General features: G+C 41.2%; 36 protein-coding genes (1 of these 36 cut by a window edge). 12 read left to right on the top strand and 24 right to left on the bottom strand.

Annotated features, from left to right (window positions below; genetic code table 11):
- Window positions 1-471: 471 nt before the first annotated feature.
- The 7 genes from BY457_RS13130 to dapA all read right to left on the bottom strand — a co-directional run bounded on the left by BY457_RS13130 (window position 472) and on the right by dapA (window position 11,469).
- Window positions 472-876: a HEPN domain-containing protein gene (locus tag BY457_RS13130; RefSeq protein ID WP_106153779.1), complete on the bottom strand. Its 405-nt coding sequence runs from the start codon at window positions 874-876 to the stop codon at window positions 472-474.
- Window positions 873-1,193 carry a nucleotidyltransferase domain-containing protein gene (locus BY457_RS13125; protein ID WP_106153778.1) on the bottom strand — a complete coding sequence of 107 codons (321 nt, stop codon included), beginning with the start codon at window positions 1,191-1,193 and terminating at the stop codon, window positions 873-875. Before BY457_RS13125 ends, BY457_RS13130 begins: the two co-directional genes overlap by 4 nt.
- 79 nt (window positions 1,194-1,272) lie before the next feature.
- Complete coding sequence (locus BY457_RS13120) at window positions 1,273-1,908, bottom strand: hypothetical protein (RefSeq protein ID WP_146130985.1); 636 nt, start codon at window positions 1,906-1,908, stop codon at window positions 1,273-1,275.
- Window positions 1,909-2,180: 272 nt separating this feature from the next.
- The gene (locus BY457_RS13115; RefSeq protein WP_106153776.1) at window positions 2,181-3,278 is read right to left on the bottom strand and encodes a hypothetical protein; all 1,098 of its coding nucleotides are present in this window, start codon (window positions 3,276-3,278) and stop codon (window positions 2,181-2,183) included.
- Window positions 3,279-5,286: 2,008 nt separating this feature from the next.
- On the bottom strand, window positions 5,287-9,444 hold the full coding sequence (locus BY457_RS13105) for a hybrid sensor histidine kinase/response regulator transcription factor (RefSeq protein ID WP_106153774.1): 4,158 nt from the start codon (window positions 9,442-9,444) through the stop codon (window positions 5,287-5,289).
- Window positions 9,445-9,808: 364 nt separating this feature from the next.
- Window positions 9,809-10,345 (bottom strand): family 43 glycosylhydrolase, encoded by a 537-nt coding sequence (locus BY457_RS13100; RefSeq protein WP_258176732.1) that lies wholly within the window; start codon window positions 10,343-10,345, stop codon window positions 9,809-9,811.
- Window positions 10,346-10,578: 233 nt separating this feature from the next.
- Window positions 10,579-11,469 carry a 4-hydroxy-tetrahydrodipicolinate synthase gene (dapA, locus tag BY457_RS13095; RefSeq protein WP_106153773.1) on the bottom strand — a complete coding sequence of 297 codons (891 nt, stop codon included), beginning with the start codon at window positions 11,467-11,469 and terminating at the stop codon, window positions 10,579-10,581.
- A 285-nt stretch (window positions 11,470-11,754) separates the two neighbouring features.
- Here dapA and BY457_RS19250 point away from each other — a divergent pair, with 285 nt between their 5' ends.
- Window positions 11,755-11,883: a hypothetical protein gene (locus BY457_RS19250; RefSeq protein ID WP_258176731.1), complete on the top strand. Its 129-nt coding sequence runs from the start codon at window positions 11,755-11,757 to the stop codon at window positions 11,881-11,883.
- Between the two features lie 296 nt (window positions 11,884-12,179).
- Here the strand turns inward: BY457_RS19250 and BY457_RS13090 are convergent, their stop codons facing one another.
- From BY457_RS13090 to BY457_RS13080, 3 genes are all read right to left on the bottom strand, one after another.
- On the bottom strand, window positions 12,180-13,145 hold the full coding sequence (locus BY457_RS13090; protein ID WP_106153772.1) for a glycoside hydrolase family 43 protein: 966 nt from the start codon (window positions 13,143-13,145) through the stop codon (window positions 12,180-12,182).
- Between the two features lie 369 nt (window positions 13,146-13,514).
- On the bottom strand, window positions 13,515-14,657 hold the full coding sequence (locus BY457_RS13085) for an endo-1,4-beta-xylanase (RefSeq protein ID WP_106153771.1): 1,143 nt from the start codon (window positions 14,655-14,657) through the stop codon (window positions 13,515-13,517).
- A gap of 179 nt (window positions 14,658-14,836) precedes the next feature.
- Window positions 14,837-16,315, bottom strand: a complete 1,479-nt coding sequence (locus BY457_RS13080; protein ID WP_106153770.1) for an MFS transporter — start codon at window positions 16,313-16,315, stop codon at window positions 14,837-14,839.
- 1,002 nt (window positions 16,316-17,317) lie between these two features.
- Between BY457_RS13080 and gap the strand changes: the two genes are divergently transcribed.
- A complete protein-coding gene (gene gap / locus BY457_RS13075; RefSeq protein WP_106153769.1) occupies window positions 17,318-18,331 on the top strand; it encodes a type I glyceraldehyde-3-phosphate dehydrogenase in 1,014 nt (337 codons plus the stop codon).
- Window positions 18,332-18,554: 223 nt separating this feature from the next.
- Here the strand turns inward: gap and BY457_RS13070 are convergent, their stop codons facing one another.
- The 3 genes from BY457_RS13070 to BY457_RS19245 all read right to left on the bottom strand — a co-directional run bounded on the left by BY457_RS13070 (window position 18,555) and on the right by BY457_RS19245 (window position 23,089).
- Window positions 18,555-21,107 carry an FG-GAP-like repeat-containing protein gene (locus tag BY457_RS13070; RefSeq protein WP_106153768.1) on the bottom strand — a complete coding sequence of 851 codons (2,553 nt, stop codon included), beginning with the start codon at window positions 21,105-21,107 and terminating at the stop codon, window positions 18,555-18,557.
- Between the two features lie 257 nt (window positions 21,108-21,364).
- Window positions 21,365-22,780, bottom strand: a complete 1,416-nt coding sequence (locus tag BY457_RS13065; RefSeq protein ID WP_106153767.1) for a TIGR03032 family protein — start codon at window positions 22,778-22,780, stop codon at window positions 21,365-21,367.
- A 183-nt stretch (window positions 22,781-22,963) separates the two neighbouring features.
- The gene (locus tag BY457_RS19245) at window positions 22,964-23,089 is read right to left on the bottom strand and encodes a hypothetical protein (protein WP_258176729.1); all 126 of its coding nucleotides are present in this window, start codon (window positions 23,087-23,089) and stop codon (window positions 22,964-22,966) included.
- A 228-nt stretch (window positions 23,090-23,317) separates the two neighbouring features.
- On the opposite strand from BY457_RS19245, the gene BY457_RS13060 reads away from it, so the two are divergent.
- The 3 genes from BY457_RS13060 (at window position 23,318) to BY457_RS13050 (ending at window position 27,372) form a co-directional block, all read left to right on the top strand.
- Window positions 23,318-25,582 carry an aconitate hydratase gene (locus BY457_RS13060; RefSeq protein ID WP_106153766.1) on the top strand — a complete coding sequence of 755 codons (2,265 nt, stop codon included), beginning with the start codon at window positions 23,318-23,320 and terminating at the stop codon, window positions 25,580-25,582.
- 169 nt (window positions 25,583-25,751) lie between these two features.
- On the top strand, window positions 25,752-26,222 hold the full coding sequence (locus BY457_RS13055; RefSeq protein WP_106153765.1) for a Dps family protein: 471 nt from the start codon (window positions 25,752-25,754) through the stop codon (window positions 26,220-26,222).
- Window positions 26,223-26,511: 289 nt separating this feature from the next.
- Window positions 26,512-27,372, top strand: a complete 861-nt coding sequence (locus BY457_RS13050; protein WP_106153764.1) for a restriction endonuclease — start codon at window positions 26,512-26,514, stop codon at window positions 27,370-27,372.
- Here BY457_RS13050 and BY457_RS13045 read toward each other — a convergent pair.
- Window positions 27,369-29,702 (bottom strand): TonB-dependent receptor domain-containing protein, encoded by a 2,334-nt coding sequence (locus BY457_RS13045; RefSeq protein WP_181256480.1) that lies wholly within the window; start codon window positions 29,700-29,702, stop codon window positions 27,369-27,371. The two genes, BY457_RS13050 and BY457_RS13045, sit on opposite strands and share 4 nt — an antisense overlap.
- 235 nt (window positions 29,703-29,937) lie before the next feature.
- A complete protein-coding gene (locus BY457_RS13040) occupies window positions 29,938-30,789 on the bottom strand; it encodes a LytR/AlgR family response regulator transcription factor (RefSeq protein WP_106153762.1) in 852 nt (283 codons plus the stop codon).
- Between the two features lie 667 nt (window positions 30,790-31,456).
- Here BY457_RS13040 and BY457_RS13035 point away from each other — a divergent pair.
- The 4 genes from BY457_RS13035 (at window position 31,457) to cobA (ending at window position 36,920) form a co-directional block, all read left to right on the top strand.
- Window positions 31,457-31,915: a precorrin-2 dehydrogenase/sirohydrochlorin ferrochelatase family protein gene (locus BY457_RS13035; protein WP_106153761.1), complete on the top strand. Its 459-nt coding sequence runs from the start codon at window positions 31,457-31,459 to the stop codon at window positions 31,913-31,915.
- Window positions 31,916-32,041: 126 nt separating this feature from the next.
- Window positions 32,042-33,829 carry an assimilatory sulfite reductase (NADPH) flavoprotein subunit gene (locus BY457_RS13030; RefSeq protein ID WP_106153760.1) on the top strand — a complete coding sequence of 596 codons (1,788 nt, stop codon included), beginning with the start codon at window positions 32,042-32,044 and terminating at the stop codon, window positions 33,827-33,829.
- 37 nt (window positions 33,830-33,866) lie between these two features.
- Window positions 33,867-35,564 (top strand): assimilatory sulfite reductase (NADPH) hemoprotein subunit, encoded by a 1,698-nt coding sequence (gene cysI, locus BY457_RS13025; RefSeq protein WP_106153759.1) that lies wholly within the window; start codon window positions 33,867-33,869, stop codon window positions 35,562-35,564.
- Between the two features lie 63 nt (window positions 35,565-35,627).
- Window positions 35,628-36,920 carry a uroporphyrinogen-III C-methyltransferase gene (gene cobA / locus BY457_RS13020; RefSeq protein ID WP_106153758.1) on the top strand — a complete coding sequence of 431 codons (1,293 nt, stop codon included), beginning with the start codon at window positions 35,628-35,630 and terminating at the stop codon, window positions 36,918-36,920.
- A 75-nt stretch (window positions 36,921-36,995) separates the two neighbouring features.
- On the opposite strand, the gene BY457_RS13015 is transcribed toward cobA, so the two are convergent.
- From BY457_RS13015 to BY457_RS12975, 9 genes are all read right to left on the bottom strand, one after another.
- A complete protein-coding gene (locus tag BY457_RS13015) occupies window positions 36,996-38,021 on the bottom strand; it encodes an ABC transporter permease (RefSeq protein ID WP_106153757.1) in 1,026 nt (341 codons plus the stop codon).
- Between the two features lie 12 nt (window positions 38,022-38,033).
- Complete coding sequence (locus BY457_RS13010) at window positions 38,034-38,990, bottom strand: ABC transporter ATP-binding protein (RefSeq protein WP_106153756.1); 957 nt, start codon at window positions 38,988-38,990, stop codon at window positions 38,034-38,036.
- A gap of 3 nt (window positions 38,991-38,993) precedes the next feature.
- Window positions 38,994-40,142: a COG1470 family protein gene (locus tag BY457_RS13005; RefSeq protein WP_106153755.1), complete on the bottom strand. Its 1,149-nt coding sequence runs from the start codon at window positions 40,140-40,142 to the stop codon at window positions 38,994-38,996.
- Between the two features lie 443 nt (window positions 40,143-40,585).
- Complete coding sequence (gene cysK, locus BY457_RS13000) at window positions 40,586-41,506, bottom strand: cysteine synthase A (protein WP_106153754.1); 921 nt, start codon at window positions 41,504-41,506, stop codon at window positions 40,586-40,588.
- Window positions 41,507-41,518: 12 nt separating this feature from the next.
- Window positions 41,519-41,947: an RrF2 family transcriptional regulator gene (locus tag BY457_RS12995; RefSeq protein WP_106153753.1), complete on the bottom strand. Its 429-nt coding sequence runs from the start codon at window positions 41,945-41,947 to the stop codon at window positions 41,519-41,521.
- A 363-nt stretch (window positions 41,948-42,310) separates the two neighbouring features.
- Entirely contained in the window at window positions 42,311-42,727 is a 417-nt protein-coding gene (locus BY457_RS12990) for a hypothetical protein (RefSeq protein ID WP_106153752.1), read from the bottom strand.
- Window positions 42,728-42,808: 81 nt separating this feature from the next.
- Window positions 42,809-43,222 (bottom strand): DUF3244 domain-containing protein, encoded by a 414-nt coding sequence (locus tag BY457_RS12985; protein WP_146130983.1) that lies wholly within the window; start codon window positions 43,220-43,222, stop codon window positions 42,809-42,811.
- A 292-nt stretch (window positions 43,223-43,514) separates the two neighbouring features.
- Complete coding sequence (locus BY457_RS12980) at window positions 43,515-45,200, bottom strand: tetratricopeptide repeat protein (RefSeq protein WP_106153750.1); 1,686 nt, start codon at window positions 45,198-45,200, stop codon at window positions 43,515-43,517.
- Between the two features lie 68 nt (window positions 45,201-45,268).
- Complete coding sequence (locus BY457_RS12975) at window positions 45,269-46,429, bottom strand: outer membrane protein assembly factor (protein ID WP_258176727.1); 1,161 nt, start codon at window positions 46,427-46,429, stop codon at window positions 45,269-45,271.
- Window positions 46,430-46,594: 165 nt separating this feature from the next.
- Here BY457_RS12975 and BY457_RS12970 point away from each other — a divergent pair, with 165 nt between their 5' ends.
- The 3 genes from BY457_RS12970 to BY457_RS12960 all read left to right on the top strand — a co-directional run.
- Window positions 46,595-47,125 carry an IS1096 element passenger TnpR family protein gene (locus tag BY457_RS12970; RefSeq protein ID WP_106153749.1) on the top strand — a complete coding sequence of 177 codons (531 nt, stop codon included), beginning with the start codon at window positions 46,595-46,597 and terminating at the stop codon, window positions 47,123-47,125.
- A complete protein-coding gene (gene miaA, locus BY457_RS12965; RefSeq protein WP_106153748.1) occupies window positions 47,116-48,036 on the top strand; it encodes a tRNA (adenosine(37)-N6)-dimethylallyltransferase MiaA in 921 nt (306 codons plus the stop codon). Before BY457_RS12970 ends, miaA begins: the two co-directional genes overlap by 10 nt.
- Window positions 48,037-48,136: 100 nt before the next feature.
- A protein-coding gene (locus BY457_RS12960) for an NUDIX domain-containing protein (RefSeq protein WP_106153747.1) crosses the window boundary here: on the top strand, window positions 48,137-48,564 show its 5' portion. It continues 31 nt past the right edge of the window; the window shows 428 of its 459 coding nt (coding positions 1-428); the start codon lies at window positions 48,137-48,139; its stop codon lies off the right edge, out of view.

Here is a 48,564-nt window from a genome sequence, read left to right as displayed (position 1 = left end):
ATCCACATCACACCTGCCGAAAATTTCAAAGAACTTTTGCCGCAATTTATTGATAAAAAATTACTCCAGGAATAAGGTTTTGCTGGGGTGGATACTTTCAAGAAGGACCTTGGAGCTTTATTCCAAGACCTTATATCAGGTCAGAATAAAATCCAGTCCGTTTTCAGAATCCAGGGCGAAATGAGGCAAAAATAGACGACTAAGGAAAACACAAAAGACAGCAAACTCCAATGAAATAAGCAAAATCTCCAAATGGGAGGGAGAATATGATCCGGGTTAATCGCCTTTCGTATGGAGGTGGGAGGCTCTCCCAGGTTTCCGTAGTAACCTTGTATGCATTTGCTATGTTCAGGGAGTCAGTGCGAATTTCGAAGAGCGGTAGCGTCGATCGATGCTAGCGATTGAGAAATGGCAAAGGCAACAATTTTGCAGAAACCCGCACTGCAATATAGAAATTGTCACTAACAGTAATTATTTAGACTCTAATATCTGAATGATTTTATTCTCCACAATTGCCTTAATATCAAGAGCTAGTTCCTGATACTCTATTGTCTCGCTTTCGTCGGGAATATACATGTCTCCCGGATATCGAACATCGACTCCAAAGTCGCTAAGCTCTTTGGGATCAATATTTGCAAAATCTTTATCAATATCTGAACATTCGGAAAGAAGAAACTCAATATTATGTGTCTTTTTAATCTCAACATTGTTAGCAATAAGAAAGGCTTTCAATAATTTCTCAACAGCTTGTTGGCAATGAAAACAGGCAGATGAAGTAGCAATAATTTCATAGTCGACAAGTCTTTTAACGACTAACAAATCCTCATTAGCTTTAATGAGCCATTGTTTAATGAAATCTTTGGTATCTTTATTCATAAATCAACTCCTTCTCTAGCTGCTTGACGAAGAATATGTCCAGTTATTCGCTTTTTTGAGTTAAGCTCACTTTCACTATGAATGAGAATATCAGCCGGAATTTTATGTTTTGCTAATTCTTTTCTCAATTGTGATTTTAAATTTCTTTTTTGACGAACATCAATTGTCTTTCTGGTGATAACAACAAAATCATAATCGCTATCGCTGCTATTGTCATGGCGAGCACGAGATCCAAAGAGAAGAACTCTAGAGTCAGGAACAATCCTTTTGGCAGTCTCTTTAATAATTGAAAATGTATTTGAATCGTTGTTTATCATATCCTCATTTCCTATAAAATCAAAAATACAGAATTTTATTGAAATTAATGCAGACTTTTGGACAGAAGTCTCTTAAAGCTCAAACATAAGGGGTAAGTCTACATAAGCTCTTATACATTTTTTCCAGAAAGAATTGTTCAAAGATTATATAATACTCCTCAGTTTTGCTATTTTTAATTACAGGTTTTGCCTTTATTTCAGTATAATCTTCATCATTTTGATAAACTTCTGACAAGCAAAATTTATCAAAAAACATTACTTTCTTTTCATATATATTGTCATTTTTGGGAATACTGATTATAGGTATTGAATCCATTCCTTTTTTTAGCACCAACATTCCGATTTGATGCACATAAGTTACATATTCTTGCCAGTCTGAAACGCCATATTCCTTTAAGAATTTCAAATAATGTTCAGGTAGGTTTAAATTACAGTATTCAAGAAACAAACATGATTTTATCAATTCTGCTATTCTCAAATAAATGCAATTAGTTTCAGAATAAATCATCTGAATCAGGGAATTAGCAACAATCATTTCAGTCAAACTTTCTCTTGATTTAAACTCACAATTATAGTTTTGATTTAAAAGCAAATAGACTTTAAGTAAACGCTTATTGATTTCTCCTTCTGATAGTTCAAATTTCTTTTTCGGAGCAAAGTTTTGAATCAATTCGAAAAACTTTAAACTAGTTCTTACATTTAGTATTACTGCCATAAACAAGACATTAATAGAGCAACCCAATGAAAAAAGACCTCAAATAAGAAGATCATTACTGATTTTATATGTCAAAGAGCGAAAAAACATCCCTCAAACCGGTTTAAAACACCTCTCAAAAACCGATTCAAAACACTATAGATAATCACATGCTTCTCAAATCGTTATGGTGAGGCCCCGGGAAATTGTTTAGTTCAACAGAGCCTCCAATATCAAGCGTGTGCAAGCAACGCTTGATCGGAGGCTAAGTGTTAGGGCAAGTAGTTTTTAAATCATATATAGTCTAGAGTAAACTTGTCTCTTAAATATCCGTCTATATTATAAAAGTCTGAAATTAAATAGTTTTTAAAAATTAATTCATCAATATTCTTGCTAAGACTGTTGTCTGCCTTTAAATTCTCATTTGTAAATTCTTCAAATTCATCTCCATTAGCATGGTATGCTGCAACTTCACCCGCATTACCATATGCTATTAATACTGAACAATTCTGAGGTTCTGTAGTCTTGAATGATTTTTTTAAGATTTCATTATAAACTTCTTCTTTTTTCGGCTTCACTGGAGGTATTACGAAGTTAGAAGCGCACCATAAAAATTCGAGATTTTCGTAAGATTCAAGTTTTGTACTTAAGTAACGGATACCTTTAAAAGTAGTATTGTTAGTAACCCATTGCAAAAGTTTTCCGGAAATAATGTATTCTTCGTGAAAAAAATCATTTAGGTGTTTAACTCTAAAGGAAGTCGCTAGTACAAAAGGGAAAAATTTCAATTTGTCAATAGTGTATTCTTTTTGAATTGATTTTTTGTAATCGTTTTCAAGTTTACCTAATGTGTATGATAAGTCAAGTATTGGGATTTGTTTAGTTGGTCTAAATGCTGAAACCCACATTTCATTGAAGCTTGGTTTATTTAGTTCAAGCCAGGTAACATATGAAGATGCTGCTAAATATAAACATGGTAATCCTTCAATTGAGTATCTTTGTTTAGCAACCTTCTGCCTCAAGTTAAATGGGATATGGAATAAATCCTTCCTTTTGTTTAGGTTAGTAATTGACTTTCTTATTCTAATCAATTGATTTTTATTGCTTAAATTGTATGTTATATTCTCCAAATGTTTGTATTCTGTAGTTAGTAAATTCTCAATTTTTTTGTATGCGTTACCTGAATTTCCTTGTAAATATTCCTCAATTGCGTCAAGAATACTCTTTGATATTGTTGAAATTGAGGAGTAATCTTCAGATGATAGAATTCTATTAAAATCACTTTCAATCAAATATTTATTAAAAAATTCAAATTTATTCTTTAGCTCAGTTATATATGTTTCATTTTCTTTGCTTGTAAAAGGAGGCGAAAGTTTTTTTAAGTAGTCCATTTTGTTTGTTTTTTATTTGCCCTAACGAATTTATAAAAGCACCAGTTGCTGTTATACCGCTTTAATCTGGCTGAAAATTGCATTATACATCCCTATATGGAAGTATTGTGTACCTTTTTATGTAAACTAATTTATAAATCCTACTTCCCCATCATCTCCATCAATTGATCAACCTTCTCCCGTAGATACGTATTCTCTGTTTTTAAGTAGCTCAATCTCTCAATTTATAGTAACAGATCTTTATTTCAACACCCCTGACACATTCTATTTCAACATTTTTAGCTATTCACCCTAAGCATCAATGTCAAGTTTGGGGTCTCCCCTTTCGAGGCTCTGATTGCTACGGAAATTAATACCCAATTTATCGCTCATATCCTGTTGGCGGAATCCATCCAATTTTGTGGGGCCATTAATTAGTGTCTGTCCATAAAGTAACATTTGCGTCGTTACGCTTGCCGCCAAAATACTCATTTACCCAAGTAAACTCCGTTTTTGGCGGATTGCGCCACCGCTAAAGCTTTAGGCGGCACGCGGTCGCAAGCCTTGCAACTGTCACTTTCTGACCAGACACATGAATTTTTGCAAAGTTTCCCGACTTTATAAACGGGCACTAATTATTCATACCTGCAATATCTATATCTTGCCAAGTTTTAATAATCGAAAGTCAGCACATAAGAAAGTCCCGCATTTATCATTGATAACCAACACAATAATCCCTTCTATCTTTAAAACATTAAAAATAGAAAATATTATTAACAATAAAGGAAGAGCCTCTTGAAAATTTGAATATTCGGGTATCTGAAGTATGCAGCAAATTAGCTGACGCTTACATAAAGTTAGATCAATGCTCACCAGATCACAAATTCAGCTTTCGTACGTCTATTTGTTCGGCATTCTTCGGCCAACGGAGGTGCCTGAATCTACCCGGAAGAAGCCTGATGACCACAAAAATCTAAATGCTGTTTAATATTTTGTTAAATAAAAGCATTTTCAAATATTTGATTTTCAATGAGATAACTACACATTTATCGGGTCTTCTTCGTACCTTGTTCGGGTCTTGTTCGGCCTTTGTTCGACTGTTCTTCGACCTTATAAGGTCGAAGAACAGTCGAAGAAGCATCGAAGAAGCATCGAAGCAGGTACGACCCAGGATCGAAGCAGGTACGACGCGGAGGGGGACGGAAGCCGAAGGGTGTGGGGGGAATGACAGGGAGTAGCAGAATTAAGCGAGCAGACAAGTAGAGAAAAAGACGGAGATTAAGGCTGAGGTTGAGACTGAGATTGAGGTTGGAGGTTAGAGAATAGAATCTCAAATGAACTGTCAGCAATCATCTTTTCAAAAGAATTCAACTATGAATAGCCGAACCCGACAATTTAAACAGCGCGCTGACCCCGTTTGCTTGCCGGGCCGGCGATGGCGGGAGGCCAAAATGGGCGATTTTTAAGGTCTTGCGCAACGGCCGGAAATTTTGGATGACGCTGGAGGATAGGTTTAAGCGGACTTGACCTTTTGTTCCTTTTGGGCTAAGCCAACAGAAAAAGTCAGAAGAGTGAAGACAGAAGAAAAAAGCCCCCTACCCTAATCGTTTCACACACGAAGGGTTTTCCATCCCTCGTCTCCTGACAATAAAACAATAAAACCCATTTTTCATCCAATTAAGGTATCACTCCTGTCCCTGAAAGGGGCAAATTTGAGTAACCCCGGATGCCATCCGGGGTAAAAAGAATCCTGTTACATAAGGTCCCTGAAAGGGGCCAACGAGAATAAACAAATTCTCATCGAAGAACATTCAATACCTTCAGCGTCGGTTTCTTTATTATCATGACTTCTATAAACATGGGAACCCTTCAGGCCCCGGCTCTAAAAAAAGAAAACCATAATAAAAAAAAAGCAGCTGGAAAACAGCACAAATCATCCATACTTGCCGGTATGGCAGTGGTGCGAAGTTAAAAATCTTTTATTTCAAAGCTGAGATGACCAAAGAAAAACAACAAAACAAAAAGTCAATCACCCATTCTTTTCGATTCTCTTCACATATTCAGAAGGAGAAACGCCAAACTCCTCTTTGAAATAGCGGGAGAAATATTTGGGATCATTAAAGCCAACTTTAAAGGCCACTTCACCCACATTGAGCTGACTTTTGCCTAACAACTGGGCGCCTCGCTTCAGTCGCATAATGCGAATAAATTCCGTAGGTGTTTTTCCCGTCAGAGAAACGATTTTGTTGTAAAGATGTCCGCGGCTGACCCCCATTTCGCGACTAAATATTTCCACCGATAAATCGGTGTTGGCAATATTTTTCTCCACAAACCGCGTTGCTTTATTTATGAATTTTTCATCCAGGGAAGTTATGCCAATTTCACCGGGTTCTATTTCGAAATGTTGCTTTTCGAGTTTAGCCCGGAACTGCCGGCGAATCTCGATTTGTTTACCGATTTTAAGCTCCAGCACCTCATAATTGAAAGGCTTGGTAATGTAATCATCCGCTCCGGCACCCAATCCTTCTGCTTCCTGCTCAGAAGAGACCTTGGCTGTGAGCAGTATAACGGGAATATGAGACGTTTTAGATTCACTTTTCAGAATACGGCATAACTCCACGCCATCAGTTCCGGGCATCATGATGTCACTGATAATCACATCCGGAAAAACTGTACGGGCTTTTTCTATTCCGCTGTCTCCATCTGCAGCCTCAACAATGCGATAATTGCGACGCAGGTTTTCTTTAAGATAAAATCTCAAATCTTCATTGTCCTCGATAATCAGCAAAAGCGGTTTATCGTTGTTCCCGGTTTCCTGCGTCTCTTCGATGGCTTTTTCTCCTTCGTGAACACTGTAAACTTCTGCATTTTTGCCTGATGCCACCCCGGTATCTTCATCCTGAGATACAGGTAATTCAACAATAAAGGTACTTCCCTGTCCGGGATGACTATCCAGAAAAATTTCTCCTTCATGCAAGCGCACAAACTCCCGTGTGATGGCAAGTCCGATGCCACTACCGGGAATCTGGTTATCATCGTTTCTAATCTGAAAGAAACGATCAAAAATTTTCTCCTGCTTTTCAGACGAGATTCCAATACCTTTGTCACTAATAGCAATGCGTATTACTTTCCCTGTTTTTTTCTCCGAAGTCTCCGCATACTCAATATTCAACTTCACTTCTCCATACTCCTGAGAAAACTTAAAAGCATTAGACAACAAATTGAAAACAATTTTTTCCATTTTGTCCGGGTCAAAACTCATGGTCAGAGCATCAACATTCGAAGAAATAGAAAAACGAATGGATTTGGTGTCAAACAGGTCTGAAAAAGAAATGGCCACCTCCTTCACAAAAGCGACAATATCGCTTCTGGTTCTGCTGAGGACAATTCCCTGAACCTCCATCTTCCGAAAATCCAGCAATTGATTGACCAGCCCCAAAAGTCGTCGGGCATTTCGCGTCACCAACTTCAGCTGTTCCCTGATGCCTGTATCTTTCACTTCCTGCATAAGCTTTTCCAGCGGGGTAATAATCAACGTCAGTGGGGTTCTGAACTCATGACTGATATTTGTGAAAAACCGGATTTTCATTTCATCCACCTCATGAATCCGCTTATGCTCTGTCAACTCACTCTGACGTTGATATTTGATTCGCTCACGACGCCTTATGATAAAGCCAAAGAAAACAACTAAGCCCGCAAACAATATAATATAAGCACCATAAGCATACTGAGTTGCATAAAACGGGGGTTGAATGACCACTGTTAATGCTGCCTCTTCTCCATAAGGCCCGTCATCTCCTATCCGACCGCGAACACGAAACCGATAGGTTCCGTAATTCAGGTTGGTGTAAGTCGCCAGCGGGTTTTGAGCATCGGCAGTCACCCATTCCTCATTAAACCCTTCCAGGATATACTGATATTTAATTTTCTCCGGATGAAAATACCCCATACCTGAGAAATCCAGCGAAAACACATTCTGGTCATGTTTTAACTCAAGCGTATCAGAAAGAAACAGCGGTCGTCGGAGAATAACATGTCGGCCGACTTTTTCTCCAATACCAACTTTCTTATTAAAAAGCCGCAAACCTGTAATTCTTATCTGAGGAATCCGTGTACTCTTTTGAATCTTTGAAGGATCAAACAAATTGTATCCATCGGGTCCCCCAAATATCAGCTCACCGTCGGTAGTTTTAAAGGCAGCATGTTCATTAAACTCACGGCCCTGCAAACCGTCAAGAAGATCAAAGTTGCTAAGGGAATAATCAACCCCATCTTCCGAAGTAACCATTTCCAACCTCGAAAGACCATTTAAAGTACTCATCCATATATTACCACTACCATCTTCAAGCAAGTTGAGAATATTATTATCAGGCAATCCGTCTCGTTCCAGAAACAATCGAAACTCCTTTGTTTCAGGATTGTACATATTCAATCCGTTTCGGGTTCCTAACCACATCATTCCGCGTTGATCTTCGAGTATAGATAACACAATATGGTGACTTAAAGCATTTTGCTTGCCCGGATTGGCAGCAATATGAGAAAACCGACCGGTATTTTTGTTCAAGACATTCACTCCGTAAGAGGTACCAATCCAAAGATTTCCATCACGATCCTCCTCCATTGTCAGGATAAAATTAGAGTTTACAGAGTTCAGGTCCCCATCCCGGTAATGCAAAAACCGGTTATTGGCCTCATCAAAAAGGTCTAGTCCACCTCCCAGGGTACCAATCCAGATCCGACCGTCTGCATCTTCCAGGATCTTCCAGATTCGGTTATCTGATAAAGATCCCGGATCATCAGGATCGTGCAGGTACCTCTTAAACTTCCCGTTTTCATAACAATTCAGTCCACCATAATAAGTCCCCACCCATAAGCGATTTTTTGAATCATAAAGTAAACTCACTACCACATCATGGCTTAAAGAGTCCGGATTTGAGGGTTTTGCTCTGAATACCCTGAATTCCCCATTGCTTCGATTATGGTAGATCAGTCCTTTTCCATTGGTCCCGATGTAAAGATTTCCTTTTTCATCTTCGGCAAAACAATCAATGTCATTGGCCGGAAGCCCTCCTTCGAGGAAGGGATTGTGCGAAAAAAGTTTAAACTGAAACAGATCGGGATGATAATAATTAACCCCTTCTTTGTAGGTCCCGATCCAAATAGTCCCGGAATTATCCCGGATCAGGGATGTGATGCTGTTTTGAGACAAACTATTGGAGGCACCCTCTGTTGTTCTTACATTAATCACAGAAAAGTCAGCTTTGTCAATGATCTGCAAGCCTCCATGATCCGTGCCAACCCAGATATGGCCTTTCTCATCCTGCAGAATACCGGTTACAATATTGCTGGCCAGGTTGTATCGGGTATCATTTACGGAAAAGTGCAATTCTCTGCCATTTGACACATCCATATAGAATAATCCAAGATCACTTTGTTCCGAATAAATCCAGAGATTATCACTTTGATCCACAAAAACAGAATAATAGTCACTCACCGGAACATCGGATAAAATCCTGCTCATATAGGAAGAGACAACGTTACCGGATTCGATGTCCAACCGTTCCACCCGCCCTTGTGCATTCACGATCATCACTGTAGAATCAGTATCTACAATAATATCCGTAACTAAATCACTACTTATATCATATTCGTTCCCTCTCAACTCATGAAACCGCTCAATCTCTTCAGTTTGGGCATCTACTCTGAAAACCCCGTACTGATTGGTTGTCACCCACAAATTGGAGTCTCGGTCAACCACCAGCGAAGAGATATAATCAGAAGGAATGTGGTCTTCCCGGGTTAGCAGGTCATAATCAGAAGAAAATACATCTTTGTAAGGATTAAAAATAGTCAGTTGATTGTCCTGAGAAAAAACCCACAAAAAGCCCCGATGATCTTCAAAGATGCGTTGAACGTTATTGAACGGTATGGTTGTGGTGTCTCCGGGAATATTCTTGTAGGTCTTAAACGAGTGACCATCATATCTGTTGAGTCCGGAAACAGTGCCAAACCAAACAAATCCGAAACGATCTTTATGAATGGATGAAATTTGATTGTTGGAAAGTCCATGCGAGCTATTGAGGTGGCGAAATTTATAGTCGGCCTGATCCAGTCTTTGCCCTGTCAGAAACAAACAAAAAAAAGATAAAATCGCACTGACCAATACTTTTCGCAACATATACCTCATAACGCCATTATATCAGAGTCTCTTGCCCCAGTAAAAAATTCATTTGCCAGGGTCGGATGAAACTCGTCCCGAGCAAAAGGGACTCCTTTCATTAAAATTGAGCTTCTGCCGTCATTACCTGATTATTCGTAAATAATCTATCCCAATATTCAACTATCGACGAAGTCAATAAAACGGGATAAATGTAACAAAATAATAAAAATTACTATATCAATAGATCGTTAGATTTTAGAAGTTAGAGATTAGAGAAAATCGTAAAACATTGGCACTCTGCATTTTATCAAAAATACTCATTTGAACTTAAAGATTTAATTTCCAGAGCTTTGAAAAAGTTTAACGAACTATTATATATAAAACCATTGTTTTATTCATTTATGGCTGCATATTCAAACCAGTCATAAACAGCAGGTACCCGCGAGGCTTTCCCATTGTCATCAATAAACAGGTCCGGATCTATTTCAGACATATCCATCCAGAAAGCATTACTCCATGGGCCTGCGGGGTCTTTGGCAGTCATGAAAAAATTCCCGCCATGAGCAACATTCGTGGTAATCAAATAAAAAGTACCATTGTAAAACCTGATGGTGGGCGCAAAAATGTTGACCTCACCATTTATCTGCTCATTTCTGGTAATACAGTGTCCAATTTGCTCACAGTTTATCAGGTCCTTACTATGAAAAACGGGTACTCCCGGGAAATACTCAAAGGAGCTGTTTACCAAATAATAATCATCCCCTACCCTGCAAACACTTGGATCAGGATAAAAACCAGGAATCACAGGATTTGTGTAAGTAATTTCGGCTGCTGTATCAGCTGCCATCACCCAGGGATTGGGATTTACCTGTTGCGAAAAAGATATAGAAAAAAACAATAAAGCAACTGTGGAGAGGTACAATTTCACAATATTATATTATGTATGTTACAGATCATTGGTGCCCGGTTAAATAATTGAGATTTCTTCCCTACGCTCTCAATGACAAGCGTTTCCGGGAAATTATAGGCTGGCAGAGGTAATTTTAAACAAAAAAAAACAGACTGAAAACTATCATTCAGCCTGTTTTTATATATCATTTGTTGACTCCAATACGACTCATCCGAAAAGAAGTCTCTCCTTTTATCGAAATGTGTCAAGAACTACATCAACTTCAGCTTTTTGAGTTCAATTTTCAATTGTTCCCTGGTGTCATCCTCCATCTCGCAGAGGGGAGCACGGAATACTTCATTCACCCGGCCCATAAGTGCAAGAGCAGTTTTCACCGGCAATGGATTTGACTCGGCAAACATGAGCTCCATCAGCGCCCGGTACTTGTAAAACAATTCACGCGCCACCTTATAATCTCCATCAATAGAACTCTTCATCATTTGATGAAAATCAGCGGGAATCAGGTTGGCAACCACCGAAATACACCCATCTGCACCCAGACAGTTGGCTGAGTATGAGAGGAAATCATCTCCACTGTAAACTTTAAATCCGTCGGGTCGGTTGGCCAAAAGCTCGGCAAACACATTCATGTCACCACCTGCCTCTTTGATGGCAATGATATTTTTATAATTATTGGCAAGTTCAATAGCTGTAGCGGGTTCAATGTTGCTCCCTGTCCTTCCCGGTACATTGTATAAAATGATAGGGGCATCCACATTTTTGGCAACCTGCGAGAAATGTTTATACATACCCCTTTTAGAAGGTTTATTGTAATAAGGAGCCACCACCAATAAGGCATCAGCACCAAGTTCAACAGCTTTTCGACTGTATTTGATGCAATCGACCGTTGAGTTACTTCCGGTTCCGGCTATCACAGGAACTCTTCCGTTGACTTTCTTCACACAACGCTCAATCATCTGAGCATCTTCAGCATCGCTTAATGTAGGAGTTTCCCCTGTTGTTCCACACACCACTATTCCATCGGTTCCACTACTGATATGAAATTCCACCAATTCATCAAAGGTTTCCAAATCGATTTCACCGTTGTCTTTAAAAGGGGTTACAATGGCTACTATGGAGCCTTGCAATTGTTCAATCTGCATAGTTTGTTATTTTATATTAAATTCAAACTTCATTCATTTCCGTTACGACAATTAAGCTGACTCATTGCATTGTCTGAAACTCAAAGGTAATACATATTCGTTATTTGAGAAAATTTTTGTTCTTGTCAGTTCTGTGAATCAGTTCATCTGAAAAACAAAGAATCTCATCAAGAAAAACATTCTTTTGCGTAACCCTCACACCAAAAAAAACGTTTATGAAAAATCTGAAATTAAATTTTGCGTTTATTGGATAAACCATTTACTTTTACTGAAAAATTATCAATCATGAAGAAATTAGCACTTGTTGCCTCTGTGTTGTTGTTAGTAGCTTTGGTGTTTTCATCCTGCAAGTCTGTACAGGATTGTCCTGCTTATGGACAGGCAGATGTTGAAACTGAAGAAGTAAGAGCCTGATATTTTAATTGATTCTTACTGTACATCCGTTATATTTCCCGTTTGTTTCTCATCAGTATAAAATTTATATAAATTTAGGTCTGATGGAACTTGCATGCAAGAACTTACAAATGTTCTTTTGAAATAATCATTGCCATGCTCATTTCATCACGGGATGTTTAATGGTTGCTTAAAAAGCTATCAGAATCAGGGGAGAAAAACCAAAAAAAGGAACAAATGATCTGTTCCTTTTTTTTATGCCTCAAAAAAAAGGTGCCCGATATTGACGGACACCTATAAATGTTATGAAAATACAATTACTTGTAATCCACCGTAATGGTCTCAATAGAGCCGTCAGGTAAATGATTCAAGTCGGCATATCTGGCACTTCGAAGCCATGTCTTTCCTGAAACTGCAGAATCATGGAAGAACAAATACCACTTTCCCTTAAATTCAACAACCGAATGGTGCGTAGTCCATCCCACCACAGGATTTAGAATCACACCTCCATAGGTGAAAGGTCCATAAGGATTGTCTCCTGTAGCATAACAAATTTTATGCGTATCTCCTGTTGAATAAGTGAAATAGTATTTGCCATTGTATTTGTGCATCCAGGAAGCTTCGAAGAAGCGGCGATCGTTATCTCCGGCCTTCAAGGGTTCACCGTTCTCATCCAGAATAACAAGATTTTTGGGCTCTTCGCCAAATTGGAGCATATCATCGCTCAATGCAGCAACTTTGGCACACAAAGCAGGCTCATCATCGGCGGGCAACTGACCACATTCAATGGCCTTGTTATTTCGGTAACGTTGAAGCTGACCACCCCAGATACCCCCAAAATACATATAGTGCTTGCCATCCTCATCCTCAAAAACGCAAGGATCGATGGAGTAACTTCCTAACATAGGAAACGGCTCCGGGATAAATGGCCCTTCAGGTTTATCACTGATGGCCACTCCAATTCGGAAAATATCCGTCTTATCCTTTACAGGAAAATAGAGATAATATTTCCCTTTTTTATAGGCTGCATCACTGTCCCAAAGCTGACGTCCGGCCCAGGATATGTCCTTCACATGCAGTGCAACACCATGATCCTTTGCCTCAGCATCAATATCATCCATGGAGAAGATATGATAATCTTCCATGGCAAAATGAGACCCCAGATCATCCTCCGGGATTCCTGCCTCAAAATCATGCGATGGATAGATGTACAACTTTCCGTTAAACACATGCACTGCCGGATCGGCAATGAAGAGGTCTTTTGTCAAATGATCTCTAATCATAATTCTATGTTTTTAGTTAATTTCCGTCTATAAACTAAGCAAAATTTGGTTCTGGTCATGTGTTTGTCAAGAAAGTGCCGGCTACAAGGCTTGCAAAGCCCTAAAATAGGCAGTTTACTTGAGTAAATGAGTAATTTTCGGGCAAGCGTAACGCAGTAAATGGTACTTTATGGACAAACACTAGTTTGTCTTTGCAAGAAAACGCCAATCAATGCATTTCAACAAGCTCAATGCAGCACATTTTCTTATTTCTAAATCAGTCATTTACAAGCAATAAACTCTTTAGATCCAACTCGATAAATCGGGACGAAAGCCTTGTATTAACGTTTCTTGTCAAAAACTTAAATTTCCTTAGTTTTCTTATTGAAATTAATTAGTTTCCCAGTTTTTAGCCATTTCCAGGATGTTTTCCACACCCTCTTTCATCTGGTAGTTCCGGTCAAAAAGCAGTGGAAAGTCGGTTCTACCTTCAATTGGCCAGTCGTTTCTCCAGGAATTACCATCATGAACACCCCAGAATGTCACTCTTGTTATTTTCTCATGGTGCCTAAGAAACATTTCAAAAAATCCGGTATAACGATCCATCACCTCTTGATATACAGAATCGGGAAGACCTTCGGAATAAGGATCATATTCCTTTGACAACTCGTAATTCAAAGAGACTTCAGCAGTCACTTCATCTGAGGGCCATGGCACAATAGTCATATCCAATTCAGTAACCATAAGATTCACTCCCAGGGAAGACAACTTTTCGATAGAGGCTCCCATTTCTGAAATAAGCGGTATATCAAAGTTCAGATGTCCCTGCAAGCCAATACCATCAACTTTCACCCCTTTTTCGAGGAGATTGCTGACAAGATCATAAATACCGTCACACTTGGCCTTTCCGGAAACACCATAGTCGTTGTAATACAGTTCCGCTTCCGGATCTGCCTCCTGGGCAAATTGAAAAGCAAGCTCAATGTATTCAGGGCCGATAATCTGATACCACTTACTCTCACGCCAGGAACCATCGCCCTCAATAGCTTCATTTACCACATCCCAACCATCAACTCTTCCTTTGTAACGACCTACGATAGTCTGAATGTGGTGCTTCATACGCTCAATAAGCACTTCGCGCGAAACATCCTCCCCGTTTTCATCAACAAAAATCCAGGGAGCAGCCTGTGAATGCCAAACCAGGGTGTGACCAACGATGTGCATATTGTTTTTTTCAGCAAACTCCACGAAGGCATCCGCCTCATCCCAAAAGAAAATATCCTCCTCAGGATGAATGTTCTCCATTTTCATGCAGTTCTCTGCAACTGCAGAATTAAAATGCTTCTTGGCAATTTCGATTGCTTTGGGTTCGTTACCGGCGACCTGCTCAACATTAAGAGCCGTTCCCACCAGAAACTTCCCTTCAAAAGCATCCTTAAATGTCAGCTCTTCATTGCTCTTTGAACCGCTACACCCGGACATTACAATTCCGAGTGCAAATGCGGTTAAAAAAGAAACCTTCAACGTCTTCATTATAAAAATATTATTCTTGGTTATTTGTCGGCTGAACCCATTGTTTTCTGTGCAAATCCACTATCTCTTTCTTCTTTAAATTACCCGGCTTTCCGGATCATTATGATGATCTGCTCCAACAAATATGAGTTCCTTCCTGATGTCAATTCTATCTCTGAAAAAAATCGAAATTCGATTCCCTACTCTTCAGTCACACTACTACCTCTTCTCTCCAGCAACTCTTTCTCAATTCTCACTTCCATCGACTTATCGATATTGTAGAAAATCAAGCTTACCAAACCTACAAGGAATGTTAGAGCCGGGAATACACTCATGGACAACTTAATACCCTGAATGGCAGTATCAGGCTGGATAACTGCCTGCTCATTGTACCCAAACAATGCAAGAAGTCCGGCAAGAATCGCACCTCCCATACTCATACCAACCTTTAAACCAAAGGCCATGGCAGAGAAAACAATGGCAGTAGCCCGACGATTGTTTTTCCATTCGGAATAATCGGCCACATCGGCAATCATTGCCCAAAGCAAAGGAATGGTCAAGCCGTAAAAGAATCCATGGAAAAGCTGCAGAACATAAACGGCTCCAATGGCATCAGGAGCGAGGAAAAGAAAGAGGAACTGCGTAATCAAAGCTCCACTGAGGCCTACAATGAAAACATCTCTTTTCCCGTACTTATCTGCCAGACCTTTAGAAAAAGCAATACCAATCAACATCATCAATATGGCTACTGCATTAAACAGACTGAAGCCGGAAGTTGGTGCATCATTTGGCCAGTGAAACCCTACAAACCCCATGCTCTCGAACATACTGTCCACACTGTTTATAAAGCCGTTGAAACCTACATCTGTAAGGAACGTTGCCAAAGCAGTCTGATCCAGATAGTTTTCGAAATAATATACATAAACACCACTTTTGAGAGCCATCGTAATGAAAATAAAAGTGGTAAGAATCAACATCATGATCCAGGGACGGTTATGAAAAAGGTCTGAAAGGTCCTGCTTCACACTTGAGGTTTGCTCTTTGGAAGGAACAATTCGCTCTCTGGTGGTAAAAAAAGTAATCAAAAAGAAGACAATACCGATAACAGCAAAGAAACCCATCACGATTTCAAATCCGGCAGCCCGGTCTCCATCACCTACAATAAAAACCAATGGAAGCAAAACCACCTGAACAACAAACTGGGCAATCATCACTCCCGTAAAACGATAAGAGGAGATACTGTTACGGTCTGACATATTTCCGGTAATCACTCCACTCAAAGAAGAATATGGCAGGTTGTTGGCAGCATAAACAATAACCAGCAATATATAAGTAATCATTGCATAGGCAATTTTTCCTCCTGTGCTGAAATCCGGTGTGGAAAATGCCAGAATTGCAATTACGCCAAAAGGCACTGAAGTCCACAGAATCCAGGGCCTGAATTTACCCCAACGAGTTTTAGTCCGGTCGGCAATCATACCCATGACAGGGGTAAAAAAGGCTCCAACCATACCTCCTGCAAAGATAATGGCTGATGCTGACGATGGCGGAATTTTATACACATCCGTGTAGAAAAAGGCCAGGAATGTCATCAATGTCTGGAAAATAAGATTGGCTGCAAGGTCTCCAAGGCTGTAACCAATTTTCTCCTTTAAACTAATTCTCTCTGTCGTGCTCATAATTAATTTTTTACAAAACTTATCTAATAACAATTCAATTAAACATCTTTAAATCAGCACACTCAATAACACCCATTGTATTAAAACTTGTTACAAAATGCAAAATCAAAGATATTTACTCTAAGGCAGTTTTCAAATGCTTAAAACAAAAGAGAATAAAGTCATCTGTTATTTTCTGTTCTGCTTTTACACTCAAAAAAACACACCCCAATCACCCCACACCAATCAAATATTTGTCTTACAGACACTTCCAACCACCCAACAAACCACACCAAGCAGTCATGAATAAATTTTTTCCTCTTTCTGATAAAATATTTATCTACTATTTAAACAAAAATTTACACCATCAATACTCCAATCAAAAACCTTCAATTAGTCCAATTGCCATATATAAATTCACAGGTTTAAAAAATCCGCGATTCATTTCACATCGGTCATTCATTTTCCCCTATAGCAAGAATGATCACTATTTCCTTTGAGACAGTCATTGACATGCTAGTTTAATCCTTTTTTGTGCAGTTGCCTATATTTATTGGCCTTTAAACAACTGAAAACATTGGTGTCCGGCTAAAAAATTGAGATTGCTTCACTACGTTTGCAATGACGGGATTTTACACGATCTTGAGGGTTGGTAGGGGTTGATTTTCGGCAATGCCGAAAATCAACCCCTACCAACCCAGCTTAAAACCGATAAGACATTGTAATTGCCAGCAGAGCGAAGCAATCTTTTTTCATAATAATAGTTTTTCCCGGACAATAGTGAACTGAAAACAAAAAATCATCTATCGAAAACCGACAAAGTCAATAACCCAGATTGATTTTTTAAGATCAAAAATCCGTGTTTAAATTTTTTGGAAAAGGAAAAAAACACCTCCACTTAGCTAATTAACTTTTATTTAAGAAATTCAGCGGGTTATTTCTTGATGTTTTTGCTATGATTTCTTACTTTTGTACCGCGAAAACGAGAAGGTATATAAATATAATCTCTAAAAAAGCGATAATATGTCAAAAATCAAGATTGGTATTAATGGTTTCGGTCGTATCGGCCGCCTGGTGTTCCGCGCCGCTCAGAATTTCGATAACGTACAGGTTGTAGGTATCAATGACCTCATTGACGTTGAGTACATGGCTTACATGCTGAAGTACGATTCTACTCATGGTCGTTTCAACGGTGAGGTTGAAGTTAAAGGTGGAAAACTGATTGTAAACGGAAACGAAATCCGTGTTACTTCAGAGAAAAATCCTGCTGACCTGAAGTGGAGCGACGTAGGTGCTGAGTACGTTGTTGAGTCAACCGGTCTTTTCCTGACTAAGGAAAAAGCTGAAGGACACATCAAAGCCGGTGCCAAAAAAGTTGTTATGTCTGCTCCTTCAAAGGACGACACCCCTATGTTTGTTTGCGGTGTAAACCTCGACAAATATACCAAAGACATGGATTTCGTTTCAAACGCTTCATGTACTACCAACTGTCTGGCTCCTATCGCCAAAGTATTGAACGACAAGTTCGGTATTGTTGAAGGTCTGATGACCACTGTTCACGCTACCACTGCTACCCAGAAAACTGTTGACGGTCCTTCTATGAAAGACTGGCGCGGTGGACGTGGTGCCGGACAAAACATTATCCCTTCTTCAACCGGTGCTGCTAAAGCTGTAGGAAAAGTAATTCCTGAATTGAACGGAAAACTGACTGGTATGGCTTTCCGCGTTCCTACTCCTGACGTATCTGTAGTTGACCTGACTTGCCGTCTGGAAAAAGGTGCTTCTTACGAAGAGGTTTGCAAAGCTATGAAAGAAGCTTCTGAAGGAGAATTGAAAGGCGTGCTTGGTTATACTGAAGATGCAGTTGTTTCCAACGACTTCGTAGGTGAAACCAAAACTTCTGTATTCGATGCAGACGCAGGTATTTCATTGAACGACAACTTCGTAAAAGTTGTTAGCTGGTACGACAACGAAATGGGTTACTCAACTAAGGTTGTTGAACTCATTCAGCACATGAACTCTGTAGATAACGCCTAATTCAGGTTTTATCATAACATCAAAAAGCCTCCTTTACGGGAGGCTTTTTTTGTTTATAATCCTTGATGTCCGGTTCACAAATTTAGATTGCTTCACTACGTTGGCAAAGCGAAGCAATCTCTTAAATACAGTTGTTCCGAACAACAGAGATACTGAATAAAAAACATGCCTCTTTCAGTGATATCCAAACGAGACATACTGAGCGATTAAAGCAATAAGATACCTACCGCTTCACAAACCGGAAAGACTCAGTCTCTCCATCAATTGAAACCTGAAGAATATAAACACCCTCAGACAATCCACTCACATCAATCTTTGATCCGGAAGCACCAAGTTCACCATTTGCCACCCCTGAACCATTTAAGGATGAGATAGAATAAGTTCCTTTTGCTTTAGTGGCAATATTCAAAACTGCTCCCACAGGGTTCGGAAAGATTCTAAGTGAACCAATTTTTGATGGTTCATCAACCAGCGTAACATCCCCTGTTATCTCAACATCAAAACTGCATTCTGCAACAATACCCTCCTGGTCAGTTACCGTCCAGATAACCGAATTCATACCAACCGGAAGTTCAGCTCCGTCCAGCGTGGACCCATCATTAAAACTATTGGATAGCGTAATTCCACATTTATCCACCACCTGAACAGGATCCAGCTCGGTTCCACTCACCAGATATGTACTTTCTCCCATGTCCAAATCACGCGAAGTATTCATCACACAATCGATGGAAAGCGGCGTCACATCTACATAAGCATATCGATAAATGCGGTCATCTTTGGTGACAAACAGGTCACGTCCGCAATCATTGTCAAAATCGGAAGCAGTTAGTTGAACCCCGGTGGCCATCCCACTTGTCTGAACAGGGATTTTAGCACCATCAGCAAACAAGGTTTCAGTATTAAAGGATACTGCATTACTAAAATCAAGAACTCCAGTTCCATCATTCCTAAATACAGCAATTTTGTTATAATATGTATCAGATATGCTAAGATCCAAATCGCCATCACCATCCACATCCACCATAGCCACAGCATTTGGATAATCCCCAAAAATACTATAAGTAACGGTTGTAGTTACAGGATTCTCCAACCCGCTTCCCATATTGGCATAATGCATCATTGAGTTATCGGTAGTTCCGGCAAACAAATCGGCTGTTCCGTCTCCGGTAATGTCTTCGAAGGCGATGTTGAACAATTTGGAAGAAGGCAAAACATCTCCACCGGTACTCCGGAGCAACTGCAACCCACTAAAGTTTCCATCTGCATCGCCGTAAGAAGCTACCAGCAAATACTCATATAACATCTCTTCAGAAACAGTATCATACAGAACAAAATCGGAATACACAAGGTCCATATTCCCATCATCATCCAGATCCGTGAGGGCAAAAACACCTGTTTTCAGATCAACACCATCAACCTGCAGGTTTTTTTCAAAAATGAAATGCTCGTTTCCCTTGTTTCTAAAAAAACGCACAGGATTACTTGATGTCCCGCTTTTCAGCTGACCGGAGGAAGGAGCCAAAAAACCTCCACTGTCGGAATCATCAGGCATACAAATCAACAAGTCAGCAAAACCATCCTTATCAAGGTCAGCAAAATGGAAAGGCCAGGACTCATCGATATCAACAGGATTCAGAGAAGAGGTTGTACCGTCATTTACAAAGGTAGTAACAGGCGTGGATTGCAGGAAACGCAGCAGTTCACCACTTTGACTGACCGACAACAACAAATCATCTGAAGAATTCAGATGAACAAAAGAAAAATATCCATTATTGGTCAAAATCTCATCACCATTGCTGTCCAAAAGAACTTCCGAACCCGCAAAAACATCATTCCCGCTATTTTGAAAAACTTTTAAATGGTCGTCCATATAAATTGACCCTACCATTTCCAGAGTCCCGTCATCATCAATATCCACAAATGAAAAGCCCCGAACATCCTCGAGAACAACACCTTCTTCAGCCTCAAGAAAAGTTGGATTTACAGCAAACCCATCAATGATTTCATATTTCCTGATTGGCAACCGATAAGCAGGACTCGAATAATCATACGGATCCTCCCTGAATTGGGTCAGCCCCGCATATAGTTCCGGGTTTCCGTCATCATCTAAATCCGCAATTTCAATGGAATTAAGATGGTCGAGATATAAACCAGTTGTTTCATCGACCATTAAATCGCCGTTAAAAGAAAAACTTCCATCTCCGTTACCTGAAAAAACTTTAATTCCGCTGCTTACCTGAACAACCAGTTCAGGAATGCCGTCTCCCGACAAATCATAAAAGGTAAAATCTCCCAGCGCATAGTAACTAATAGCTGCCCCATCAGCCATCAGAAAACCATCATTTATAAAAGCTCCTGATTCATCTTCTTCAAGAACAGCAATGCCTGTATTGCTTCCGGTATAAATCATCGACTGCAACAATTCCGTATCTCCATCGCCATCCACATCATAAAACATGCTTCTCCCAAAACTCTGCAATACACCGGGTTCAAGAACATTCAGCTCTCCTTTGGCAGTGAATTCCTGCCCCATGGCCAATGCCCCCGAAAGCATCAATGCAGCGGCTGTGCCGGCCAGCCGAACGCCAACAACATGTTGCAACTTTTCCAAACGAGAAAAAACATGTTGAAGCTTCTGCCTCAATTTCTCAAACTCAGCAATACTGTGATTCTCGTCCAGAATAATCAGCTGAACCCGACGATACAGTTTGTTAAACTTACCAACCAGGCGATTCCAATCTCTGTGTCTTGGAATAAAAAGTAGTTTCTTCTTCATCAGCAAAATTTTCGATTACAACCCAAAAAACACAAAAGAAACCACTGGTGTCCGTTTAAAGATTTCTCCGGACAATAGTGATAATAAATTAATCTCAGTCTCTTACCTTGCCATTTAGATAAAACACAAAAGGTGAAAACAGGCTGAAAGTCTGAGAACACAAACCCAGGACAAACCCCCTGGGGTGGAAGACAATTCCAAAATCTACATCACAAACCTGAATCTTATTATAAGAACTTGATTCTCTGACAATAGTTTCACTTTTCGTCAAAAAAATCAGACCGGTTATCCCAATTTATCTTATTCTGACCTGCAATAATATCAATTTGGCGCACCAAATATTGCTCCACACCTCTCCCATAATGATCAGGCAACACCTTAAAAGAAGGAACAGTAAAACTTTTTTCCCCTTTCATGCGAATCAAAGCCATAGCTGCAGGCTTCTGCTCCAACACAACCACCAAAGCAGTCATTATATCCATATTCCCATAAGTACCATTACTGCCTAAATTGTTGTTTATTAAGGCAGCAAACTTCTTTTTGATTACCGACAATGCAACATTTTTGATGACTTGTGTGGAATAACTTTTTGGGGAAGGTTGAGACTGAGACTGAGACTGAGATTTCTCCGGTTCTTTCCAAAACGATTGTTGCCCCAACGCATAAGCAGCTTTGTGGATATCCATATCGGCAGATATAATAGAAGGGCGTAAAGAAGGAACAATCTTTACATCATAAATTTCATCAACACTCATGGTGTATTTCATAAAGCCAACGACCGTTTTATAGGGCAGGTAAACGGCAATAACACCTGCAAAAGAGGTTTTTGCAATGGGTAAGTCAGCGAAAACAGGACTGTTGTGCCGGAGTTTGGAGACCCCGATAAACAGATAATCGCCCCAGCGAACCATTCCACGGGCAAAACCACCAAGGCTGACAATCACTTCATAGGATTTCTGTCTGAGATCAACTTTAATCAATTCGCCCTGTGCAGAATTCAAGAGATACAATTCATCATCATAAACCCTTGGAGAATGGGGCATGGAAAGGTTATCAAGTATGATTTCCCCGGATGGATACTCCATCAGTACACCGCCACTCATTTTATTATCACGCCATTGATGAGGCTGATTTCCCTGTCCGAGAGCTGTAACATATTTTATCTGCCCGTCCGCAACAGCCATTCCGTTAAGATGACATCGATCTTCCGGTTGCAAATCACTAATAAAGGGAGGTTGCCAGACAGAAGTAAAGTTGCTTTCACTGTTAATCTCACTCACCGAAGAAAACAGGGTGTTAACTGACAACAACTTACCATTCACAAACGCCATGTCATGTAAAGCAAGATTGCCGGTATAAAAAGAAGCTCTGGGCAAATAAATAGAGTCATAAACCCCTGGTTTTGTGGGGTAACCAGCAGCAAGACCTGGCTCATTTCGGAGCAAAACAACCTCATGAGTGGTGGCAACGGCAAGCCTGTCCTCATCAGCAGCCATCCCCATTGCGCCGGAGAAAGTCCGGGGCAGCTGAATCAGTCTGTCATTATCCACCGGGCTGACTATTATCACCTTACCGGCCTGGTATGTACTAACGGCCAGAGAAATACCCAGTTTCCCCAACAATTCGGCAAATTGGGGGGAATATTCACAATCAAAAGGTTTTGGTTGATTCATCCGTATAAAATTTATTAATTAAGGTCGGATGGAACTCGCATGCAAGAATTTATACATGTTCTTTTGAGGCAATCGTTGCCATGCTCGTTTCATTCGTCGAAGTTTTATCTAAATTATTTGTCAAGATAATGATTCTGAAAACAAGATCCATTTTTATTCCTTTACCCCTTATGTAGTGTTTGTCTATAAAGTCCAACTTCTGCGTTGTTGCTCAAAATCCAAATCCTCATCCCGATTGTGCTTTTTGTTGGTTTTTTGTTCAAAAAACCTTACAAAAGCTACTTCGGGACTGCGGTTTAGATTTTTCACACGTCTTGAATTTGAACTTTCTATCTCAAACACGTGAAATACGCTTAGTTTATGGACAAACTCTATGTAAATGGAAAGTCAAAAACAAAACCAACCATTATTTGTTAAAAGAATACTGTATCAAACAGATTATGCTAAGGGAACACCCCTGAAATCCGGCAAGTTTTCACTAAATTTGTCAATCTGTAACCGAAAATATCTAATTATCTTACAAAAATACTTTTAACCATGGCATTCGACATTAATATGATTAAAAAGGTCTATGCCGGAATGGACGAGAAAATCAAAACAGCTCGTGCCCTTCTGAACAGACCACTAACGCTGACAGAAAAAATCCTTTACAGTCACCTGGCCGATGAATTCCCGGCAAAACCTTTTGAGCGGGGAAAATCTTATGTCAATTTTGCTCCCGACAGAGTAGCGATGCAGGATGCCACAGCTCAGATGGCCCTTCTGCAGTTTATGCAGGCCGGAAAAGATAAAGTAGCAGTACCATCGACAGTTCATGCCGATCACCTGATTCAGGCCAAGGTAGGTGCCAATGACGACTTAAAAACCGCTGAAGTTACCAATAAAGAGGTTTATGACTTCCTGAGTTCGGTCTGTAACAAATACGGACTTGGATTCTGGAAGCCCGGAGCCGGAATTATTCACCAGGTGGTACTGGAAAACTATGCATTTCCCGGCGGAATGATGATTGGTACCGACTCACACACCCCCAATGCCGGAGGACTTGGAATGATTGCCGTTGGCGTAGGTGGTGCTGATGCCGTAGATGTGATGGCCGGGATGCCGTGGGAAGTAAAATTCCCCAAGCTGATCGGAGTGAAACTCACCGGAAAGCTGAATGGCTGGACCGCTCCAAAGGACATTATCCTCAAGGTCGCCGGACTGCTTACTGTTAAAGGAGGAACCGGATACATTCTGGAGTATTTTGGTGAAGGAGCTCAGTCACTCTCTGCCACAGGTAAAGGAACCATTGGTAATATGGGAGCTGAAATAGGTGCCACCACTTCCACTTTTGGATTTGACGATGCCATGGTTCGTTATTTCCGGGCTACCAAACGTGATGATGTTGCCGAGGCAGCTCTCGAGGTTAAAGAACACCTCACCGGAGACCCGGAAGCTTATGCCGATCCCGAAAAATACTTTGATCAGGTCATCGAGATTAACCTCAGCGAGTTGGAACCCCACCTCAACGGACCGTTTACACCCGATTTGGCAACCCCTATTTCCAAGGTGCGCGAAGTAGCCAAAGAAAACGGATGGCCCACCAAGGTGGAATTCGGACTAATCGGTTCTTGTACCAACTCATCGTATGAAGACATCTCCCGAGCTGCCTCCATTGCCAAACAAGCAGTGGACAAAGGGCTAAAGGTAAAATCAGAATTTACGGTTACACCCGGTTCGGAACAGGTTCGTTTTACCATTGAGCGCGACGGATACATCGACCTCTTTGAGAAAATGGGCGGACGCGTTTTTGCCAATGCCTGTGGCCCCTGTATTGGTATGTGGGCGCGTGAGGGCGCCGACAAACAGGAGAAAAATACCATTGTACACTCTTTCAACCGCAACTTTGCCAAACGGGCGGATGGAAACCCCAACACACATGCATTTGTGGCATCACCCGAATTGGTGACAGCCATTGCCATATCAGGAGAGCTTGGATTCAATCCTTTGACCGACACACTGAAAAACGACAAAGGCGAGGAAATCAAGCTTGAGCCGCCAACAGGGTACGAACTTCCTCCCAAAGGTTTTGATGTAAAAGATGCCGGTTATCAGGAACCAGCAAAAGACGGAACCGGAGTGGAAGTGGTGGTAAAGCCTGACAGTAAACGTCTGCAACTACTCACACCTTTCGAACCGTGGGACGGAAAGAATATTACAGGTGCAAAACTGCTTATCAAGGCAGCAGGAAAATGTACCACCGACCACATCTCTATGGCAGGCCCCTGGTTGCGCTTCCGTGGCCACCTGGACAATATTTCCGACAACATGCTCATTGGTGCCATCAATGCTTTCAATCAGGAAAGTAATAAAGTAAAAAATCAGCTGAACGGCAAATACGGCAAAGTACCTGATGTGCAAAGGGAATACAAAGCCCAAAACATTCCAACCGTAGTAGTGGGTGACCACAACTATGGCGAAGGTTCGTCCCGCGAGCATGCAGCCATGGAGCCACGTCATCTGGGCGTAAAAGTTGTGCTGGTAAAAAGTTTTGCTCGCATCCACGAAACAAATCTCAAAAAACAGGGAATGCTGGCGCTTACCTTTGAAGATGAGAACGATTACGACAAGATTCAGGAGGACGATGTTTTCAACTTCACGGATCTGGAGGCCTTCGCTCCTGATAAACCTGTTACCATTGAGGTAGAACATGCCGATGGAACTAAAGATACCATAAAGGCGCTTCATACTTACAATGACCAACAGATTGGATGGTACAAAGCAGGTTCAGCACTTAATTTGATTGCTGCTAAAAATGCCTGATTAATACAACAATCAATTATCATACTCCGCACGAAATCTTCGAGGCGGAGTTTTTTTTATTATCAGTAAAAATATAAATCAAATCTATATTGAATAAAAACATCCTATTTGATTGGCTTTGGACTTTTGAGTAATTTTGTTCTAAACAAAAACCAAAAAAGATAGAATTATGAAAAATGTAAATGAAATTTTAGGACTCAAAAACACAAATGAAGTAAACGAAAAACTGAATGAACTGCTGGCCAGTTTTCAGGTATATTATCAAAACCTGAGGGGTTTTCACTGGAATGTAAAAGGAAAAATGTTCTTTACCCTGCACAATAAATTCGAAGAACTGTACGACGATGCAGCAGAAAAAGTAGATGAAGTAGCAGAGCGCATTCTCACTTTGGGAGGGACTCCTCTTCACACTTTTGAGGATTACCTGAAAACTTCAAAAATTGCTGTTGTAAAGGATGAAAACGACGGTATGAAGTTGGTGGAAGCCACTTTGGAAAACCTGAGCACCCTTATAAAAATTGAAAGGGAACTACTCGAAGTGGCCGAAAAAGCAGATGATGAAGGAACCAATGCATTGGCAAGTGATTTCATCTCCGAACAGGAAAAAACTGTCTGGATGCTCAATTCACTACTTGGATAATTAGTATCTGTCCATAAAGTCCCATTTACTGTGTTACGCCATTAGCGGAAATTGCTCATTTACTCGAGTAAACTCCGCATTTCCGCTAATGGCAAGCCTTGTAAACGGAACCTTCTGAACAGACACAGCGAACTTGAACAACTTTGCTTAGTTTAAAGACGGGCACTAATTAGTTCATTAAAACAGTATATAAGCCCCTGTCGGATTTTTCCTTCAGGGGCTTTTTATATATCAGACCAAAAAATTTTATTATCATTGTTGTTGAAGATTTACAACAATAAATACAATTATGAACCAATATCCACTCATCCAAAAAGAATCAGGAGAATCCCAACCATTTCTACCCTCCAAACTTAAAGCATCCCTTTATCGGGCAGGAGCCGAATCAATACTCATCGATGAGATAACCAGGGAGATCGAGTCCTGGCTTACGGATGGCACCACCACCAAACAGATCTACCGAAGAGCTTTCAATCTGTTGCGCAAAAAAAGACGGAGCATGGCGGCCCGTTACAGCCTCAAAAAGGCCATTATGGACCTGGGCCCCTCCGGCTATCCGTTTGAGCATTTTATAGGGCACATTTTCAGATTTAAAGGTTTTGATGTGGAAGTTGGTCAAACAGTAAACGGAAAGTGCGTGACTCACGAGGTTGATGTAATTGCATCTGATAACGAGAATCAACATCTTGTAGAGTGCAAATACCACAACAGCCAGGGTAAGTTCTCCAGCGTTCAGGTTCCGCTTTACATCCGCTCAAGGGTAAACGACATCATAGAAACCCGACAGGCTCTGCCAGAATATAAAGGTCTTCGGTTCCACGGATGGGTTGTTACCAACACACGATTCACCTCCGATGCCATGGATTATGGCCGCTGCAGCGGACTAAACCTCATGAGTTGGGATTATCCCGAAAAAGACAGTCTTAAGGCACTGATTGAAAAATACCACGCTTTTCCGGTAACCACCCTGACCCAGTTGACCAAAGCACACAAACAACATCTGCTCAACAAAGGCATTGTACTCTGCAGCGAACTATACAGCCACCGGGAAGAACTGGATGCTTTACAAATTCCCTCTGCAAAACAACGTAAGATTATGATGGAACTGGAAGAGCTTTGTGATGGTCAAACAATAATAAATATGACCTAACGCGAAAACCCCTCCCTCACCCGTTTTCCTTCAAACACATCTGAGGCACGTATTTTACCCCTACTTTTGCCTGATGAGAAGGTGTATTTCATTTTAAACCAAAAAGGACATTCCGATGTCAGAATATTTTTATCAACATTTTCAGAAAAACCTTCTCCCATAAGGGAATGCCCCTGATAAGTGATGTTTTCTGCAAAAGGCACAGCACAGGTGAGTCCTGCTGTAAGATTCTTAAATAATTTTTTGTCCAGAGATACGAAATACAGAAAATCCTCATAAAAAGAAGACTGGATTTTATGTAGATCAGCTCTTTGCATCCCTGTGGCCGACAAAGACCACTCATGGTTCATCTGCCAGGACAATCCAAATCCCCACTCTGAAGTCCACATTCTTTCCGACTCAACCTGATCTCCTTCGGGGGCGGTTTCCAGGTGAAAGACCCGGAAATACGGATTAAATATCAGGGCCTCGAATGGCTTGAGTGTTGCGTTAAGGCGAACACCTAACCGCTTGATATCTCCAAGGTTTTGCGGCTGCTTTAAAAACACCTCCGGATTTTTCATTGTGGTAAAATCAGCAATCACATCTGTACTCCTGGAATAGAATGGTCCTACAGACAGGAACTGATTTCCGGTCAATAAAGAATACTCCAGCGCCAACTCTTCAAAATACTCCGGATGTAAATAAGGATTCCCCTGCTTTTGAGTGAAAAAATCACTTGAAAGCAAAGAGGGCATCAACTGCATCAGGTGAGGACGTACCACAGATCTGCGGTAACTTAATTTCACCTGATGTTTCGCTGAAGGCTTAAAAGAAAATGAGACAAACGGAAAGAAAGACCATACACCATCAAGCTCTTTGCCGCCTACCGTATTTTGAAAAAACTCAGCCCGCACTCCTGCCTGCCCCTCAAAATCAGACTCCTGAACAACAATTGAAGTAAAACCTGACCAAATATTTTCCTGATAATCTTCACTCTCATCAACAGGATCTCCCAATTTCCGGAAATGCCCCTCTCCTCCGGCCATCCAACGCCAGCGTGAATTCAGCCCCACCTGATACTCCATTTTTCCCAAAAGGGCTCTTTCGTAAGGATCCGCTGAGGTACAAAAAACCTCATCTTCCATGTATTTTGTTCCCTTTCGCCCGTCAAACTGATAATAACCGGTTTCAAAAGCAACCGACTGACTTTCTGCTCCATCAAACAAATGCTTGAAATACAAAGAACCACCAAAGGCAAAATTGTCATCAAGTTCATTCTTCTCCAATGACTTTTCAAAATGAATTTCATTCGCACTTTCCCGGGTAGCAGTCACAAAACCATCTTGTTCGTTTGAATAAGGATTTACAAATGCGTAAATATTAAACTGGTTCTTCGAATCCGGAAACCAATCCACTCCGGCCATCACTTTATGGGACCAGTTCTTCTGACTCAACAATTCTCCGTTTTTCAACACCAACTCCGGGTCTTCAAAAATCTTTTTCGTATTTTCAGATTCAATATCAAAATAACTAAACTCCCCCCGGTACGAACTGAATACATTAAGGTTCGGGGCACTATACAAAACACTTGCGGAGGGAAAAGAGTAAATCTCGTTCAAACGAGCAGGAATTTCACCATTCAAATGACCACTAAAACCACGAACCTCGTTTTTCCGGGTAACAACATTCACCACGGCAGAAACATTTGAGCGATATTGTGTCCCAGGTTGATGGTTAATTTCTATTTTATCAATTCGGTCAGAATCCAACTGCCCAAGAAAAGCAACCGACCGTTCAATTCCATCCACCAGAATCACCACATTCTTTCGTCCTTCCACCATCACATTCTGCATCATATCCACCTGAATGCCCGGAACAAACTTAACCATATCGATTCCGGAAGCTGAAGCTTCTTTCATATTTCGATTTACAAAATAAGTAGTTCCGCCAGAAGTTCTTTTGGCTCTTATCCGATCCCTGACTGCCCTTACTTCCTCTAAAGCATAGGAAGCAGGAATAAGCGTAAGTTCTCCCATATCATAAAACTCACGACCAGCTAAAGCTATTTTTTGAGATGATAACTCGTAGCCAACACAGCTAACCTGAATCACCCCCTCCTGACTTCCTGGCACATTCACGGAAAACCCACCATCCGATCCGGTAATAACACCTGTTACCATACCAGAATCGGGCAATGACTTAAATACCACGGTGGCAAATTCTATTGGCTCTCCGTTTTTCGCTGTTATAGCTCCTTTAATCGTAACCTGTTTCTGCGCATTCAAACCAATGCCAAAAAGAAAAAACAAGAAGAGTCCACTCCATAAAGTTTTCATAATCCTTTTCATAATCCCCTTTTTTTGTTTTGTAAAACATTCTGCGTTCATCTCGCCCGACAAAAGAGAACATTTATTTAAACTCAGGATCTCCCTCTTTCGTCATGACGTTGATGCAAAGAGAATAAAGGATACAGAAAGCCCAAAAAAACTGGGATATACAGAAAAGTTTTGTGATAAAATGATAAGGAAGACTCCTCCTTTGTGATCAGCAACAAGTTTTTGTGATAAAGAACAAGACCCCAAATCAACAGAAGCGGCGATCAAAATCATAAATTCTGGAACGAGACACAGGCACTTCTCCGGAAATATGAGACAAATGAAGCCGGTAGCCCAAACTGTTTCCTTTTTTCTTCTGAACCTGGTCCACGTTAACAATATAAGCCCTATGACACCTTACAAAAGCAGGAAATGACTCAAGCTGCTTTTCGATCTGTGAAATGGAGTTACGAATAGGTATTTTCTTTAATTCTCCCTGTCGAAACAAGTAGAAAATGACATAATTTCCATCCGACATCGCATAAAGAAATTCATCTTCGGAGAATTCCAATGACTCCTTCTTTAACTGAGAGGAAATAATAACCTTTTTCCCCTTCTCAAAATCATCATCAGTAAGCCCTTTTTGAGTAAAATCCCCACTCCTAAAAAATACCTTAAGATTGAATGAAGTAAAATAAACAAATGGAAGAATGACAATAAAAAAAGTCCTGACAATGGAATCAAAAAATGTTGCCCAATTCCATCTTGAAGTGATTGACGGAGGCTCCACAATAAAAGCCAGCAAAAAAACGGCACATCCCATCAAAAGCATCAACAATAAAACTGCAAGCAATTCCCGGCCGAAGGTCCAACGCCTGTCAATTCTAAAAAAGGGAACCATTCTAAGCAAATAAATCCCCCCCAATGCTGCAAGCGAAGTTCCTCCTGAATAAATCAACATCGTTAATTCGAAATTCAGGAATTCTCCTTCATGTGTATTTAATGGCTGATAAAAAACAGTAAACAAAAGACTAAACAAGAATAGGATCAAACTTCCGCGCACGGGGTATGCAATGATATAGTTTTGGGGGAACAAATGCGTAAATGTATTTTTCTTCATGGAATTAGCAGGTCATATTCTTATGCTTTACAAAAGTATCTAATTTTCGGCAAATCTGCTGAAGCAAAGATGTCTTTTCAACCCCCGTTTTTCTGGCTCAATACCCCTCAATTCAGCTATAGAAAACCTGGGAAGATCTTCGAACAATGATCTTACAAACAAAACACAACACCTTAATTTAATGAAACTTAATTCACGAGAAATAAAAACCCTCCAATTTTATATGCTTTGCCGAAAAACAAATACACAAAACTCTTTAAACCCCATTTAAAATAAGACTTTACAAACAAATGAAACACAAACCATTTCATACAGTTTTTAAATGTTTAATTTTACAAACCACACAAACCACTGATTTAATGACCCTTAAGCGCAAGATGAAAAATAATTTCGGAAACTTTTATCCGATTTTATTTCATTTTAAAAAATAGTCCCCTATATTTGAATCCGAAACAACGAAAAACCAATCAAAATGCAACCTATATTTTCTGCAAATATGATGATGGAAATGACATGTACCATGATGTGTATGTGTCATCATTATGTATTGCAGAAAGGTAAAATTTCATAATTGAATCAGGATATTAAATCTAAAATGAAAGCCCTTCTGCATAACGTGGAAGGGCTTTTTTTATGGATTTTTCAATAACTATCAACCCCCGGAACTATGAAACAAAAAAATTACCTGCCAATAGCCATCAACATCACCGGAGAGAAAATCCTCATAATAGGAGGAGGACAGTCGGCATGGAAAAAAATCCAGATTCTGAAACGATTTGATGCGGAAGTTGAAGTCATTGCATTAGAGATATGCGATGATTTAAGAAAGAGTGATGTCCCCTATCGCATTAAGCCCTATGAAAAAAGCGATTTGAAGGGCTATCTGATGTTCTACTCCTGCACCAATAACCCTGAACTGGATCAGCAAATAGCGCGTGATGGCAAAGAAGCTGGTGTGTTGGTAAATATTCACGATCAACCGGAGCTTTGCCAGTTTGTTTCGCCGGCCATTTACCAGAAAAACCATCTGAGAATTGCCGTGAGCTCCAATGCCAGGGATGTTTATGCATCCATAGAAACGAGAAACATCATAAGAAATTATTTTGAGTCAACAGCTAACAATTAAGTCCTGAACACAAGTCACCCAGGAGTATAAAGTTCAGTTATCGGCATTGAAGCACCACTTTGTTAACCTGTCACCGAAATCAAAAAAAGTAAAACCTCATTAACCAACTAATTACATCAAATCGCAATGAGTAATCAATTATCACCTCTAAACGGAGCTCAGTTAAAGTCGCTCCAGAACTTAACGACTAACCTGACAAAAGAACAAGCCATCTGGCTCAATGGCTATATCCAGGGCTTTTCGGCAAGCACATTTGCTTCCGCTGATCCCGAAACTTCTCCGGCTACAGTTGAGAGAAGAACAGCAACACCCCTGACCATACTTTACGGGACACACACGGGACGCAGCGAAAAAATAGCCAACGAGATCCACTCTGAAGCCACAACAAAAAATTTTGAAAGCACTCTGTTGGCAATGGATCAATACAAACCGCGAAACCTGAAGAATGAAAAAAACCTGCTCATCATTGTCAGCACCCACGGAGAAGGCGAACCGCCGGTGATGGCAGATGATTTTCATGAGTTTGTCACCGGGAAACGAGCCCCCAAACTAACAGGATTAAATTTTTCTGTTCTTGCGCTGGGGGATAAATCCTATAAACATTTTTGCCAAACCGGGATAGATATCCAACAAGCCCTACTTAAAGCAGGAGCCAGCGAAATTGCCGGACTGGTGAAGTGTGATGTGGATTACCAGCCGGATGCAGATCAGTGGAAACAGGAGGTATTCAACAATCTGAAAAGTGAACCGGTTGAAGAATTGCCCACCACGAGCCAGGACAAATCAACCGGAAATGAAACCATTACCTATTCAAGGAAAAATCCTTATGAAGCAACCATCCTGGACAAGGTTCGCATCACCGGGCGTGAATCTGACAAAGAGGTCTATCACCTGGAAATATCCCTGGAAAACTCAGGGATCAAATACGAACCAGGTGATTCACTCGGGGTAATCGCACAGAATCCTGGCACTCTTGTTGATGAGATACTTTCAACGCTCAAAGATGATGGCTCGGAGTCACTCGACACCCATGCCGGAAAAATCTCCTTTCGTGAGGCACTGTTGCACCACTACGAAATCACCATTCTAACCAGAGATCTGATTGAAAAATATGCAGAAAAAACCAATCACAAGGAGGTAAAGAAGCTCATAAAAGACGACCAGAAACTGGAAACCTACCTCTATGGTCACGATGTCCTCGATTTGTTAAATGAATTTCCGTCAAAAATCACTGCGGTTGATTTCCTTAAAATCCTGCGTCCCCTGCCTCCCAGACTTTACAGTATCTCTTCAAGCCAGGAAGCTGTAGGAGAAGAAGTGCACATCACGGTATCTAAAGTTCTCTACGAAAATAAAGGACGACAACGTCTGGGGGCTTGCTCAGGTCACCTTGCCGAACACAAAGAAGTGGACGATCAAATACTGATCTACATCGAAAAAAATCCAAACTTTAGACTTCCGGCCAATGGAAGCCCCATCATTATGGTGGGTGCCGGAACCGGTATCGCCCCCTACCGGGCATTTATCCAACAACGCGAGGCCACAGGACATAAAGGCAAGACATGGCTATTCTTCGGAGAGCGTCGATTCTCGTCTGATTTTCTATACCAAACCGAATGGCAGAAATATTTGAAAGAGGGATACCTCGGTAAAATAGATTTGGCATTTTCACGCGACCAAAAAGAAAAAATCTATGTTCAACACAAGCTCCAAAAGCAACAAAAGAAGATTTTTAAATGGCTGGAAAACGATGGCGTCTTTTACCTGTGTGGCGACATGAAGAAAATGGCAAAAGATGTGGAGGCAACGCTTCTGTCCATCATCGAAAAGCAAGGGGGAATGACTCCCGAAAGAGCCAAGGGATACCTCAAAAAACTAAAGAAAGAGCGAAGATTCCAATCTGATGTGTATTAATCAGCAACAATACTTTCACCAATAAAACATCGAAGACATGAGCAATCAAATAGACTGGACCACACTTTCGGAAGTGGAAAAAATAAAAAATGACAGCAATTACCTTCGTGGCACACTCAAAGAAAGCCTGGAAGATCCGGTAACCGGAGCCATTGCCCCTTCTGACACACAAATCTCCAAATTTCATGGAATTTATCAGCAGCACGACCGCGATGTCGCCAAAGAGCGAAAACATCAGAAACTGGAACCGGCCTTCTCTTTTCTCATCAGGGTGCGCCTGCCCGGGGGAATTGCCACAGCCAGCCAATGGTTACAGATGGATCGACTGTCCGACAGTCATGCCAACGGCACCATTAAGCTAACGACCCGTCAGGCTTTTCAGCTCCACGGAGTCATAAAGAGAAACCTGAAACCCACCATTCAGGGCATCAACGAAGTCTTGCTGGATACCATTGCAGCATGTGGTGATGTCAACAGGAATGTAATGTCACATGCCAATCCTTCGGAATCTCCACTACATGCCCAGGTATATAAACTGGCCGGCGATTTATCCAGACATCTGACCCCGCAGACAGGAGCCTATCACGAAATCTGGCTCGATAAAAAACTGGTCTCTTCCAGCAAAGAGGAGACAGAACCCATATACGGAGATCGTTATTTGCCCCGAAAATTTAAAATTGGCATCGCCATTCCTCCATACAATGATGTGGATGTATTCTCACAAGATTTAGGTTTCATTGCCATAGAAGAAAAAGGGAAGCTAATCGGTTACAACGTCGCAGCTGGCGGAGGAATGGGTTCCACCTTTGGAATACCTGAAACATACCCAAGACTTGGGGATGTAATAGGATTCTGCAAACCGAACCAGGTAATTGATGTTGCCGAAAAAATTGTCCTCATCCAAAAAGAGCATGGAAATCGTGAAAACCGAAAACGGGCACGGCTCAAATACACCATCGATACCAACGGAATCGACTGGTTCAGAAAAGAACTCAATAACGCGCTCGGATCTCCTCTGGAAGAGGCCAAACCTTACAAATTCACCCGCAATGGTGACCGGTATGGCTGGAAGCAGGGCACCAATGGCAAATGGAGTCTGAACCTCTTCGTTGAAGGAGGTAGAATAAAAGATTCTGAGCAGGTGGCTCTAAAAACAGCATTGCGGGAGCTGGCCAGGGAAGTGAATGATGCACAATTTATTCTTACCGGCAATCAAAACCTGATTATTGCCAACACCACAGAAAAAGAGAAAGTGGCCCAAATACTGAAAAAATACAAAGTGTGGCCCACGCCTCTTTCAGGATTACGCCAGAACTCTATCGCCTGTGTGGCTTTAAACACCTGCGGACTGGCGTTTGCCGAGGCCGAACGATATCTGCCCGATCTGATTACAAAAATTGAAGATATTTTAAATAAGTACAACCTGATCAAAGAAGAGATTGTGATACGCATGACCGGATGCCCCAATGGATGCGGGCGCCCGTACCTGGCCGAGATCGGACTCATCGGAAAGTCTCCCGGCCATTACAACCTCTACCTGGGTGGCAGCAATACAGGAAACCGCCTGAACACCCTTTACAGAGAAACACTTACCGAAACGGACATCCTGACGGAGCTGGAACCTATCATCGAAGATTTCTCCAAAAACAGGGTCAAACAGGAGTCTTTTGGCGATTTCGTTATCCGTCAGAAATATGTCACGGAGACTAATCAGGGTAAGGATTTTCGACATTAGAAAAACAAACCTCAATTAACCAATAAACCGGCAGGAGCTGTCCAAACCTAAAAAAGGCAACCCATGGAAAACACCAATAATCTTCATGCTGAATTTCTACCCATTTCAATCAATATTAATGGGAAAAGAATCCTGATCATAGGCGCAGGGCGTGTAGCCCTTCAGAAAGTAAAGAATCTTCAGCGCTTCAATGCCTCCATCACAATCATTAGCAAAGAGGTGAATCCTGAATTACAGGCAATAAAAAACATCAACATTAACAAAAAAAGATATGAGGCTGCAGATTTACAAGGTGCCTTCATGGTGTATGCCTGCACCAACGACAGAACAATCAATGAAGGCATTCGGCGCGATTGTGAAGAACGGAATATTCTGGTCAACGTTGCTGACCGGCCCAAATCAGGAGGTTTTGTGTCGCCTGCCATTCACAAAAAAGACGATATCACCGTCGCCGTAGGATCCAATGGAAACAGTCCGGCCAGGTCGGTCAAAATACGTAATCTGATAAAAAACCACCTTGAGATCAAACAGGAACAAATTTCCCTGAAAAATACATCCCCTGAAAAATATGACAGAAATATTCATTCTCCAAAGCTGCATCAGGCAATACCTGAGCCAAAGGGGAAGGTAATTCTTGCCGGTTTCGGTCCTGGAGATCCCGGATTTTTAACCCTTAAAGCCAATCAATACCTGGAAGAAGCCGACTTTATTTTTCACGATGCATTATTGGATGTATCCTATCTTGACCGCTTTTCTGCTGAGAAAATTCCTGTTGGCAAAAGATGTGGTCAGCATTACAAGAAACAGGAAGAGATCAATGAATTATTGCTCAAAGCTGCACTCACAGGCCGAGTGGTAGTCAGGCTGAAAGGTGGAGACCCCTTTGTTTTCGGACGCGGAGGAGAGGAAGTGGAATTTCTGAACAGCCACCACATTGATGTGGAAGTCATCCCGGGAATCACCAGTGCCTTTGCGGCATCAGCCCAGTTTGGCATCCCGCTGACGCAAAGAGACATCTCCTCCTCCATCGCCTTCGTGATGGGACATGATATGAATCAGCGACCATTTCCAAAAGCAGACACCCTTGTGTTTTACATGGGAGCCAAATACCAGTGCGAAATATCGAAAGCACTGCAAGAAGAGGGTTGGAACAAATCCACTCCCGTTGCCTTACTGAGCAATATTTCCAATCCCAATTCGCGGGCAGTAATCTCGCAGCTTGATCAGCTTTGCGGAGAGAAATTACTGGAAGACACCCCTCTGCTGATTATCGTTGGGGAAACGATTAAAAACATCCCGGATCTGGCCGGAACTTTAGATGAAAAACGACATGCAACAGCTACCTTTCATTCGTAAGATTTCAAATTAATACTGATGATAAGATACAAAAAACCTCCTGTCGTCTCGGTAACGACAGGAGGTAAAATTTCATTATCCTCTTGACCGGATTTCCCTTCGCATAAAGACCAGATAAGCGAATAAAAAGCAAAGCAACGTCAGGGCCAGCAAACCGGTTATCTGAGGCCAAACCACCATCAGGCTCTGCCCCAGGGGAAGATCTCCCGGTATAGCACCACTCACCTGCTCTGTGGTAAGCGGTCCGACACTCCGGACTGTAGGCACCAGCAATGCGGACGTAACTTCACTGAACAACTCGTTGGGCATCACTTGCACCAGCGCAAATTTTATTTTCTGATAAAAATAAACCATTTGAGGCGGTGCAAATTTCGAAGGCTCAAAACCTTTGGTGATTAGGTTTACAATCATGGGATAAAAGATGGTAAAGAACAGCCAAACGGCAATACCACTCAATGCCGAGGTGGCCGGCTGTCGAAATTTGACCGAAAAAAACACAGACAGATTGAGCCAAAAAGCAACATATACCACGCTAAAAAGAGTATAAACGATTATTCGCATAAACTCTTCAGCAGTTGGCGGATGGCCCAACACGAACAATCCGGCACCAATCACCAGAAAACTCAACGAAAAAAACATCAAAGCCACAACCAACACTCCGGCAACAAACTTGGCATTCAACAGATAGTCCCGTGGAACAGGCTGTGCCAGAATACGGCTCAGCGTTCCTCTATTCTGCTCCGAGTTAACAGCATCAAACCCCAGACTAATGCCAAGCAAAGGTCCCAGAAAACTTATGAAAACAAAAAACGATGGTAAAGTACCATCAGATTGGGTAAATAACTTCAAAAAGAAAAAGGAACCATCCGATTTAGCTGAAAAAACCTCCCGGGCATCAATGAGCGATGCATACAGCGCCCCCACCGTGGTGAGCAAGATAATCCCAAACAGTATTAGAGAACGCCAACTGTGAAAATGATCCGCAATCTCCTTTCGAACCATTACCCAAAAAGGAGACAATTTCTGATGCACAAAAGCATCATCTGCGATTCCATTTTTTTTGGCATTCTTAAATATTTTCAAAAATCTGTTTCCTTTCATGATGTACTTGTTTTATTCCTGAAAATAGCGGGTATAAATTTCATCGAGACCATATTCCCTATTGGATAAGCTATTCAGATGGAGGCCTCCGCCCACAATAATCGCGGCCACCTCAGGTGCTACATTTTTGCTGGATGAGATCATGAACCGATGTTCCTCTATTCGCACCTCTGCCACACCGGGAATATCCTGTAACTGCCGCTTTGTCTTTTTCAGGTCTTCTTTCAAAGAAGATGTCCGCACCCCTGCATCCAGCACCCCTTCGATCATAAACGACTCATCTGCAAACAACTGCTCCGAAAGGGAATCAATACCACCACAAGCCAACAACCGGCCGGAAACAAAAATCCCTACCCGATCGCACACCTGCTGAACCTGATAAAGATGATGAGACGAGAACAACACAGTAATTCCCTCCTTTCGACTAAGATCGGTTATCAGTTGCAGGAAGGCTTTTACACCTGTTGGGTCTATTCCCAGCGTCGGTTCATCCAAAATAATTACCTCCGGATTTTTCATTAAAACATCGGCCACCCCCAATCGCTGACGCATTCCGCGAGAATACTTACCGGCTTTTTTATCCTTTTCCTCTTTCAGGCCAACACGAGCCAACAGGCCAAGAGCCTTCTCTTCTGCCTCCATTCTGCTCAAACCATTTAACTGACCGGTATAAGTCAGGTTTTCAAGTCCCGATAAGTCATCATAAAACCCCACATCTTCGGGCAGATAACCAACCTTTCTCTTTACCTCAATAGGCTGATGAACGGGATCAAGACCGCAAACCCTTACATTTCCGGAAGTGGGCTCTGTGAGACCAAGCATCATCAATATGGTAGTAGATTTCCCGGCCCCGTTAGGCCCCAAAAGACCAAATACTTCGCCTTTTCCGATTTTCAAATCCAGATGATCAACAGCAAAAAAATCATCATATTTTCTGGTAAGTCCTTCTATTTCGATGATATGCTCCATTTATTACCTCCTTCCATATTTTCGAAACAGATACAAAATAACACCCAGCGTAAGCAGAATAATCAAAATCCCCAGCCATCCCCACAACAGAGGGGTCTTTACAGAAACTCTGAAACTAGCATCTGACTTGGTTTCCAAAGTTTTTGACGACAATCTCACCACATAGTCTCCCGGAATGGCTTTGTCGGCAGTGGCAACAACCGCCTTCACAAGAGCTTCCTTACCGGCTTCGATATGCGGAATGGTATCCGGATCAAAAGAAACACTCCATCCTTTGGGCTTTCCTGAACTCATCGTCACATTTTCCAGGGTTTCGGAACCGGTATTCTTCACCACCAGTTCCAGCTCTTCCTTCTGACCTGCCGTAATATCCGCATTCAAACGTCCGTCAGGAGTTGAGAGCTCCATATCGAAATTTCCGGAAATAACCACTTCAAGATTAAGTTCAGCTGATGAGCTCTTATTTACTGCACGAACAGGGATCTGATAGGTTCCAGACTTAACGTTGTAAGGGGGTTCAATATCGACGGTAATATTGGTAGTCGCATTAGCTGCAACCTCTACAGCTGTAGCCTGCTTGTAATTGGGTTTAAACACGACCTTCCACCCACGGGGAGCGGAAGAAAGCAAAGAATACGCCTGAGCTTCTCCAGTACTGTTTTTCAGTTCGGTCCGGAAGGAAAAATTGGCATCCGAATGTCCCTCAATATTCATCTGATCACTGGTAAAGGTTGTTTTGTAAGTTCCCTGTTCCGAAACATCCACCATCAAAGGAAGGGTTGCAAAGCCTCTGGCTACCACCCTGAACCAATGACCTCCTTTATCTACCTTCATTGGCACATTCACTGTAAGTTTCATTGTTTTTGTCTCGCCCGGCAATACAGATATCTGACGAATCTTATATCCCCCGGCCTTCAGGGTAGTTTCCCAGCCTTTTTTAAGACCCGACACATAAACATCCACATTACGGACAACAGTGCCGGTATTTTTGACATCTACAGAGTATTCAATCGTTTCACCCGGTGGAACGGAAACACTGGTGTATGGGGTATAGAGCATTATACCATTGTCTGCTCTCATGGAAGCGGAAGCACCCAAAATAAAAAACAAAACTGCAAACCACTTTGAAAAAAGTACAATTCGATTTTTCATGAACAATTCATTTTTTAAAAGTTCGACAACGAATAAAAACACTCAGGATCGGATTCAGAAATCCGAACCGGAAAATATTTATTAATCAGGAAGATTGTCAATCAAAAGAACGCACTAAATCACTGACCATCGGACTTACAACCAATGGTTCGCATTCACAAAGCTGACGGATTGTGTTATTTTCTTAAGCAAAAAAGAATTGGAATAAAATCAGAGCCCGGAAGTAACCATAAGAGTCAAAATTCCGGAAAAAGAAGGAAACAAAACATAAAAACAACAAAACACCCAAAACCAGTTACAGTCAAGTACTTTCAATGCCATCTTTACATCATTTAAAACTTATACACATTGTTTTGTGGTTAACAAAAAATGTGCCAACAGGCACTAAAAAAAACCGCCCCTTAATAGTCGGGAGCGGTTTTCCTTCGGAAAATGATAAAACACTAAATTTCAAACGTACTCAGGTAGCGTTCACCGGTATCAGGCAAAAGCACCACAATACGCTTCCCTTTCAAATCGGGTCTCTTTGCTAGTTCTACTGCTGCCCACAATGCCGCACCGGATGAATAACCACAAAGAATTCCCTCTTTTTGAGCAGCCTCATGGCTAAAATGGATGGCATCCTCATTATCTACTGTTACCACCTCATCAATGACATCCTGATCCAGAATGTCAGGTACAAAACCGGCACCAATCCCCTGAATTTTGTGAGGGCCCGGTTGTCCACCCGACAGAACAGGAGAAGCAGAGGGCTCAACAGCGACAATCTTCACACCCGGTTGTTTCTTTTTTAAATGATGACCAACACCCGTTATCGTTCCTCCTGTTCCGACGCCTGCCACAAAGACGTCCACCTGACCATCGGTATCATCCAAAATCTCCTGAGCGGTTGTACGGTAATGAGCATCAGGATTATTTTTATTCTGGAACTGCTGCGGGATGAAAGATTTCGCATACTTATCGGCAATTTCCCTGGCCTTGGCAATGGCTCCTTTCATACCATCCGGAGCAGGTGTAAGCACCAACTCGGCTCCAAATTTCTTAAGGAGTTTTCGGCGTTCGATGCTCATGCTTTCGGGCATAGTCAAAATTAATTTATACCCCCTTACTGCGGCTACAAGCGCAAGTCCGACCCCGGTATTTCCACTCGTAGGTTCCACAATTATAGTTTCTGCATCAAGTACCCCCTCCTTTTCTGCTGCCTCAATCATCGACAATGCCGGTCTGTCTTTTACAGAACCACCGGGGTTATAAAATTCAAGCTTGGCAACAACCTCAGCTCCTGCCTCACCGGTTAGTTTATTAACTTTCACAAGAGGGGTATTACCAATCAGTTCCGTCATATTTTGAGCAATTTTTGTCATAACATTCTTTTTTTATATGTAATACATCAATCCTTCATCCTGAACATTTAAAGCCGGAAGAACATCAAGAAAAATCTCTCCAAAAACTCTGTCAACAGAACCAGATGTCTGATTCAGAAATGAAGAAACAGCTTCCTTTCTGGATGTTCTGTTTTCCCGGCTGCTATTTTTATTTTGTCTCTCCCACTCAGGGTCGAGACATCGCAGTACTTCTAGAAAAGTAATCTCTTTCAATGGCTTTGCAAGACTATATCCCCCCTGAGCACCTCTTTTTACATTCACAATAGAAAACTTACGAAAATCAGCAGCAATACCTTCCAGAAATTTGGAGGGAAGATCATCTGATTCAGCAAGTTCTTTTACAGAACGATGTTCAGGCCAGGAGTAATGCAACTGCAAAAGGAACACAAGCCCATATTGCACGCGTTTAGAAAACCTCATAACATCTTTTTTTAATATGCTTTATTTGCAAATATATTTCTTATACCTATAACAACAAAGAGTTGCAATGGTTTATTTAAACATGTTTTTTTTATATGACTTTAGACTGCATGATAAAATCAAGCAAAAACCAGAGATGATTTCACCATTTTTGAACCGACGGACAACAGTGTACAAAAAAGAAGAAAACACAATGGCAATAGGCCGAATATAGTTACAAAACACAAAAAACCCCGGATACCGTGAATATGGCATCCGGGGCTTTACATTCATAACACAAAAAAATAATTCTGCGTTTTGAACACGGGTAGAACGGGAATAAAATAAAGGTCAAAGGGTTTTTACTATTCCTATTAAATCTGATTATCCTTTAATCCAAACCAGGCAAGCACGCTTGGTGGTAAAAGGCCTTAATTCATACATATAGTTTTCGCGGGCAATTAGCATCAACACTACAATGTTGTGCGGAGTATTTGCCACAACTCCAATTTTAAACCGCCTGACAAATGAAATATTCTCAACAAAATAATCAACAATCCGAAGATATGCTGAGGCTTTAAAGCTCAATTTGGCATTACTGAAATCAAGCAACACCCCTTTGGTCTCCGCAGGCAGATCCCCTCCTCTCATCAAATCATCCCAAAAGGAAAGAATGTCATCAACGGTAACTTTTCCTTTAAACGTACCTACCACAGCTCCCGACCTCCAATTGAAATCAACCGAAGCCAAACACTCCTTTGTTGCAGGCAAAAAACCGACTTGATCATGCAGTACACTCATAAAACATCATTTGTTAGTAAAAGCCCCCTGCGGGCACAGGGGGCTTTCGAGGGCTTAAACATCAGGGGGGGCGGGTTTTATTCAGTCAATGGAAAACTGTCCGACGAACTTTACAGTTCCCGCATTTAATTCGATTTCATATTCTCCGGCAGCAAGAGTTGACAGATCAATCACGAAATAGTCGGAACCATGCACATAAAGTGCTTTACCAACACTTCCGGAACCTGAAACAGCCGTCACATCAACATCCACAACACCAATATAATCCTTTACAAATAACACCAAATCATCTCCTCTTATTTCAGCATCTACAGATGCCAGAGAAGAAAGATTCTTAAGAATACTAAAGGATTTCAGGGTGGTGTCCCGCACCTTAAACAAATCAACCGGCTCAGGCTCAGACTCTTCTTCGTTATCATTATCGGCAAAAGCAATCCCCGAAAAAATCATTGACAGAAGAAATGCTATAATTAAAAAATAATTTCTTTGTAACATGGTCATCAAATAAAAGTGCAACAATAAATCACAATTCAAAGTAAATGGATAAACTGCACGTAATCAACACTTTTTAAGGCCACTCATTTTATTTAATGGTATTAAACAATACAATAACCTGCCTACCAAGTAAATATCAGACAAATATTAACAATAGTGGGATAAATGGGAGTATGCTAAAAAACAATGGGATGAACAGTTGAACAAACTAGCAAACAGCAAGTTAAAACAACCACCAACAAGAAGTTTCAGATTTATATAAATTCAGCGTTTTAATATTAATCTTGCGTCATCAATTAAACAATGCAAGCAAATTATTAAGAGAAGGATAGTCAGAGAGGTTTTCGAGAATCCTTTTTTTCAGGTTAGATTTCCTAACCCTTAAATTATTATTGGTAATTCCCAGGACCGTGGCAATCTCCACAGAAGGAATCTCAAACTTTAGCAGAAAAAGAACAACTTTCTCCGTATTGCTAAGTGGAAAACCTGAGGGAACATCTACATTAGAATAGAATAAATCATCGTTCATCAAATCATACATCATTCCCGAGAATTCCTCTTTCAATGCATTCAGTTCGGTCTGCAACTCCTTATAGGCTGAGGAATCTGACCGGATGTATTTTTGAGAAAGCATATCAAAACGCTGCTGAGCAACCATCTCCCGCTGAGTAATCAACTGATAAAAACGCAATAGATGACGGCGCTGAAAACCTTCACGCACCTTCCCGGCAACCTCTTTTTCTGCAGAGATTCTCATCAAACGTTCATTTTCATACTCCACACGACTTTTCCGAAGGTTAAGAAAATAAATTAAAACAATAAAAACCAGAAGAACAAAGCCGGCCCCGGCAATAAAGGCAAATCGCTGAAACTTCTGTTTCTGTCTTAATGTCTCCACCCTGGCCTCAGACAGATCATATTGTTTCTCCAGTTCCAGGATTTTCTTTTCACTTCTTTCGCCGGATTTATCCACCAAAAAATCTACCGCATCTTTATATTGCGCGGCAGCCAACTCATAATCACCAACCTTAGAAGCTTCACTCCCCAAATTGACAAACAGATAATAATCCTGCCATTCACCTAAAGAATCAGGAAAATGTTCTACCGATTTTTTTGCATAATACAAGCTTGAATCCCTTTTTCCTAAACCTGAATAAATACGGGAAATTGAATAATAGATATTAGACAGCCGCGGCTTAAGCTTAACTTCAGACATCTGCTCCTCAAGGATTTTATACTCCTTCAAGGCATTCTCATAATCTTTATAATAATAATAAAAAGCCGCCCGGGCATTGATGATGTCATACTGATCTTCAAAAGAAATCCCTTCCACATTCTCAAGTTTATCCAACACCCCTTTAGCCTTCTCTCTGTTCCCAATAGACATGTATCTCCAAAACACGGCCAGAGAGGTAATCACAACCGCAGATACATCTTCCATTTGCTCTGCTTTACGTAAAGCCATATCCAGGTACTTTTCAGCCTGTTGGAAATTATTGTTATTATAATGCAGGATGCCAAGGAAAAACCAAAGTTTCGTTTCTTCTTCAAGACGAAGCAACCCCGGGAATGCATCTACCATTGGCTCTACCTCCTTCAAAGAAGTGAATACAAGTGAATCGGGAATATTGGGAATCTTATACCTTACAATCCCCTGGTAAATAAGAGCTCTGGCAATATTATTATTTGGCAAAGGACTCCGAAAGCTTTCTACAGCAACACTAATTGCCGAATCGCTTACAAAGCTTTCATCCAATCTGCTTTTTAGAATTGTACTTAGTAAATAATAATATCCTCTGTTTTTTAAATTCAGCTGGAAAACATCAATATCTCTTAAAGAATCATTAGCCACTTCATAATCCTCATAAATAAGACTATCTATGGCAACCAAAGTCCTTTTCGCCTCCCTCTGAAAAGGGGTCTGGCAACTCCAAAAAGTCACCACAAGAAGCAAAGTACAGAAGGAGCAAAACTTCATCGGGCGGTTTGTTTTGTATGCAAACATATTCTAATCAGATCAACCTGATAAATTGTGAAGTAATCAGGTTAAAAAGCTTCTTTCAAAGATATAAAAAAACCCGTGGTTCCAATGGAAGAGACCCCAAAATCGAAACGCACATTCAGCGGATCGTCCGGAAGCATTCTAAAGCGAAGCCCACCGCCTACCGATGAAACCATATCGGCAAAAGGCTTTTTATATCCGCTATCGGCTTTGCCTGCACCTGCAAAAGCCACCACACCCAGTCGCCACCATATATGTTGCCGGATTTCTGCTCTTGCCAACCATACAGCCTTCCCGGTTTCCTCAAGTGGATGCCCGATTCCACGTAGTCTTTCTTTCCCTCCCAACTGAGGTTCCTCGTAAAAAGGAATATCCCCGTCAGCATAATCAACTACTATCTGAAAAGCCAAAGATGTAACCTCCTCCTTCAATGCAATGTACTGTCGTCCGTCAATAGTATATCGCTGATACCTGTAATCTCCGAAGCCGGCAACTCCTGCAAACAAGGGGATAATTTCCAGCCACGTACCTTTCTCAGGAGACAGTGTTCGATGTCTTGTGTCAATCAACAGTTTAGGCCCAACCCCTGCAATGAAACCACCTTCGGCTCCCTTAAGACCCTCCTCTCCAAAAACTAAGGAAGCCGACTCTTCAAAGTGATTATTGTTCAGAAGTATCCCTCCACCAATCCAAAATGAAGGAATTGGATTGTTTAAAAAGTCCCATTCTATCCGAAACTCCCTCCTGTCAAAAAAGAACTCGTCATCGTTGGCTCCCACCCAGAACTGATCTTCCCGGCTATTCAAAAATGCATCGCCCGTCGTCAGCCAGGACTCACCAAGGTACCATTCATGCTCCAACTGCAACTGAAGCATCCCTTTGGTAGAATGTTCAGCATTAATCGCAAGGGTGTTAAACTTTCCCTTATGTGCACTGTTCCATTTCACGGCAGGCATCACCCCGTAAACAAACCCATTGCGGGGACTCACACTCAGAGACGGATAAATAGTATATACAACACCCTCCTTCTCCCAGGTAACAAGGTCAAGTACTTTTTCTCCCAATCCGGCTATTCCTGAAACCTTTTCAGGAGAATCAGACTTTTCTCCACCTACGTTATTGACTCCCTGGCAATATACCCCATTCAATCCGGAGACCATCCAAAAAACAAAGACCATTGGTCCAATCAATCGACCATTCATCATATCAAAATTCAATTAGTTTTCAACCTGCTTTATCTTCTCAAAACGCTCCTTTAGTCAATAATTGCTCTATTCAGGCAGAAAAATACCGGTTTTTTGTAACAATTCGGATAGTTTTGCGTTTTTCCTTACCATAATCAATCAAAAAACAGAACTTTTCAGGCATATATGATATACAAATTTCGGATCATATCCGGTGAAAATGAAGATTTTATCAGAGAAATTGCCATCAACAGCTACGCAACTTTCTTTGATTTACATACTTTTCTTGTGAAAGAGTTGGATTATGACAAGAGCCAGATGACCTCCTTCTTTCTTACAGACCAAAACTGGCACAAGGAGGTAGAGGTTACACTAATAGACATGACCGATGGTCAGGATCCTGACATAAAAGTGATGGACAACACCAACCTAGGCGAGCTTATTACTGAGAAAAAACAAAGACTACTGTATGTTTTTGATCAGTTTGCAGAACGGGCGCTATTCCTGGAGTTATTCGAAATAAGTGACGGTGAAATCAATCAAACGGTATGCACCAGGCGGCATGGCAATCCACCACTCCAACTTGACAGTTCTGCTCTGGAAAGCGGAGATCTGGATGACATCGATTTGCTTGAGTTCACAGGAGATGAAGACAACGAAGACATCATGGATCTCGGAGAACAACAGGACTCATACGATGAAGAAGAATGGTATTAAACGATAAAACAATCATTGTAATTACCGGCCCGACGGGAATCGGAAAAACCGGACTAAGTATCCATCTGGCACAAAAACTAAATTGCCCTGTAATTTCAGCCGATTCACGTCAGATTTTCAAGGAAATGAAAATCGGAACTGCAGCCCCAACACAAGAACAACTTGAGCAGGCACCGCACTTTCTCATTGGCACACATTCCATTTTTAATTATTACAGTGCATACGAATATGAGCAGGAAGCTCTGGCTTTAACCAACAAACTGTTTCAGCAAAATAACACCATCATTCTTACAGGGGGCTCTATGCTCTATATCGATGCTTTCTGCAATGGGATTGACGATTTACCAACAATCGACCCTGAACTTCGCCAAAACTTACAGGAAAAATACCAAAAAGAAGGCATCGAGAGCATCAGAAGACAATTAAAAATACTGGACCCGGTCTTTTACGAACAAGTAGATCTGAAAAACCCCAAACGGGTGATTCATGCCGTCGAGATATGCCTGATGACCGGACGCCCCTATTCCGATCTCCGAACAAACACCAGAAAAAAACGTCCGTTCCGGATCATTAAAGTAGGCCTGGACATGGACCGGGCCGAATTGCACCGGAGAATCAACTTGAGAGTAGATCAAATGATACAGGAAGGGTTGGAAGAAGAAGCCCTCAATCTTTACCCGCATAAAGACTTAAATGCTCTCAATACCGTTGGATACAGAGAGTTTTTTGATTACTTTGATAAAAAAACATCCCGCGAAACAGCCATTGAACTGATTAAGAGAAATTCAAGAAGATATGCGCGCAAACAACTGTCATGGTTCAGACGTGACAAAGAAATTACCTGGTTTGACCCCCAAAGTCCTGAGGAAGTTATTACATTTGTTGAAGAACAACTTAATGACGGATACTAAAAACTTACTCAACACAGGCCGGAGCTCCATTTTAATTAAATGATTCTTTCTCGCGGTTTACAATCTAAAGAGAAGAGCTCCGGCTTTTTTTACTTTCAGCATGAGCAACCCAACTTGTTTCAACATAAGAGTTTATGGAGTCTGCATCCGGAATAAGCAGTTACTGGTTACCGATGAATATGTAATGGACACCTATATGACCAAACTTCCCGGCGGAGGATTGGAGTATGGAGAAGGCCCCGTAGATTGCCTGAAAAGAGAGTGCCGGGAGGAGATGGGGGTTGAAATTACTGTTACAGGGCACTTTTACACCACAGATTTTTTTCAGCCCACCCGATTCTTCAAAGACACACAATTGATCAGCATTTATTACCTGTTTCAGTTGCCTGAACATCACAACCTGAAGTTCTCCCGTAAGAAGTTTGATTTCGAAAATGAAAGAAACGGAAGTCAGTCCTTCAGGTGGATTGCTATTCGTGACTTAAACCCGGAAGAGATGACGTTTCCCATCGATAAAAAAGTTGTGGA

The organism is Marinilabilia salmonicolor (genome assembly GCF_003003035.1).
GTDB lineage: Bacteria > Bacteroidota > Bacteroidia > Bacteroidales > Marinilabiliaceae > Marinilabilia > Marinilabilia salmonicolor_A.
Note: the sequence above shows the minus strand (reverse complement) of the source record. Positions and strands in the feature narration are given on the sequence as shown.

What these genes read in the sequence shown, in the direction of transcription:
- BY457_RS13130 (WP_106153779.1), bottom strand. Translation starts at nt 876, where the DNA reads ATGAATAAAGATACCAAAGATTTCATTAAACAATGGCTCATTAAAGCT.
- BY457_RS13125 (WP_106153778.1), bottom strand. Translation starts at nt 1,193, where the DNA reads ATGATAAACAACGATTCAAATACATTTTCAATTATTAAAGAGACTGCC.
- BY457_RS13120 (WP_146130985.1), bottom strand. Translation starts at nt 1,908, where the DNA reads ATGGCAGTAATACTAAATGTAAGAACTAGTTTAAAGTTTTTCGAATTG.
- BY457_RS13115 (WP_106153776.1), bottom strand. Translation starts at nt 3,278, where the DNA reads ATGGACTACTTAAAAAAACTTTCGCCTCCTTTTACAAGCAAAGAAAAT.
- BY457_RS13105 (WP_106153774.1), bottom strand. Translation starts at nt 9,444, where the DNA reads ATGAGGTATATGTTGCGAAAAGTATTGGTCAGTGCGATTTTATCTTTT.
- dapA (WP_106153773.1), bottom strand. Translation starts at nt 11,469, where the DNA reads ATGCAGATTGAACAATTGCAAGGCTCCATAGTAGCCATTGTAACCCCT.
- BY457_RS19250 (WP_258176731.1), top strand. Translation starts at nt 11,755, where the DNA reads ATGAAGAAATTAGCACTTGTTGCCTCTGTGTTGTTGTTAGTAGCTTTG.
- BY457_RS13090 (WP_106153772.1), bottom strand. Translation starts at nt 13,145, where the DNA reads ATGATTAGAGATCATTTGACAAAAGACCTCTTCATTGCCGATCCGGCA.
- BY457_RS13085 (WP_106153771.1), bottom strand. Translation starts at nt 14,657, where the DNA reads ATGAAGACGTTGAAGGTTTCTTTTTTAACCGCATTTGCACTCGGAATT.
- BY457_RS13080 (WP_106153770.1), bottom strand. Translation starts at nt 16,315, where the DNA reads ATGAGCACGACAGAGAGAATTAGTTTAAAGGAGAAAATTGGTTACAGC.
- gap (WP_106153769.1), top strand. Translation starts at nt 17,318, where the DNA reads ATGTCAAAAATCAAGATTGGTATTAATGGTTTCGGTCGTATCGGCCGC.
- BY457_RS13070 (WP_106153768.1), bottom strand. Translation starts at nt 21,107, where the DNA reads ATGAAGAAGAAACTACTTTTTATTCCAAGACACAGAGATTGGAATCGC.
- BY457_RS13065 (WP_106153767.1), bottom strand. Translation starts at nt 22,780, where the DNA reads ATGAATCAACCAAAACCTTTTGATTGTGAATATTCCCCCCAATTTGCC.
- BY457_RS13060 (WP_106153766.1), top strand. Translation starts at nt 23,318, where the DNA reads ATGGCATTCGACATTAATATGATTAAAAAGGTCTATGCCGGAATGGAC.
- BY457_RS13055 (WP_106153765.1), top strand. Translation starts at nt 25,752, where the DNA reads ATGAAAAATGTAAATGAAATTTTAGGACTCAAAAACACAAATGAAGTA.
- BY457_RS13050 (WP_106153764.1), top strand. Translation starts at nt 26,512, where the DNA reads ATGAACCAATATCCACTCATCCAAAAAGAATCAGGAGAATCCCAACCA.
- BY457_RS13045 (WP_181256480.1), bottom strand. Translation starts at nt 29,702, where the DNA reads ATGAAAAGGATTATGAAAACTTTATGGAGTGGACTCTTCTTGTTTTTT.
- BY457_RS13040 (WP_106153762.1), bottom strand. Translation starts at nt 30,789, where the DNA reads ATGAAGAAAAATACATTTACGCATTTGTTCCCCCAAAACTATATCATT.
- BY457_RS13035 (WP_106153761.1), top strand. Translation starts at nt 31,457, where the DNA reads ATGAAACAAAAAAATTACCTGCCAATAGCCATCAACATCACCGGAGAG.
- BY457_RS13030 (WP_106153760.1), top strand. Translation starts at nt 32,042, where the DNA reads ATGAGTAATCAATTATCACCTCTAAACGGAGCTCAGTTAAAGTCGCTC.
- cysI (WP_106153759.1), top strand. Translation starts at nt 33,867, where the DNA reads ATGAGCAATCAAATAGACTGGACCACACTTTCGGAAGTGGAAAAAATA.
- cobA (WP_106153758.1), top strand. Translation starts at nt 35,628, where the DNA reads ATGGAAAACACCAATAATCTTCATGCTGAATTTCTACCCATTTCAATC.
- BY457_RS13015 (WP_106153757.1), bottom strand. Translation starts at nt 38,021, where the DNA reads ATGAAAGGAAACAGATTTTTGAAAATATTTAAGAATGCCAAAAAAAAT.
- BY457_RS13010 (WP_106153756.1), bottom strand. Translation starts at nt 38,990, where the DNA reads ATGGAGCATATCATCGAAATAGAAGGACTTACCAGAAAATATGATGAT.
- BY457_RS13005 (WP_106153755.1), bottom strand. Translation starts at nt 40,142, where the DNA reads ATGAAAAATCGAATTGTACTTTTTTCAAAGTGGTTTGCAGTTTTGTTT.
- cysK (WP_106153754.1), bottom strand. Translation starts at nt 41,506, where the DNA reads ATGACAAAAATTGCTCAAAATATGACGGAACTGATTGGTAATACCCCT.
- BY457_RS12995 (WP_106153753.1), bottom strand. Translation starts at nt 41,947, where the DNA reads ATGAGGTTTTCTAAACGCGTGCAATATGGGCTTGTGTTCCTTTTGCAG.
- BY457_RS12990 (WP_106153752.1), bottom strand. Translation starts at nt 42,727, where the DNA reads ATGAGTGTACTGCATGATCAAGTCGGTTTTTTGCCTGCAACAAAGGAG.
- BY457_RS12985 (WP_146130983.1), bottom strand. Translation starts at nt 43,222, where the DNA reads ATGTTACAAAGAAATTATTTTTTAATTATAGCATTTCTTCTGTCAATG.
- BY457_RS12980 (WP_106153750.1), bottom strand. Translation starts at nt 45,200, where the DNA reads ATGAAGTTTTGCTCCTTCTGTACTTTGCTTCTTGTGGTGACTTTTTGG.
- BY457_RS12975 (WP_258176727.1), bottom strand. Translation starts at nt 46,429, where the DNA reads ATGATGAATGGTCGATTGATTGGACCAATGGTCTTTGTTTTTTGGATG.
- BY457_RS12970 (WP_106153749.1), top strand. Translation starts at nt 46,595, where the DNA reads ATGATATACAAATTTCGGATCATATCCGGTGAAAATGAAGATTTTATC.
- miaA (WP_106153748.1), top strand. Translation starts at nt 47,116, where the DNA reads ATGGTATTAAACGATAAAACAATCATTGTAATTACCGGCCCGACGGGA.